The sequence below is a fragment of the Streptococcus sp. HMSC34B10 genome (assembly GCF_001839505.1).
GTDB classification, from domain to species: Bacteria; Bacillota; Bacilli; order Lactobacillales; family Streptococcaceae; genus Streptococcus; species Streptococcus peroris.
Genome location: NZ_KV841556.1, coordinates 410,657 through 468,327 on the forward strand (window position 1 = coordinate 410,657; position 57,671 = coordinate 468,327).

The following is a 57,671-nucleotide window of genomic DNA, read 5'->3' on the forward strand; positions in this document are numbered from 1 at the left end:
ATTCTGAGTTGACAGATAAATATGGTGAAACAAATACAAACCCATATGTGGATAAAACTAACAACAACGAAGATGAAAATTTGAATACGAAACCAGTTGAACGTGGTCAAAAACTTTACTATCAAGTATGGTTGGATACAACTAAATTTGACGCAAACAACAAAGACAATATCCAAACAGTAGGAATCACAGATAATTACGACAAGGATAAATTGACTGTTAATGCTTCAGATATCAAGGTTTACGATTCCGTTACTGGTGCAGACGTTACGACGAAATTCGATATCTCTGATAACAATGGTGTTCTGACAGCTAACCTGAAAGATGGCTTCACGAAGTCACTTGGTGACGCAGAAAACACACAAGTGATCGATACAACTAAATTCGAATTCGGACGTTACTACAAGTTCGATATCCCAGCAACAGTGAAAGACGATGTCGTAGCTGGTGCAGATATTGAAAACAAGGCAGCACAAGTTGTTAACTACTACAACCCAGTAAGCAAGACTGTTGAAAAACCAAACAAACCAACTGAAAAACGTGTCAACAGTGTTCCAATCTCAGTTGAATTCAACTTCACTAAGAAATTGGAAGGTCGTGAACTTAAAGCTGGCGAATTTACATTCGAGTTGAAAGACAGCGACAATGTTGTGATCGCAACTGCAACCAACGACGAAGCTGGTAAGATCAAGTTTGCTCCAGTAGATTACACTAATAAAGCTGGTGAAACTGTTACTGCCCTTAAATACAAGAAGGGTCAAGAAGGTACTTACAAGTACACTGTAACAGAGGTTAAGGGTACAGACGCAACTGTATCATACGATACAATGAAAGCAGAAGTAACTGTAACAGTATCTCATGACGGTACTGCGAAAGCCTTGATCACAAACGTGACAGAACCTGCGGATAAAGAATTTAACAACCGTGTGACTCCACCAGAAACTCCTGAGTTTAACCCAGAAAAATACATCCTTAATGAAGAAAAATTTGATATTACTGGAACTAAACTTCTGGATGATGATAAAGAGTTGACTGATAAAGTAGCTGATACCAACAAAGATCCATATGTGGACAATGTTGATAATAATGAAAAGCAAAATATCAATACTCAAACACTCCATAAAGGTGATAAGGTTGTTTACCAAGTATGGTTGGATACAACTAAATTCAAAGAAGGTCACAATATTCAATCTTTAGGAATTACAGATAAATATGACAACGAAAACTTGGATGTTAATGTATCTGAAATTAAGGCTTACGATTCAGTAACTGGAGCTGATGTGACTGACAAGTTCGATATCAAGGTTGAAGATGGTGTTATTACTGCTACGTCTAAGGTTGATTTGACTAAATCACTCGGTGATGCGGAAGATACACAAGTAATTGATACTACTAAGCTAGCGTTTGGTCGTTACTATAAGTTTGATATTCTTGCACATATCAAGGACACTGCTAAGGAAGGTGTAGATATTGAAAATACAGCTTCTCAAATTGTTCACCAATATGATCCAACTAAGAAATCAGTTGAAAAACCAGAAAAACCAACTGAAAAACGTGTTGTTAATATCCCAGTAAAAGTTGAATTCAACTTCACGAAGAAATTGGAAGGTCGTGTGTTGAAAGCTGGAGAATTCAGCTTCGTATTGAAAGACAAAGATGGCAACGTAATTGAAACTGTAAGCAACGATGCAGAAGGTAAGATCAAGTTCTCAGCTCTTGAGTTCAAACGTGGTCAAGAAGGCACTCATATCTATCATGTAGAAGAAGTGAAAGGTACAGAGGCTGGAGTTGAGTATGACAAGATGGTAGTGACTGTTGGAGTTACTGTAACTAAGGATGGTAAAGTGTTGACCCTTACTTCACAAATGCCTGAAGATACTGAGTTTAACAACAAGGTAACACCACCAACACCACCAACACCACCAACACCACCAACACCGCCAACACCGCCAACACCGCCAACACCACCAACACCACCAACACCACTAACTCCAGAAAAACCTAAAGGTCCTGAGTTGCCAAATACTGGTGAACAATCTAAATCTGGAGTTGCCGCACTTGGTGCTGCGCTTGGTTTTGTAGGTCTAGGTTTGGTTGTAAAACGTAAAAAACGTGAAGAATAAAATATACAAAATCGCATTCATTTAGCGATGAACTAACTATTTTAGTTCTGAAATGAAAAGGCTTTGCTCGAAAGAGCAAGGCCTTTTTATTATTTTTAAATGTCTATGAAATTTTATTGAAAGAAAATGAAAATTATTGAAATCACATATTTTTTTTGATAAAATTGATATGTTTTTAAGAATCAAATCTTTTTGCTTGAGAAGCATAAAATTAAATCAAAAATTTTAAAAGGAGTTTGTCATGTCATCGTTAAAGAATAATAAAACTATTAAGTATGCTTTGAGAAAAACCTCAGTTGCTTTTGGTTCTGTTGCAGTCGCAACAGTGATTGCTGTTGCAGGTATTGCCACTGTATCAGCCGATGAAACTTCATCAGTAACGACACCTGTTACTTCAACTACAACAGTAGCTGGAGAAGAAACAAAAGAAGTAGCGGTTCCAGAGAAGTTGGAAGAAGCTAAAACTGCTGCCACAAATGAAGGTCTTGAAGTTAAAGAAACTGAGACTAAAAAGCAAGATTCAGAGGAAGCTGCTGCTAAAGATTACGAAAAACAAGTTACTGATATTAATAAAACAGTAGCTGATTACAAAGCTGAAGTTGCAGCAAATCAAGAAACTTACGAAAAAGAAAAAGCTGAAGTTGATGCTAAAAATGCTGCTGCACAAGCAAACTACGATAAAGAACTTGTTGCTTACAACGAAAAACTTACTGCTTATAAAAAAGAATTGACTGAAAAATCAGCAGAAAAAACAGCAGTAGAACAGAGTAATGAAGAAGCACGTGTTGCTTATGAAAAAGCTCTTGAAGAATATAACACAGCACTTGCAGCATACAATGCATCTGTAACAGCAAATCAAGAAGCTACTGAAAGTAATAAATTAGCTCAAGCAGAATATGAAGCTAAATTAGCTGACTACAAGACTAAAAAAGCTGCTTATGATGAAGCACAAGCTGCTTACTTGATTGAGCTCGAAATTTACAACAAGAAAAAAGCACAATACGATGATGCTAAAGATGCCTTCAATAAGATGGTTGCAGAGCGTGGTGGAAATCCTGAGAAATACAAACAAGATTTGACATTCCTCTCTGAAGAACTTGCTGATGGCGAAACAACTAAAATCACACACCAAACAACTGGATTAACAACTTACTTGACAAAAGAAGGTCAATCTCGTATGTACGGTGATGGTAAAGCTACTAAGATGTATGAAACAAATAATCTTCAAGATTCTGATTTGACAACTACAAATCCATATGCCAACAATGAAATCGAGTGGGGTCTTGTAAAAGTCGGAGACAAATTTGATGTGACATACACAGGACTTACTCAAGCTAAAATTGTAAAAGGTAGCGAAGAAAAACGTATTGCAAAAGTTGTTTATAAATACGAAGTGAAGAGCCTTCCATCATCAGATGGAAAAGGAATCGTTCAAATTTACAACGATCCAGCAGTTACAATGACAATTGGTAGCTCAACAGATACTGAAAACCCAGTAACTGTTGGTGTTGACATTGAGTTTTACGATGAAAATGACCAATTAATTGATTTGTCACAACACAATGCAATCCTTGCCCTTAACTCACTTAACCACTGGAATGGTGCATCTTATGTTGAAAATGACAAACCTCGTCCTCTAGTTGTTGAAGCTAAAGATAGCGAAGGCAATATAGTTCGTGGAACTTGGGATCCATATTCAGATGGAAGTGAACCAAAACTTGATGGTGCAGACGTTGTTGTGAAAAGCGGTAAAGCTGACTTCGGTAGTGCAGAAGTTGATATCAATGCTGATAATCCTTTGAAAATTGTTGCTCAAAAAGCAACATGGGATGATGATGCCTTCAAAGTAACTGAAGAAACAACAGTTGATGCTACAACAGTGAACGCATCTGGTGGCGGAAATGGTCACTCAGTTGGTACTGAAGATTACACATTCGGTGATAAATCAGACGTTATCGGTTCTTACACTGTAGACGCTAAATCAGGTGTTTTGAGATACACACCAAAAATGAAACACCAAGATACTCCTCACGTTGAGTCTGTAAACATTGGTGACAAAGAGTTTATTAAACTTCCAAATTCAAGTGTAGACCAAGATTCATCGACAAAAGAAGTATCTGCTAAAGAACAAAACCAATACATGGCTCAAGGTGCTACATTTAATGCAGACTCTTCAAGTGAAACTAAGGGTTGGGATGATCCTAAGAGCCCTTACCTTTACTATGGTGGTGCTGCTGTTATTTTGAAAGATGGTCATCTTGAATTTACAGCAAAAGGTGCTAACGCAACAGGCGAAGCAACTCTCTATTGGTTCTCTATCAACTCAAACGTTGGCTTCCCTCAAGATCCAGGTGAAGAGCCAGTTAAACCAACAGAACCAACACCTCCAGTTAAACCTGAAAAACCAGAATTGACAGAAGTACCAACTGTTAAAGAAAAACCAGTTCCACCGACAGAACCAGAATATAAAACTGTACCTGTCTTACCAAGTGAACCGGTTAAACCAGAAGCACCTGAGTTGGTGAAGGATCCTGTTAAGAAAGAAACAGAAAAACCAGTTGTTGAATGGAATAAAAATGTTGTGGTTATCAAGAAAGATGAAAAACCACAACCAAAACCAGAACCAAAACCAGAGCCTAAGCCGGAACCAAAACCAGAACCAAAACCAGAACCAAAACCAGAGCCTAAGCCAGAACCAAAACCGGAACCAAAACCAGAACCTAAGCTAGAGTCTAAGTCAGAGTCAAAATCAGAAACTAATCAAAAAGATTCAGAGAGAGTATTACCAAATACTGGTTCAGCTGATCAATCATTCATGACTTATTCTGCACTTATTGGTTTAGCTACTGCCGGTTATGCATTATCAAGAAAGAAAAAAGAAGATTAATTTATTCTGAAAATTATTTAAAAAGAGAAGACTAGTTTAGTCTTCTTTTTTTACTTAACTTTATCCTATAAAATTTAAAATATTAAACCGTTTACACTTGACAAAAATTGGTCTATACCATATAATGAAATAAAGAAATATGGAGGAACAATTATGAAAGTTATTCAAGTAAAAAATCCTGAAGAAGGTGGAAAAGTAGCTTTTGAAATTTTAAAAGAAAAGTTAGCAAATGGTGCTCAAACATTAGGACTTGCGACAGGTAGCAGTCCACTTGAGTTCTACAGAGAAATCGTAGAGAGTGACCTTGATTTTTCAAACCTTACAAGTGTCAACTTGGACGAATATGTAGGTCTTGATGGAGATAACCCACAATCTTATCGTTACTTTATGCAAGAAAATCTATTCAATAAAAAGCCATTTAAAGAAAGTTATTTGCCATCTGGTGTGCGTGACCATGCTGAGGCTGAAGTCGTGCGTTATAACCAAATCCTTGCAGATCATCCAGTAGACCTACAAATCTTGGGTATTGGTCGTAATGGGCACATTGGGTTTAATGAGCCGGGAACTCCGTTTGATAGTCAAACACACCTTGTAGATCTTGATCAGTCTACTATTGAAGCTAATGCTCGTTTCTTTGAGAAAATTGAAGACGTACCAACACAAGCTATCTCAATGGGTATTAAGAATATCTTAGATGCCAAGTCTATCATTCTCTTTGCTTATGGTGAATCCAAAGCAAAAGCCATTGCGGGAACTGTCGAAGGGCCTGTGACTGAAAAACTGCCAGCAAGTAGCTTACAAAACCATGCTGATGTGACGATTATTGCAGATGCAGAAGCACTAAGTTTATTAAAGAAATAAGTTAATATAAAAGCCATTCAATAAATAAAGTTTGAATGGCTTTTTTGTTGAAAACATTGAAGAAATTATTATATTATTTTTTTAAAAATATAAAAATAAGAAAAAAATCAATCTTTATATACAATAAATTTATAATTGCTGTTTTTTTAGTAAATAATTCAAATTATTTCAATTATAAAACTAGACTTTTAAAATAAATATTGCTAAAATATACTTTAAATAATTAGAAATAAGGAAGGCAAATAGAAATGAATAAGAAAAAAATTGGATTTTTTTCTATCGTTATGTGTTTATTGACAGTTGTCATTTCACTGACTTTAACAAAGGCTTCTGCCGAAGTATCAGAAACAACTGGTTCTAGTAAGTCTGTAGACACGATTACTTCACTCAACATTACAAATAATAAAGGTGGAAATCTTGATGGGGACCTGCCACAATGGGTTACATTCAGATTGAACGCAAACTTTGATTTATCAGATAAAGATGTTAAAGCTGGAGATACAACTACTATTGATGTATCAGATGCTCTTTATATAGAATCACAAAACTTTGAAATTCGAGATACATCAACTAATAATCTCATCGCAACTGGTAAAATTGATGAAACTAAAAAACATATCATCTTAACCTATACTGATTATGCTGAAAAGCACTCTGACACCAGTGGTTCTTTCTTTGTTTATACTCGAGTGGACTTTCAAAAGAATCCTGAAAAAGGAGAAATTCCTGTTCAAATTACTATCAATGGTAAAGTATATAATGCCGGTAAGGTGAATTTTACTGGAGTTGGAGAAGCCAAACCAGAGTTGTTCTCAAAAACTGGATGGATAAGTAATGAAGAACAAAGAATTCTTTCTTATTCCATTTCAATCAACCAGACAAAAGAGAGTTATAAAGATGCAATAGTTGAAGACGCATTGAAGTTCTCTAACGCATCTTACATCAAAGATAGTATTCATATTTATAAAGGGAAATTCAACTATGTAAATGGAGAATGGGAATTTAACGATAAAACAGATGTAACTAATCAACATACTGTTACAGTTAGTGAAGATGGTCGATCATTTGTTATTCAACTTGGAGATATCACTGAAGCTGATCAATACCGTATTGAATATAATGTTCAAGCAAATTATGCATTTGCAGATGGTGAAAAATTAGATAATGATGCTGTTTTAAAAGCAAAAGAAAAAACTTTGGGAAATGCCACTCAAACTACTGTTGCTCAGATAGCAGGTGGTTCAGGTGTTGGATATGTTTTCTCAATCAATATTCATAAAGTTGATGAAACCAATCAACCACTAGCAGGGGCTAAGTTTAAGGTTGTTCGACAAGCTAACAATCAAGTGATTGGTGACTTTACTACAGATGCTGAAGGTAAGATTACAGTAACGGATCTTTTGAGAGATAAGTACATCCTAACTGAGGTAGAAGCACCTAAAGGATATGTGATAAAAGCACCAGATACTGTAGTGAATGCAACAGATTTTGGAGAAGATAAGTCAGTTACCAAAACGATTGTAAACTCAAAAGAAGAGACAACCACAACAACAACGACTACAACCACGACAACTGAAGCTCCAACAACAACGACTACAACGGAAGCTCCAACGACTACAACCACGACGACGACAGAAGCTCCAACGACGACAACGACAACGACAGAAGCTCCAACGACGACAACGACAACGACTGAAGCTCCAACGACAACCACGACGACGACTGAAGCTCCAACGACGACAACCACGACAACAGAAGCCCCAACTACAACCACGACAACAACGACCACAACTGAAGGTCCAGGTTCAACCACTACAAGCACTAAAGAAACACCAGAAGTGTCAACGACGACAACAGAAGATAAACCAGATCTTCCTTCAACTGGGGAGGCTACTGGAGTAGTACTAGTATTTGCAGGTGTAGTAATCTTGGCTGGTAGTCTAGTTATGAAAAAGAAATTTTCTAAATAGTTAGCAGAGGATAACTATTATTTCTAAAAGAGGACATAGAGTCCTCTTTATTTTTGAATAAAAGTCAATACATTACGTTATTTTTCTTGACAATTTTTAGGATTCCATGTAAAATAGAATAGATCTTGAACTTGAAGGGAGTGAAAAAAATGTCTAAAACAGTAGTACGTAAGAATGAATCTCTTGACGATGCACTTCGTCGTTTCAAACGTGCGGTTACTAAAGCTGGTACTCTTCAAGAAACACGCAAACGTGAATTCTATGAAAAACCTTCTGTAAAACGTAAACGTAAATCAGAAGCAGCTCGTAAACGTAAAAAATTCTAATTAAAAATGAGAGACTAGAGTAATCTAGTCTTTTTTTGTACCTGTTATAGGAAAAAATCTAATTGTTTATTGACTATTTAAGCTCTATATGTATAAATTTATGTTAATCGTGAAAAGGCTGAGTAGAAGAATTCTAGTCTATCTTTTAAGAAAGAGTTGAGGAAGTAGCACATTTTATTTGAAATGTAGAAACAATCATGTATTTTAGTTGATTTTAAAGGGTAAATATAGTACAATAATGATAAAATAGTGTAATTTTACACGGAGGTATATGGGATGAAAAACCAGAAAAGGTTTGGAAAATTATTAATCACTTTATTGTCTACTGGAGTGCTTTTGGCTGCACTTCAAAGTCAAGAAATTATTACCGCTGAAGAAGCAACAACTGCTACTACAACAACAACGACTGAACAAACAACAGCAGCTACAGCAACGACTGAAGCTACAACTGAAGCAACGACTGCTGTAGCACCAACACGTGCTGCTAAAGAAGCAAGCGCAAAAGTAACAGGTACTATTAAAAGCCATGATAGTAAAAACTATGAATACTTCACAGACGTAGATATCGCTGTATCATTAACAGATAATGACGTGAAAGAAGGCGACTATGTAACGATTCAATTAGAAAATGCTACTGTCTTAAATTCTTTAGATGGTAAAGATGTTTTCTACGATGGGAAAAAAATTGGAACAATTTCTATCGTTTCATTTGAGAACATCAATAAAGCTCGTCAAGGTTCTAACGACAAAGCTCAAATGGAACAAGCTCAATTAGAATCAACACGTATGACTTTAAAAATTACATTTACAAAAGCTGTTGAAGCGGTAAAACCTGATGTGTTGAAACAAGCACAGTTCCAGATTAAATCAGAAAACGCCTATAATGGTGCGGTTATCGCTAATAAAGACTATACTTTAAATCAAGTGATTAAAGTGGGGGATTCTTCTGTAACAAGTACAGTAGATATTCCAAAAGTTGAGAAATTTGCAACAGATACAAACTCAATTCACTTCAGACCTTCTGGAAATACAATTAAGTTCAACGAAGATGGTTCATATGAAACGAAAACAGAATTCCAAGTTCGTGGAAGAGAGGGAATGAAAGTTGGAACAACCGTTGAATTAGAATTCAATGATGCTTCAGGAATTGAGTGGAAGACAAGTGACGATACTGCAATTAAAGTTGGAGATACATTTAAATCTAGATTTACCTTACCAGTGTATAACACTTATAGCGTAAACCAATATGGAGCTTATATCTTCCCAACTGGTGTAGAGCCAACATTCAAAGTAACTTCTATCACACCTAAAAAAATCACGCTTGAAATGATCTCAGGAGATGTTCCAAAAGAATTAGGAGTATACTTCGTTGCCGGTAAAAATCGTGTGAATATCATTGACAAATCTAAGATTGATATCGAAAAAATGCAATATGATGTTTCAACAGTGGCAACAGCTACAGTTAATGGTAAAGATGCTAAAGGAATCTACATTTACCGTATTATTAGTGACTCTACAAGTGCTCGATTAGTACTTGATACACTTGTGACAGAATTTAAAGAACTCGATACTGAAAAAACTTTAAGACCTTCAGAAAAAGGTTATAAAGATAAAGTAGATATCGATGGTTATGAATTTGTGAAAACTACAAAAGACCGTGAAGGAAATCAAACTCACTGGTATAAGAAAGTAGAACAATCAACAACGACCACAACAATGGAAGCTCCAACGACGACGACCACAACAACGGAAGCTCCAACAACGACTACAACGACGACGGAAGGTCCAACAACCCCAACTCCAACTCCAACTCCAACTCCAACGCCAACCCCAACAACGACTACAACGACGACGGAAGAACCAACAAATACTTCTGCAACTACAACAACAGAGAAAACAACTGATGGTAAAGTACCTGGAACTAACTCTACAACAACTGAATCTAAAGAAGAATTACCTAATACAGGTTCTACAGAATCATTGTTTGCAACAGGTGTGGCTTTCTTGGTTGCTGGTCTTACAGTATTGGGATTGAAGAAAAAAGATAACTAAAGCGTATATCCTATTAGTAAACAATCATGTCAGAAATCATAGAAGGGATTAAACAACAGTTTGTTGTTTAATCTTTTTTGTATCGATTAAATCTTTTAAAGAGTTCTACTTAAATAAATAGCATAAAGACTGTTAAAAACATAAACTTATTCCTACAATCTGATATAATAGTAAGAGAACTCTATTGAAGGAGATTAATATGTCAGTTTTAGTTAAAGAGGTAATTGATAAACTCAGACTAGACATTGTCTATGGTGAGCCGGAGTTACTTGAAAAGGAAATCAATACAGGCGATATTTGTCGGCCGGGTCTTGAAATGACGGGATATTTTGATTACTATACTCCAGAACGTATCCAATTATTGGGAATGAAGGAGTGGTCCTATCTCATTAGCATGTCATCTCATAATCGTTATCAGATTTTGGAGAGATTATTCCAACCAGAAACACCTGCAGTTATTGTTGCACGTGGACTAGTTGTTCCTGAGGAAATGTTAAAGGCTGCTAGAGAATGTAAAGTCGCTATTTTAACAAGTCGTACAGCTACCAGTCGCTTGTCAGGAGAATTATCTAGTTATTTAGATTCACGTTTGGCTGAACGTGCTAGTGTACACGGTGTCTTGATGGATATCTATGGTATGGGTGTTCTGATTCAAGGTGATAGTGGTATTGGTAAGAGTGAGACTGGACTTGAACTCGTCAAACGTGGTCATCGTCTAGTCGCAGATGATCGTGTTGATATTTACGCCAAGGATGAGATGACTCTTTGGGGTGAACCTGCTGAAATCTTGAAACATTTGTTAGAGATTCGTGGAGTTGGTATTATTGATATCATGAGTCTTTATGGAGCTAGCGCTGTTAAGGATTCTTCTCAAGTTCAGCTGGCGGTCTATCTAGAAAATTATGATACTGCTAAAGAATTCGACCGTTTAGGAAATAATGCTGAAGAATTGGAAATATCAGGTGTTTCAATTCCACGTATTCGAATCCCTGTAAAAACAGGGCGTAATATCTCGGTCGTCATTGAAGCGGCAGCTATGAATTATCGTTCTAAGGAAATGGGATTTGATGCAACACGTCTCTTTGAAGAAAGATTGACGAAATTGATTGAAAAGAACGAGGTGAAAAATGATTGATCCAATTGCTTTTAAATTTGGTCCTTTGGCTATTAGATGGTACGCAATTTGTATTGTATCAGGTCTTATTTTAGCGGTATATCTAGCAAGTAAAGAAGCGCCAAAGAAGAAAATCTTATCAGATGATATTTTTGACTTTATCTTAATTGCTTTTCCTTTGGCCATCATTGGTGCTCGACTATACTATGTCATCTTTAGATTTGATTACTATAGCCAGCATTTGGGAGAAATTTTGGCTGTCTGGAATGGCGGTCTTGCCATATACGGTGGTTTAATCACTGGAGCCATTGTTCTCTATATATTTGCTGATCGTAAACTAATCAATACATGGGACTTTTTGGATGTTGCAGCGCCAAGTGTCATGATTGCACAGAGTCTGGGACGTTGGGGGAATTTCTTTAATCAGGAAGCTTACGGAGCGGTAGTTGAAAATCTTAACTACTTACCTGGCTTTATTAAGAATCAAATGTATATTGATGGCTCGTATCGTCAACCAACCTTCTTATATGAATCTATTTGGAATCTGATTGGTTTTACTTTAATTGTTATTTTTAGACGCCGATTAAAAGGTATCCGTCGTGGTCATATCACTGCTTTTTATCTAATCTGGTATGGATTTGGACGTATGGTTATTGAAGGTATGCGTACAGATAGTCTCATGTTCTTTGGACTTCGGGTATCACAGTGGTTATCTGCCCTTTTGATTGGACTTGGTATTTATATCATCTTTTATCAAAATCAGAAAAAAGCACCATTTTATAATGTAGAAAAGGAGAATTAAAATGTTGGAAGCTGCTTATATTATTGTGGCTATTGCCTTAGTTGTATTCTTAGTTTATTTGATTATTACTCTTCAAAAAGTTGGTCGTGTAATCGATGAAACTGAAAATACTGTTAAAACCTTAACTTCAGATGTAAATGTAACTCTACATCACACAAACGAATTGCTTGCAAAAGTCAATGTTCTTGCGGATGATATCAATGTTAAAGTTGCAACGATTGATCCACTCTTTACGGCAGTTGCAGACCTTTCTGTTTCTGTTTCTGACTTAAATGAACAAGCTCGTGTTTTGAGTAAAAAAGCATCGTCTGCAGGTTCAAAAACTTTAAAGACCAGTGCAGGTTTGTCTGCCATTCGTATTGCAAGTAAATTTTTTAAAAAATAAAAAGGAGACAACTCATGGGTAAATTATCATCAATCCTTTTGGGAACTGTTTCAGGTGTTGCGGTTGCCTTGTTTCTAACAAGTGAAAAGGGGAAACGAGTTACGAGTCAAGCACAAGACTTTATTGAAGACCTTAAAGAAGATCCTGAATATGCTAAGGAGCAAGCTCTTGAAAAATTGACAGAAGTCAAAGATCAAACCAAAGAATTTGTGCTTAAAACGAAAGAACAGGTTGAATCTGGAGAAATCACACTTGATACTGTCCTTGAAAAGGCAAAATATCATGCTCAACAAGCGACTGAAGTCTCAAAGGAAACCTTCAATCAAATAAAATCACAACTGGAAGACACAGTAGTTGTAGAAGAAAAAGAAGATGGTCAAGAAATTGTCATCGATATTCAAGAAGATTAGTATTGAATCACTATTCCCAATTTTTTAAAGGGTCGGGAATGGTGATTTTTTTCTTGAGGGAAGTCTTTGTGGTATAATAAATACTATGCAGAAGAAACCAACATCAGCTTATGTACACATTCCATTTTGTACACAAATCTGTTATTATTGTGACTTTTCAAAAGTTTTTATCAAAAATCAACCAGTAGACAGTTATCTAGAACACCTACTGCATGAATTTCATTCTTATGACATTCAAAAGTTACGGACTCTTTATATTGGAGGTGGGACGCCGACAGCCTTATCTGCGCCACAATTAGAGACACTTTTGGATGGACTAACTAAAAACCTAGATTTGTCAGTCTTAGAAGAATTGACCATCGAGGCTAATCCTGGTGATCTGGATGCGGATAAGATTGCCGTGTTGAAAAATTCTGCAGTTAATCGAGTTTCATTGGGTGTCCAAACCTTTGATGACAAAATGCTGAAAAAGATTGGGCGCAGTCATTTGGAGAAGGATATTTATGAAAATATCGACCGCCTCAAACTAGCTGGTTTTGATAATACTTCTATCGACTTGATTTACGCACTTCCTGGCCAGACCATGGACCAGGTCAAGGACAATGTCGCTAAAGCCATTGCCCTTGATATTCCTCATATGAGCCTTTATAGCTTAATTTTGGAAAATCATACAGTATTTATGAACCGTATGCGACGAGGGAAATTGCCCCTTCCTAAGGAAGAGTTAGAAGCGGAGATGTTTGAGTATATCATTTCAGAGCTAGAGCGTGCTGGTTTTGAGCATTACGAAATTTCAAATTTTTCAAAACCTGGCTTTGAAAGTCGTCACAATCTTATGTACTGGGATAATGCTGAGTATTATGGTATAGGTGCAGGTGCGTCTGGCTATGTAAACGGTGTTCGATATAAAAATCATGGTCCAATCCGCCATTATTTGAAGGCAGTAGTAGAGGGAAATGCTCGCATCCATGAAGAACATCTGAGTCTAAGAGAACAAATGGAAGAGGAGATGTTCCTTGGCCTTCGTAAGAAGTCAGGAGTTTCCATGACACGATTTGAAGAAAAATTTGGGACTTCTTTTGAAGATTTGTATGGTCAAGTTGTAAGAAATTTGTGTCATCAAGGTCTTTTACAAGTAGAAGGTACACAAATACGTATGACAAAAAAAGGTCTCTTTTTAGGAGATACAGTAGCAGAACAATTTATATTGGAGTAATATTATGGGTTTAACTTATCAAATGAAGATGAAAATTCCTTTTGATATGGCTGATATGAATGGTCATATCAAGCTACCAGATGTTATCTTGTTGTCCCTTCAGGTATCAGGTATGCAGTCAATTGAGCTGGGAATTAGCGACAAAGACATGTTCGAGCGCTATAACCTGGTCTGGATCATTACAGACTATGATATCGATGTGGTTCGTTTACCTCGTTTTGCTGAGGAAATCACTATCGAAACAGAAGCTTTAAGCTACAATCGATTGTTTTGCTACCGTCGTTTTACCATTTACGATGAAGAGGGACAAGAAATCATTCACATGGTAGCTACTTTTGTACTTATGGACCGTGAGAGTAGAAAGGTTCATCCTGTAGAACCAGAAATTGTCGCCCCTTATCAATCAGAGTTTTCTAAGAAACTGGTCCGCGGACCAAAGTATACAGACCTGGAAGAAGTAGTTAGTAAGGACTATCACGTTCGTTTTTATGATTTGGATATGAATGGTCACGTCAATAACAGCAAGTATTTAGATTGGATTTTTGAGGTCATGGGAGCAGATTTCCTTATGCATCACATTCCTAAAAAAATCAACCTCAAATACGTAAAAGAAGTGAGACCAGGTGGCATGATCAACTCTAGTTATAATCTTGATGGACTAGAAAGTCATCATCAAATCACAAGTGATGGAGAAATAAATGCACAAGCCATAGTAAAATGGCAAGAAATGAAAAAGGACTAGAATCTTATGACTTATAAAGGATATTTAATTGATTTAGACGGAACAATTTATAAGGGAAAAAATCGAATTCCAGCAGGAGAGGCTTTTGTTCATGAACTGCAAAAACGTCAGCTTCCCTATCTCTTTGTGACGAATAATACAACCCGTACGCCAGAAACTGTACAGGAAATGTTGGCTCAACATTTTAATGTCCAAACACCAGTATCGACAATCTATACAGCCACTTTAGCCACTATTGACTATATGAATGATCTTGGTCTTGAAAAGACCGTTTATGTCATCGGAGAAGTAGGGCTAAAAGATGCAATCAAGACTGCAGGTTATGTAGAAGATAAAGAAAATCCAGCTTATGTGGTTGTCGGCTTGGATTGGCAAGTGGATTATGAAAAACTTGCAATTGCGACACTGGCTATTGAAAAAGGAGCCCACTTTATTGGTACCAACCCAGATTTAAATATTCCAACGGAACGTGGACTCTTACCTGGTGCAGGGGCTATCATTACTCTACTTGAGGTTGCAACACGCGTCAAACCTGTTTATATCGGAAAACCCAATGCGATTATTATGGACAAGGCTGTTGAACGCTTAGGGCTTGAGCGCGAAGAAATTGTCATGGTAGGTGATAATTATCTGACAGATATTCGCGCAGGAATTGACAATAATATTCCTACTCTTTTAGTGACTACTGGTTTTACCAAGCCAGAAGAGGTTGCAGATCTACCAATCGCACCTAGCCATGTTGTTTCTAGCCTAGCGGAGTGGAATTTTGATGAAAACTAAATTTACTTTTGTAGGAAGCCTTCTCTTTCTTCTTTCGCTTGCTATTTTATTAACCATCTACTTGGCCTGGTTGGTTTATCCTTTGGAAATTTCTTGGTTACACCTAACAAGCCGTGTTCATTTCCAACCTCAGATAATCCAGCATAATTTTAATGTTTTGATGGATTATTTGACTAACCCATTGAGTCAAGTATTAGCAATGCCAGACTTTCCTTCGTCTGCCTCAGGAATTCATCATTTTGCAGTTGTCAAGGGATTGTTCCATCTAGCTCAAGGAGTAGCACTGGTAACACTGCCAATGTTTTTCCTTTTCTGGAAGCAAGTCGTTCGTAGAGGCTTTCTATCCCTCTACCGTAGAGGGCTCTTGTTAATGCTCTCCCTACCTTTGGTTCTTGGTTTAATTGGTGTCTTCATTGGATTCGATCAATTCTTTACATTGTTTCATCAAATCCTCTTTGTAGGTGATGATAGTTGGCTTTTTGATCCTGCAAAAGATCCAGTCATTCTCATACTTCCAGAGGACTTTTTCCTTCATGCCTTTCTTCTATTTTTCTGCTTGTATGAATTGATTTTTGGATTCATTTATGTATGTAGTTGGAAAAAACTACCAAATAGAGAATATATACAAGAAATTGTTTGAAAATAATTGAACGAAACCTATTTTTTTGGAAAAGTAGGTTTTTTTATGAAAATAACTAGTCAAGCGCTTTATTTTTTTGTATAATAGAGGAAGAAAAGTATGTAAAGAAGAGTATAGCATGATTACACTATTTTTATCACCGAGCTGTACATCATGTCGTAAGGCAAAGGCCTGGCTTGATAGTCACAAGGTGCCTTTCCAAGAGCACAATATTATGACCAGTCCTTTATCTAGAAAAGAATTGCAACAAATTCTTTCCTTAACCGAAAACGGTACTGATGACATCATTTCAACTCGTTCAAAAATTTTCCAAAAATTAAATATCGATGTGGAAAGTATCTCGGTGACTGAGTTGCTTACATTAATTGAGCAATATCCTAGTCTTTTGCGTCGTCCTATCATCATTGATGATAAACGGATGCAGATTGGCTTTAATGAAGATGAGATTCGTGCATTTCTTCCTCGTAGTTATCGCAAGCAAGAATTGAAGGAAGCTACATTGAGAGCTGGTATTAATTAGATGAATAAACAGTATAGTTACCCACTAGATTTGTCGTGGAGCACTGAAGAACTTGCTTCAGTGCTTTCTTTTTTTAATGATGTTGAGGCTGCCTATGAGACACAGGTAGATGCTAAGAAACTATTAGATTCCTACAAGGTATTCAAGTCAGTTGTCCCAAGTAAGAGTGAAGAAAAACGTTTAGGACGTGATTTTGAATCAGTAAGTGGGTATTCTTTCTACCATGCAGTCCAGTTGGCCAAAGAAAAAAGAGAAGGGAAGATTTCACTTGGAAAATAAATTTGTATTTGCTAAAACAATTGTCAAGGAAGCTGGGGACTATATTCTCGAGCATATGAAAGAAGATCTCCATGTTGAGAGAAAATCTTCACCTACAGATTTGGTCACTAAGTTAGATAAAGATGTTCAAGACTTACTCATTGAGAAAATCCATTCTCGCTATCCTAATGACTTGTTCTGCGCAGAAGAAGGCTGTTTGCGTGCAGCAGTAGGACAAGGTTCTGTTTGGGTGATTGACCCTATTGATGGAACAAATAACTTTGTGGCACAAGGTGAAGATTTTGCAGTTATGGTGGCCTATTTTGAGAATGGTGTAGGGAAGTTTGGGATTATTTACGATGTCATGAAAGGTGATTTTTATCATGGCGGAGGAGACTTTCCACCATGTTGCAATGATGAACCGTTACCGCCGTTTAAGAAAAAACCTTTGAGAGAATTTTTAGTGGCTGGGAATTCTGGTATGTTAGAAACTAACGAATGGGGGTTAGCAGATTTAGGAAATGCTGCCCTTGGAACACGAGTTTATGGCAGTGCCTCTATCAGTTTTGCCAAAGTTCTATCAGGTCGACTTTTAACTTATATCTCTTACCTACAACCATGGGATTATGCAGCTGCGAGTATCCTAGGTGAAAGTTTGGGTTATAAAGTTCTTACAATTGCTGGTAAGGAAGTAGATTTTCATACACGACAAGCCGTTATGATGGTGCCAGTCGAGATGCAAGACGAGATTCAATCCTATGTCTATGAAAGGAAATAAAGGTAAATGCAATTTCCAGAAGGATTTGTAAAAAAATATGAGACAATATTGGGAGATGAGGCAAGAGCTTTTCTTGCCTCTTTTGATGAAGAGGCTGTTACCGCCTTTCGTATCAATCCCCTAAAAGAAAGCCAAGTTTCTTTTTCAGATGCTATTCCCAATACACCCTGGGGCTACTATGGGAAGGTTTCAGGGAAATCACCAGAGCATGTAACAGGTTTAGTATACTCGCAAGAACCAGCTGCACAAATGGTCGCTCAAGTAGCTCAACCAAAACCAGGCATGAAGGTCTTAGACTTGGCGGCGGCTCCCGGTGGGAAATCCACTCAACTGGCCTCCTATCTTGCAGGAGACGGTCTTCTTGTTTCAAACGAAATTTCTAGTAAACGGGCAAAGATATTAGTAGAGAATATGGAGCGGTTTGGTGCAACAAATGTTGTTGTAACCAATGAATCCGCAGATCGTTTGGCTAAAGTATTTAAAGGATATTTTGACCTGATCGTTTTAGATGCTCCATGTTCAGGTGAGGGAATGTTTCGTAAGCAGCCTGATGCTATGGACTATTGGAGTGTGGATTATCCTGGTCAGTGTGCTAGTCTGCAGCGTGAAATTTTAGAAGATGCTGTGAACATGTTAGGTGAGGGAGGCCGTTTGGTTTATTCAACCTGTACCTGGGCACCAGAAGAAAATGAGGAAATCATTAACTGGCTTTTAGATACCTATGATTTTGAATTGATTCCAATCGAGCATATCAATGGAATGGTTCCTGGGATTGACTTGCCTGAGACGGCTCGTATGTACCCACATCACTTTAAGGGAGAAGGTCAGTTTGTAGCCCACCTCAAGTTTAAAGGTCAAAACAAGGCTGGAAAGTTCAAACCTTCTAAATCCAACCTATCTCGAGAACAGATTTCCTTATGGCAGGATTTTGAGAAGAAACATTTAAAAGAGAAATTGGCTGGAGTCCTACAAGTTTTTGGGGACCAACTGTATTTATTGCCAGAAGGTCTACCAGATTTAGGAAAATTAAGAATTGCTAGAAATGGACTCCATCTTGGGACCTTCAAGAAAAAACGGTTTGAACCAAGTTTTGCACTTGGTTTAGCTATGAAACCAAGTCAAGTTAAGCAAGTCATTGAAATTCATCAAGAAGACTTTATCAAATATGTGTCTGGTGAAACAGTTCAATTGTCTGAGAATCTGTCAAATGGTTGGTACCAAGTTTTGGTTGGCGGTAATGGTTTAGGATTTGCAAAAGTCACCGGAAATACCTTGAAGAATTATTTTCCCAAGGGCTTGAGGTTTAAGGTGAAAAACTAGTCAAAATCAGTATTCTATGTTATAGTGGATGTATGGATTTTTCCTGAAAACAATTGAAAATAAGAGCGAAAATCCAAGTTAGTCATCATTATTTTCAAGGAGACAAATAGTGAAAAAATTTAAAAAACTCACCATCTCTCTTGCAACTCTTTTACTTGCTGGTTCACTAGCAGGATGTGCAAGTTGGATTGATCGTGGGGAGTCTATGAATGCTGTTGGGTCAACAGCTCTCCAACCTTTAGTTGAGGCGGCAGCAGATGAATTTGCGTCCGCACACGTCGGTAAAACAGTCAACGTTCAAGGTGGTGGTTCTGGTACAGGATTATCGCAGGTTCAGTCAGGATCAGTAGATGTTGGGAACTCGGATGTGTTTGCTGAGGAAAAAGATGGGATCGATGCTACTGCATTAGTTGACCACAAGGTTGCTGTTGCAGGCTTAGCTGTTATTATCAATAAAGAAGTAGACGTCGATAATCTGACGACAGACCAGCTCCGACAAATCTTTACAGGAGAAATCACTAATTGGAAGGAAGTCGGCGGTAAGGATTTAGCTATTTCTATTATCAACCGTGCTGCGAGCTCAGGTTCTCGTGCGACTTTTGATAGTGTGATTATGAATGGTCAATCAGCGATTCAGAGTCAGGAACAAGATTCAAATGGTATGGTCAAATCAATCGTTTCCCAAACACCCGGAGCGATTTCTTATCTTGCTTTTGCTTACGTTGATGATTCGGTTGGGACTATCAAGCTTAATGGCTATGAACCCATTTCAGAGAATGTAACCACAAATAATTGGCCTTTGTGGTCTTATGAACACATGTATACACTTGGTGAGCCGAACGAATTGGTTGCCCAATTCTTGAACTTTGTCCTTTCAGATGAGGTTCAAAATGGAATCGTTAAAGGAATGGGCTATATTTCTGTTAAGGAAATGAAGGTCGAAAAAGATGCTGCAGGTACTGTGACTGTGCTAGAAGGGAGTCAATAATGAATCAAGAAGAATTATCTAAAAAATTGCTCTCTCCGTCAAAGAACTCTCGACTTGAGAAATTTGGGAAAGGCTTGACTTTCGCCTGCCTCTCTTTGATTGTTATCATTGTTGCTATGATTCTGATCTTTGTAGCTCAAAAAGGATTATCTACCTTCTTTGTCAATGGTGTGAATATCTTTGATTTCCTTTTTGGTGGAACATGGAATCCTTCGGGTAAACAATTTGGTGCCCTTCCAATGATTTTAGGTTCCTTTATTGTAACGATTTTATCAGCTATTATTGCTACGCCTTTTGCTATTGGTGCAGCTGTCTTTATGACAGAAGTGTCTCCAAAAGGAGCTAAGATTTTGCAACCTGCAATTGAGCTCCTAGTTGGGATTCCTTCAGTAGTTTATGGATTTATCGGTTTGCAGGTAGTGGTACCATTTGTACGTAGTATATTTGGTGGAACAGGTTTCGGTATTTTATCAGGGATTTTCGTTCTCTTTGTTATGATATTGCCAACTGTAACCTTTATGACAACTGACAGCTTGCGTGCAGTTCCTCGTCATTACCGCGAAGCTAGTTTAGCTATGGGGGCCACTCGTTGGCAAACCATCTGGCGCGTGACATTGAAGGCAGCCCGTCCGGGTATTTTCACAGCAGTTGTTTTTGGGATGGCTCGTGCTTTTGGTGAAGCTCTTGCTATTCAGATGGTTGTCGGAAACTCAGCAGTTGTCCCAACTTCATTGACAACACCAGCTGCAACCTTAACCTCTGTATTGACTATGGGAATTGGGAACACTGTTATGGGAACGGTTGATAATAACGTTCTCTGGTCACTAGCTTTGGTATTACTTTTGATGAGTTTAGCCTTTAACAGTGTGATTAAATTGATTACGAAAGAAAGAGGAGCGAAAAACTATGCACGCTAAGAAATTGGATAAAATTGCGACAGCCGTCCTCTATACGATTGCAGGCATCATCGTTGCTATTCTAGCTTCCTTGATTCTTTATATCTTGGTTCGAGGTTTACCTCATGTTTCTTGGTCATTCTTGACAGGAAAATCATCCTCATATCAAGCAGGTGGTGGTATTGGAATCCAGCTCTATAATTCCTTCTTCCTTTTGGTCATTACTTTATTCATCTCTGTACCACTCTCTATGGGAGCTGGAATCTACTTGGCTGAATATGCCAAAAAGGGTCGTGTTACCAACTTCGTTCGTACCTGTATTGAAATCTTGTCATCTCTACCATCTGTCGTTGTTGGTCTCTTTGGTTACCTCATCTTTGTCGTTCAGTTTGAATATGGATTTTCCATTATTTCAGGTGCCTTGGCCTTGACCGTATTTAATCTGCCTCAGATGACTCGTAACGTTGAAGACAGTTTGAAAAACGTTCACCATACGCAACGGGAAGCTGGTTTAGCGCTTGGGCTTTCTCGTTGGGAAACTGTCCTTCATGTCGTTGTACCTGAAGCCCTGCCTGGAATTGTAACGGGGATCGTGCTTGCATCAGGTCGTATCTTTGGTGAAGCTGCAGCCCTTATCTACACAGCAGGACAATCTGCACCAGCTCTTGACTGGTCTAACTGGAATGTTCTCAGCGTAAGTAGTCCAATCTCAATCTTCCGTCAAGCAGAAACCTTGGCTGTTCATATTTGGAAAGTCAACAGTGAAGGAACTATTCCTGATGGAACACTTGTTTCAGCAGGTTCTGCAGCGGTGCTCCTAATCTTTATCTTAATCTTTAACTTTGGAGCACGTAAACTCGGAAGCTATCTACATAAGAAATTAACTGCTGCCTAAAGGAGAAGCCATGTCGAAATATAATTGGGATGAAAGGCATATCATTACTTTTCCAGAAGAAAAAGTGGCCCTCTCTACTAAGGATTTACATGTTTACTACGGTAAGAATGAATCCATTAAGGGCGTGGATATGCAGTTCGAAAAAAATAAAATTACAGCCTTAATTGGTCCGTCAGGTTCTGGGAAATCAACCTACCTACGCAGTCTCAATCGTATGAATGATACCATTGATATTGCTAAGGTTACAGGACAAATTCTCTATCAGGGAATTGACGTTAACCGTCCTGAAATCAATGTTTATGAAATGCGTAAACATATCGGAATGGTTTTCCAACGTCCAAACCCATTTGCTAAATCTATTTACCGCAACATCACCTTTGCACATGAACGTGCAGGAGTCAAGGACAAGAAGGTCCTAGATGAAATTGTAGAAACTTCTCTTCGTCAAGCTGCCCTCTGGGATCAAGTTAAGGACGATTTGCACAAGTCTGCCTTGACTCTATCAGGTGGTCAACAGCAACGTCTTTGTATCGCTCGTGCGATATCTGTCAAACCAGATATCCTTTTAATGGATGAGCCTGCGTCAGCCTTGGATCCGATTGCGACAGCCCAGCTCGAGGAAACTATGTTAGAGTTGAAGAAGGACTTTACCATCATTATCGTGACCCACAGTATGCAACAGGCTGCGCGTGCTAGTGACTATACAGGATTTTTCTACTTGGGTGATTTGATTGAGTATGATAAAACTGCTAATATTTTCCAAAATGCGAAGCTACAGTCTACCAATGACTATGTAACTGGACACTTTGGTTAGAAAGGAAACAGTATGACAGATGCGATTTTACAGGTTTCAGACCTGTCTGTTTATTACAACAAAAAGAAGGCTTTGAATAGTGTTTCCTTATCTTTTCAACCTAAGGAAATTACCGCTTTGATCGGTCCATCAGGATCAGGGAAATCAACCCTGCTCAAGGCTATTAACCGAATGGGTGACCTTAATCCTGAAGTGACGACAACTGGATCAGTGGTTTATAATGGGCACAATATCTATAGCCCTCGTACGGATACCGTTGAATTACGTAAGGAAATTGGAATGGTTTTCCAACAACCCAATCCTTTCCCCATGTCCATCTATGAAAATGTTGTCTACGGTCTCCGTATCAATGGAGAAAAAGACAAACAGGTTTTAGATGAAGCGGTAGAGAAGGCTTTACAACGTGCTTCAATCTGGGATGAGGTCAAGGATCGCTTGCATGATTCAGCTATTGGTCTATCAGGTGGTCAACAGCAACGTGTTTGTGTAGCCCGTGTCTTGGCGACTAGTCCTAAAATTATCCTTTTAGATGAACCAACTTCAGCATTGGACCCTATTTCTGCTGGTAAGATTGAGGAAACCTTGTATGGTCTAAAAGACAAGTACACTATGCTCTTGGTAACTCGTTCTATGCAGCAAGCATCTCGAATCTCCGATAAAACAGGATTTTTCTTAAATGGAGATTTGATTGAATTTAATGATACTAAGGAAATGTTCCTCTATCCTCAACATAAGGAAACCGAGGACTATATTTCAGGTAAATTTGGATAAGGAGAGAAAAGATGTTACGATCTCAATTTGAAGAAGATTTAGATAAATTGCATAACCAATTCTATGCCATGGGTCAGGAAGTTCTTTCACAGATTAACCGGACCGTGCGTGCTTTTGTAACCCATGACCGTGATTTGGCAAAAGAAGTCATCGAAGAAGATGCAGAAGTCAATGAATACGAAGTAAAATTAGAAAAAAAATCATTTGAAATTATTGCCCTTCAACAGCCAGTTTCACAAGACTTACGCACAGTGTTGACAGTGCTAAAAGCTGTGTCTGACCTAGAACGTATGGGAGACCATGCGGTATCTATTGCAGAGGCAACTATTCGTATGAAAGGTGAGCAACGTATCCCAGCTGTCGAAGAGCAAATCAAAAAGATGGGACGGGATGTGAAAGATTTTGTGGAAACAACTCTTGAACTTTATCTAAATGGATCAGTTGATAAGGCCTATGAAGTTGCAACCATAGATGAAAAAATCAACCATTATTTCGAAAGCATTCGTGATTTGGCTACTGAAGAAATCAGAAAGAATCCAGATGCCATTGTTACAGGTCGTGATTACTTACAAGTGATTTCTTACTTGGAGCGCATCGGTGATTATGCTAAGAATATCTGTGAATGGGTTGTTTACTTTGAAACAGGTAAGATTGTCGAATTGTAAAATTGATTAAATATACAGAAAACGGAGTTGAATAGTGAATAAAAGCTCCTTTTTTGTTAAACTAAATGGAAAAAATAAATAAATATTAAAATTATACTTGACAAGGAAGGATTAATGAGTTATAATTATACAAAATTAACAGAGAGGTTGTTTATTTATGAATTTCAAAAAATGGATATTTGTCTTATGTAGTTTAATTGCAAGTTTCTTTTTAGTGGCTTGCCAATCGTCTAGCTCAAGCTCGCAGTCAGCAGTAGAGGCAATCAAACAAAAAGGTAAATTAGTTGTCGCAACTAGTCCAGACTATGCACCATTTGAGTTTCAATCTTTAGTGGATGGAAAGAATCAGGTTGTAGGTGCAGATATTGATATGGCTCAAGCAATTGCTGATGAACTCGGAGTGAAACTTGAAGTTTCTAGTATGAGTTTTGATAATGTCTTGACAAGCCTTCAAACAGGTAAAGCAGATTTGGCAATTGCGGGAATTAGTGCAACTGACGAAAGAAAAGAAGTTTTTGATTTCTCAATTCCTTACTATGAAAACAAAATGAGTTTCCTAATTAGAAAGTCAGACCTTGAAAAATACAAGGATTTGAATTCTATTGCAAGTGCTAATATTGCAGCTCAAAAAGGAACTGTTCCTGAATCTATGGTTAAAGAACAACTTCCAAATGCGCAGTTAACATCTTTGACTAACATGGGGGAAGCAGTCAATGAACTTCAATCCGGTAAGGTTGATGCTGTTCATATGGACGAGCCAGTAGCTCTAAGCTATGCTGGTAAAAACTCTGATTTGGCAGTTGCTACTGTAAGCTTGACCATGAAAGAAGGCGAAGCAAATGCTGTAGCTATCAAAAAAGGCAGCTCAGATTTGAAGGAAGTGGTTGATAAGGTCATTCAAAAATTAAAAGATGACGGAACTTACCAAACTTATCTTGAAAAAGCTTCTAAACTAACAGAAGTAGAACAATAAAAAAATAACAGAGTTGGATTTTAGTCCAGCTCTGTTTTTAGGTATTTTAATGTTGCTTCAAGATTTTCAATGGGAACTTTTACATAGTGATAAGGACAAGTTCTTATATAGGATGATTCGAAAAAATCAAGATTTAAAGAACTGTGTTTAAGACTAGCTATCTTAGCATAGTTTCTAAGATCAATCAGAAGTCCATCATGAAGTGGATAGCAAGGTAGGGGAATGGGATGGTTTTTTAAAAGTTGTTGGATGTGTCTTTGACTCTTTTCCTGAAGTGCCAATCTTGCTAATCTATTTTTTTCAAAAAGCTGACTATCAATGTAGAGTGATAAAGCCTTTTGCATAATGAGGTTGTTATCATAGTCCAGAATGTTTTTATAGGTCACAAAAGCTTCCTTGATAGCGTTAGGAAGTATGAGAGCAGTGATCCGAAGGGCAGGGAATATACTGGTAGAAAAAGACTTGATATAGATGACTAGATCATGCTGGTCCAGATAATGAAAGGTTTGCCCCAATTTAGGATCCAAGTCTCCTAGATAATCATCCTCAACGATATAAATATGATACTTAGAAGCCAAGTCAAGAATAGCAAGTTTTTCCTCTTCCGAATAAGAATGCCCCAGAGGGTAGTGGAAACGGGGAATGGTATAGAAAAACTTAATCTTTCCACTTTTAAAATGATTCTCAAGTTCATCCAGATTAATACCATTGACCCTACGTTCAATGGTTTGATAAGGAAGATTTTGAGCCATCAAAAGTTGATTCATTCGGTGATAGGTTGGTTGTTCGACTAGAATTTCTTGCCCCTTACCTGGGAAATCAATCTGTGAAAGAATAAAAAGTGCCTGTTGGGTTCCGGTTGTGATGACTAACTGGTCTGATTTACTATAGATTGCTTGGTCAAAGAGCAAGGAATGAACAGACTGGCGTAATTCTTCTAAGCCTTCTAGCTGCTCATAGTAGTTGTAGAGATAATTTTCTCGACCAATCAAGCTTTCATTGACACACAGGCGGAAATCATCATAGGCAGGGAGATGTTCATCATTGACCGATATTAAGAGGTCCTCGTGCCGAGTTTGTTGCTCTAAAACATAATAGCCACTTTGAGGTTTGGAGTAGATGTATTTCTCGTATCGGAGTTCCAAGAGTGCACGCTGAATAGTGTCCTTACTGCAGTGGAAGTCCTGACTGAGTTTTCGGATAGAAGGTAGGCGACTTCCTGTTTGAAGTTTTCCCGATTCTATCTCTTCTTTCAGATAGTGAACAACTTGTTCATACTTGCTTTCTTGCTTCATTCCTGACCTCACTTGATTTTGTTTCATTGTACCTTTTTTTTAGACGTTTGGCAATGTTAAAAGGTAGTCTAGTGTTCAATTATATGAAGAATTATGATATACTTAGTAAGTAAAATTTTCAAAGAAGAGTGAGATGATGATTAAGGTGCAAGAACCAGTTAAATTATTCCAATACAATACTTTGGGAGCCTTGATGGCAGGACTTTACGGTGGAACCATGACCGTGGGTGAATTGCTTGAACATGGAGATTTAGGACTAGGAACCCTAGATTCTATTGATGGAGAATTGATTGTCTTAGATGGGAAAGCTTATCAAGCTAAGGGGTCAGGTGATGAACCTGAAATCGTTGAAGTGTCGCCAGATGCTCTGATTCCTTATGCGGCAGTTGTACCCCACCAGGCAGAAGTTATTTTTCGTCAGCGTTTTGAAATGACTGATCAGGAACTTGAAAAACGTATTGAGTCCTACTATGATGGGGAAAACCTATTTCGTTCGATTAAGATTCACGGTGATTTTAAACATATGCATGTTCGCATGATTCCAAAATCAACAACTGAAACAAAGTTTGCTGAGGTGGCAACTCATCAGCCTGAATATAGCTGTGACAATGTTTCAGGAACAATTGTTGGATTCTGGACGCCAGAGATTTTTCACGGAGTTAGTGTTGCGGGTTACCATTTGCACTTTATCTCAGATGATCTAACCTTTGGTGGTCACGTTATGGACTTTGTCATCAAGGAAGGAATTGTAGAGGTAGGTGCTGTTGACCAGCTGGATCAACGTTTCCCTGTTCAAGATCGTAAATATCTTTTTGCTAAGTTTAATGTAGATGAGATGAAAAAAGATATCGAACAAGCAGAGTAAGAGGTGCAAGGTATGAAAATTCATGTAATAATCACAATGATAGCTTTATTTGTATTTCTTATAGCAGCCATTTGGTATGCAAAAAAGAAATACAAGATTAACCTTTCGGTACTAGGTCTTGGGGCAGTGGCATTCTTTGTTTCTTCTCAAGTCTTAGAGAAAATTGTTCATCTCCTAGTTCTTCATCCACAAAAAGACGGAACTATTTCGCTCATGCAGGAGCATCCTTTTTTATATGTCCTTTATGGAATTGCTATGGCAGCTATCTTTGAAGAAACGGCTCGCCTTGTCTTCTTTAAATGGTTAGAGAAGAAGAGAAGCATAGAAGATTCAGATGCCTTAGCTTATGGGTTGGGGCATGGAGGTTTGGAGTTGCTCTACCTCGGAATGGGAAGTTTGATTAGTCTTTTGATCCTCCTTTCATTATTAGAGTCTCCAAATCCCGATGTAGCAAATCTCCTTCCCAAAACTACACTTGAAGCAGTTCAGTCCCTATCTGTATGGCAGGTTTATTTACTAGGTGTTGAACGCATACTTGCTCTGGTGATGCAAATCGGTCTCTCTTTTTGGGTTTATCAAGCAGTCCGTCAAAAGAATTGGATTTACCTAGTAGCTGCTTATGGTTTGCACGCCTTATTCGATCTAGCTCCTAGTCTTTCACAGGTTGGTTGGATTTCAAATCCACTAATAGTGGAAGGATTACTCGCCGTGGAAGTTATCCTATTTGTATACTTTACAAAGTCAATTTTTTGTAAAAAACAATAAACGAAAAGAGGCCTAGCCTCTTTTTAATATTGTCAGAGAAAAAGCTTAGAAAATCATCGAAAAAAATCGCTAAAAATGGTATAATTGAATGAATTTTATAAAAGGATAAGAAAAATGACTGTAATAGATAAATTAAAAGAAACCTTAGAAGGAATTGATATTCGATTCGATGAGCCATTGAAAACTTATACCTATACAAAAGTTGGAGGGAAAGCAGATTACTTAGTTTTTCCTCGTAATCGTTACGAGATGGCTCGAGTCGTTAAATTTGCCAATCAAGAAAATATCCCATGGATGGTTCTCGGAAATGCCAGTAATATTATTGTTCGTGAGGGTGGCGTTCGTGGTTTTGTGATTATGTGTGACAAGTTGAATAACGTCACAGTTGATGGTTATACGATTGAGGCAGAAGCGGGAGCAAACTTGATTGAAACCACTCGTATCGCTCTCCGTCATAGTTTGACAGGTTTTGAGTTCGCTTGCGGGATTCCAGGTAGTGTCGGTGGTGCTGTCTTTATGAATGCAGGTGCCTATGGTGGAGAAATTGCTCATATCTTGCAGTCTTGTAAGGTTTTGACCAAGGAAGGGGAAATCGAAACCTTATCTGCCAAAGACTTAGCATTTGGTTACCGTCATTCTCTTGTTCAAGATTCTGGAGCAATTGTATTATCTGCTAAGTTTGCCCTAGCTCCAGGGAATCATCAGGTCATCAAGCAAGAAATGGAACGCTTGACTCACCTTCGTGAACTGAAACAACCTCTGGAATACCCATCATGTGGTTCTGTCTTTAAACGCCCAGTCGGGCATTTTGCAGGGCAATTGATTTCAGAAGCGGGTCTAAAGGGCTACCGAATCGGTGGAGTAGAAGTTTCTGAGAAACATGCTGGTTTTATGATCAATGTTGCTGATGGTACAGCAAGAGATTATGAAGACTTAATTGAGTCTGTCATTGAAAAAGTTAAAGAACATTCAGGTGTTACCCTTGAGCGGGAAGTTCGCATCTTGGGTGAACACGAATAAGATTATTTTTACTTAGTATATAAAGATTGGGACTTTATTGCTAGACAAGAATTAGGTTGTGTATTTTCCTAAACTTGTTGCTAGCATTCTAACGAGGTCCCAATTTATTAATTTATAGAGAAAAAGAAATTTAGAGCAATTGAAAAAACCAATTATCGAATTCAGAAACGTTTCTAAAGTTTTTGAAGTTAGCGACACCAGGTTCTCAAGGATATTAACTTTGAGTTAAAAGAAGGAAAATTTTATACACTGCTAGGAGCATCGGTTTCTGGTAAATCAACCATTCTCAATATCATCGCTGGTTTGCTAGATGCAACTAGTGGTGATATTTTATTGGATGGCGTGCGAATCAATGATATTCCTACTAATAAGCGCGATGTTCACACAGTCTTCCAATCTTACGCCTTGTTTCCGCACATGAATGTCTTTGAAAATGTTGCCTTTCCATTGCGATTACGCATTGAAGCCTGAAAATGCTCTCAAGAATGCAGAGTATGTCGGCTATTCAACACCAAACAATGCTGCTAAGGAAATGCTCCCCGAGGAGACAAAAGAGGACAAGTCCTTCTATCCAGATGCAGAAACGATGAAACACCTAGAGGTCTATGAGAAGTTTGACCGCCAGTGGACAGGGATCTACAGTGACCTTTTCCTACAGTTTAAGATGTATCGGAAGTAGGAGTATATAAAAGAAAATGAATCAGTTAGGCTGGTTCGTTTTTTTGTTGGTTTTTCCAGTTGACTCAAACTTAAAAAAACAGTATAATAGGAGTGTTGAGAATTGATTTTCTCTCCATCTTAGTTCAGAGAATTGGCGGTGCTGCGAGCCATCTAAGATAGAAAATCATGCTACTCGATTGTAACAACTGCATAAGAATCAAAGAATGACAAGTTCATTGAATGAAGGTGGTACCGCGGTTTTTCGCCCTTCGTGATATGGATTTGTCTTTTATTTTTGGAGGTACTTATGAGATCATTTCTTGTCAAACAAAAATTTCGCCTAGGTGGCGAACGCTTTGATATCAAGGATGAGTTGGGCAATATCGCCTATCAAGTTGAGGGTTCTTTTTTCAAGTTACCTAAAACCTTTACCATCTATGATGCTGCTGGAGAACAGATCAGTGAGATTAGTAAAGAAATGGTGGCTTTCATGCCACGCTTTGAGATTCAACTAAGCAATGGAGATAGTTTTTACATCCGAAAGAAGTTGACTTTTTTCAGAGATAAGTATGAGTTTGACAACTTTGGTCTTCGTATCGAAGGGAACGTCTGGGATTTAAACTTTAAACTTCTGGATGACCGTGACCAAGTGATTGCGGAAATCGCCAAGGAACTCTTCCATTTAACTTCTACCTATACCGTAACAGTTTACGAAGAATCTTATGCAGACCTAGTCATTTCCCTCTGTGTCGCTATCGACTATGTAGAAATGCTAGAAAGAGACTCAAATTAGTAAAAAGGAGATACAAATGAAACAACTATCTAGTGCACAAATTCGCCAAATGTGGCTTGATTTCTGGGCAAGCAAGGGACATTCTGTAGAGCCATCTGTTAGCTTGGTTCCAGTTAACGACCCAACTCTTTTATGGATTAACTCAGGAGTTGCAACCCTCAAGAAATACTTCGACGGAACCATCAAACCTGAAAATCCACGGATTACCAATGCTCAAAAAGCCATCCGTACCAACGATATCGAAAACGTAGGGAAGACTGCGCGTCACCATACCATGTTTGAAATGTTGGGGAATTTCTCTATCGGTGATTACTTCCGTGATGAAGCCATCACTTGGGCTTTTGAACTCTTGACAAGTCCAGAATGGTTTGACTTTCCTAAAGACAAACTCTATATGACTTATTATCCAGATGACAAGGATTCATACAACCGCTGGGTAGAAGTTGGAGTAGATCCTAGTCACTTGATCCCAATCGAAGACAACTTCTGGGAAATCGGTGCAGGACCTTCAGGACCAGATACTGAAATCTTCTTTGACCGTGGAGAAGCTTTTGACCCAGATCATATCGGTATTCGTCTTCTTGCAGAAGATATCGAAAATGACCGTTACATCGAAATCTGGAATATTGTCTTGTCACAATTTAACGCAGACCCTGCTGTTCCTCGTAGTGAATACAAGGAATTGCCACACAAGAACATTGATACGGGCGCAGGTTTAGAGCGTTTGGTAGCCGTTATTCAAGGAGCGAAGACCAACTTTGAAACAGACCTCTTCATGCCAATCATCCGTGAAGTGGAAAAGATGTCTGGAAAAACCTACGATCCAGATGGTGACAATATGAGCTTCAAGGTCATTGCAGACCACATTCGTTCTCTTTCATTTGCGATTGGTGATGGGGCTCTTCCAGGAAATGAAGGACGTGGCTATGTCCTTCGTCGTCTCCTCCGTCGTGCTTCTATGCATGGTCAAAAATTGGGGATCAACGAACCTTTCCTTTACAAATTGGTTCCAACTGTTGGAAAAATCATGGAAAGCTATTACCCAGAAGTGCTTGAAAAACGTGACTTTATCGAAAAAATCGTTAAGAGTGAAGAAGAGTCATTTGCTCGTACCCTTCACTCAGGTCAACACTTTGCTCAAGGTATCGTAGCTGACTTGAAGGCCAAAGGTCAATCTGTTATCGATGGACAAGACGTCTTTAAACTTTACGATACTTATGGATTCCCAGTTGAATTGACAGAAGAAATCGCTGAAGAAGCTGGTATGACTATCGATCGTGACGGATTTGAAGCAGCTATGAAGGAACAACAAGAACGTGCGCGTGCATCAGCTGTCAAAGGCGGATCTATGGGCATGCAAAATGAAACTCTTCAAAATATCACAGTTGAAAGTCACTTTAACTATAATGCTAGCCAATTGTCTTCTAAGTTGGTAGCTATCGTAGCGGACAATACAGAAGTAGAAGCTGTATCCGAAGGAACTGCTTCCCTCATTTTTGCTGAAACTCCATTCTACGCTGAAATGGGTGGACAGGTTGCGGACCATGGTCAAATCTTGGATGCTGTAGGGAATGTCGTAGCAAATGTTACAGATGTTCAAAAAGCACCAAATGGTCAACCACTCCATACTGTTGAAGTTTTGGCACCTCTTGCTTTGAACCAAGAATATACCTTGGCTATTGATACCAATCGTCGTCACCGCGTTATGAAGAACCATACAGCAACTCACTTGCTTCATGCAGCTCTTCATAACATTCTCGGAAATCATGCGACTCAAGCAGGATCTCTCAACGAAGTAGAATTCCTCCGTTTTGACTTTACACACTTCCAAGCCGTAACTCCTGAAGAATTACGTGCGATTGAACAACAAGTCAATGAAAAAATCTGGGAAGCTATTGCAATCAAGACAATTGAAACCGATATCGATACAGCTAAAGAAATGGGAGCAATGGCCCTCTTCGGTGAGAAATACGGTAAAAATGTCCGTGTAGTAACCATTGGTGATTATTCTATTGAGCTTTGTGGTGGTACTCACGTTGCCAATACTTCTGAGATTGGCCTCTTCAAAATTGTCAAAGAAGAAGGAATCGGTTCAGGAACTCGTCGTATCTTGGCAGTGACCGGTAAAGAAGCCTTTGAAGCTTATCGCCAACAAGAAGATGCTCTTAAAGTGGCTGCAGCTGCTTTGAAAGCTCCTCAACTTAAGGAAGTTCCTCATAAAGTGGAAGCTCTCCAAGAACAAGTGAAACAACTTCAAAAAGAAAATGCAGAATTGAAGGAAAAAGCAGCAGCAGCGGCAGCTGGTGATGTCTTCAAACATGTTCAAGAAGCGAATGGTCACAGCTTTATCGTAAGCCAAGTTTCTGTATCAGATGCTGGTGCCCTTCGTACCTTCGCAGATAACTGGAAACAAAAAGACTACTCTGATGTTCTTGTTCTTGTCGCAGCCATCGGTGACAAAGTCAATGTCCTTGTAGCCAGCAAAACAAAAGATGTGCACGCAGGTAATGTGATCAAAGAATTAGCTCCAATCGTCGATGGACGTGGTGGTGGTAAACCAGACATGGCCATGGCAGGAGGAAGCAACCAAGCTAAGATCCAAGAATTGTTGGATGCCGTAGCAGGTAAATTGTAAGAAAAAATCTACCATTTTTGGTAGATTTTTTTGTTTAAAGTCATAGAGCAGTTGATTTCTTTGAAGAATAAGCGTATAATATATAAAAATTAATTGAGCGCTCACTCAATTCTGTTAGGGATTAGGAGAATTAGATAATGGTTATTAAAGCAATACAGTATAATCGTTTTGGTGATGAAAAAGTTCTAGATTTAGTAAATATTATATCTGAATCATTAGGAATGAATCAAGTTAGAGTAAAAGTATTTGCTGTTGGTTTAAATCCTATTGATTACAAAACTTTCGAGGGGGCGAAGCCACTTCGTTTTTTGAGTTTTTTGACAAAATTAAAACAACCAGGTCGTTGGTTTGAATCAAAATCATCTTTATTTCCAAGAGGTGTCGCTAGGGATTTTGCTGGTGTTATCACAGAAATTGGTGAAGGAGTGAGCCGTTTTTCAGTAGGTGACAAGGTTTTTGGAACAATAATAAGTGATCCTGGACTTGGTACTAAGAAGGGTGCGTTAGCAACAGAAATTTGTGTTAGCGAATCAGAAATTGCATTGAAACCAGAGAATATTGACATGAATCATGCTGCTACTATGGGGGTGGCTTCTTTAACAGTCGGTGGTGCTTTTAGAAGAATTAATTTAAATTCTAAAGATGTTGTAGTTATTTCTGCAGCTTCAGGTGGCATTGGTAGCATTGCAGTACAGTATGCGGTTGCTAAGGGCGCAACTGTTATTGGTATTGCGAGCAAGAATAATGCAGAATATTTAGAGTCTTTAGGAGCTATACCAGTATCTTATGAAGAGGATGTCCAAAAGTCTCTTTTATCAGTAGCTCCAAAACCTATTACAAAATTTTTGGATTGCTATGGTGGTGATTATGTTAAATTAGCTTTTAGTTTGGGATTGAAGGGTACATCTATTGGAACTCTAGTACCTTCACCATATGTTTTAATAAGAGGAGCTCAGTTCACAGGTCCGAGACATTCCACTTATGATGATTTTAAAACTCTAGAGGAGATGGTCTCAGATGGAAAAGTTCAGCTGAATATTGAGAAAGAGTATAGTTTTTCTCTGGAGTCAGTTAGAGAGGCATATCGTAGTCTGAAATTAGGACATACTCGTGGTAAAAGAATTATTAAAATAAGAGAGTAGATAGAGTGGGCAGGAATGGAAAGTATAGAATATAAGTTTGCTGAGACATTAAAAAGCAGTGAATTAAGTTTAAAACAACGTCAAGTATTAATATCCAGTTTAAAATTATTTTCCGAGATTGGTTTTGAAAATACAACATCTAATCTTATTGCTGAACATGCTGGAGTCTCAGAAGGAACAGTTTTTAGTTATTTTAAAACCAAGGAAGGTATCCTAGATGCTATTTTATCTAGATTTCTAGAACAAGTCATTCCAGAGGTCATTGCTGATTTTTCAGATAAGAGATTTACAATAGGGCAAGAAACCTTTTCACTTTTTCTAAGAAGCATCGTTCAGGATAGGTTAGTCTTTATTCATAACAATAAAATGCAAGTTAAAATTCTTTTGAGTCGTTCACTGATTGATAAATCTATTTCTGAAGAGTTAGGAAATATTATTGTTCATTCTATCATTAATCCAATTACACCAGTTTTGAATCAGTTTAAAAAAAATGGTGTTATTCGAGATTGGTCAAATGAAAGGATCGTTCGCTATATTTTAGCTTTAAGTCTTTCTTATATTGTTCCTATGATTATAAATGACAAAGAAGATATAAACATTGATAAAGTAACAAATGAAATTGTCGAATGTCTTTCTTTTGCCTTAGTTATCGTAAAATAACTATTAATTTTAAGTTCACTAAAAAATTTAGTGAGCTCTTTTTAAAACCAAAATAAAAATCCCCAATCGAAGTGATTGAGGATTTTTGTGTTGATTTATCTTACACGATCCCTTGTGCAATCATAGCGTTTGCTACGTTTTCAAAGGCTGCAATATTTGCACCTGCAAGGTAGTCAGTACCAAGACCGTAAGTTTCTGCAGTTGTTTTAGCTGTGTTAAAGATGTTAGTCATGATGTCTTTCAAGCGACCGTCAACTTCTTCACGTGTCCATGAAAGGCGAAGGCTGTTTTGGCTCATTTCAAGAGCAGATACAGCTACACCACCAGCATTGGCAGCTTTGGCAGGTCCGTAAAGGATTCCATTTTCCTTGTAGACTTTGATAGCTTCAAGGTCGCTAGGCATGTTAGCTCCTTCAGATACACAGATAACTCCTTGAGCAACCAAGCGTTTTGCAGCTTCACCGTCAATTTCGTTTTGAGTCGCACATGGAAGAGCGATGTCGTAGTTGCCTGCGTATGTCCATACAGAACCTTCATGGTAAGTAGCAGTTGGTTTTTCTGCAGCGTACTCAGTCAAACGAGCACGACGGTTGTTTTTCACATCTGTAAGAAGGTCAAATTCGATTCCGTTTTCATCAATCACGTAACCATTTGAGTCAGATACTGAGATAACAGTTGCACCAAGTTCAGTTGCTTTTTGGACTGCATATTGAGCAACGTTACCAGAACCAGATACAACGACTTTCTTACCAGCGAAGCTGTCATTGTGAGCTTTCAACATTTCTTGAGTATAGTAGACCAAACCGTAACCAGTCGCTTCAGGACGAATCAAGCTACCACCAAATCCAAGAGGTTTACCAGTCAAGACACCAGCGTCGAATTGACGAAGGCGTTTGTATTGACCATAGAGGTAACCAATTTCACGTCCACCAACACCGATATCACCAGCAGGGACATCAAGAGAAGGACCAATGTGTTTTTGCAATTCAGTCATGAAACTTTGGCAGAAGCGCATCACTTCAGCATCCGTTTTTCCTTTAGGATCAAAGTCTGATCCACCTTTACCACCACCGATTGGAAGTCCAGTCAAAACGTTTTTAAAAATTTGTTCAAATCCGAGGAATTTCAAGATCCCTTGGTTTACAGTTGGATGGAAACGAAGTCCACCTTTGTATGGTCCAACAGCTGAGTTGAATTGAACACGGTAACCACGGTTTACTTGAACTTTTCCATCACGGTCTACCCAAGGAACACGGAAAGAAATCACGCGTTCAGGCTCGGTGATACGAGCCAAGATGTTTTCTTCAATGTATTCAGGATGTTTTTCAAATACAGGTTCCAATGTGCTGAAAAATTCTTCGACTGCCTGAAGGAATTCAGCCTCATGCCCATTACGAGCTTTAACAGTTTCAAACACGCTTTGGATATATTCTTTAGCAGATGTCATATCGTTCTCCTTTTGTTGTCATATTTTATTACATGAGACATTATAGCAGAATAATATGCGCTTGTAAAGAAAAAAGTAGAATTTTCTAAAAATTCATTCAATTTCTAGAAAATACTGATTATAAAGCGCTTGGGCAGCATTTGAAATCAGTTATTAAAAAAAGAAAAGAGAAAAATATGGTATAATGATAAAAATAAGAGAAACTAAAGGAGCAGAACAATGGTATCGACAAAAACGGAAATTGCTGGTTTTGAATTTGACAACTGTCTCATGAATGCAGCAGGAGTGGCTTGCATGACTATTGAGGAGTTGGAGGAAGTCAAGCAGTCATCTGCAGGAACTTTTGTGACTAAGACAGCAACATTGGAGGCTCGTCAAGGTAATCCAGAACCACGCTATCACGATGTACCGCTGGGTTCTATCAATTCTATGGGGTTACCAAATCATGGTTTAGACTATTACTTGAACTATCTTTTGGAATTGCAAGATAAGGAACCAAATCGTACCTTTTTTCTATCTTTGGTTGGAATGTCTCCAGAGGAAACTCATACCATTTTGAAAAAGGTTCAAGAAAGTGATTTCCGTGGTCTAACAGAGCTCAATCTTTCATGTCCAAATGTTCCAGGTAAGCCTCAGATTGCTTATGATTTTGAAACGACTGATAAGATTTTGTCTGAAGTTTTTGCTTACTTTACTAAACCTCTAGGCATCAAGTTGCCACCGTATTTTGATATTGTTCACTTTGACCAAGCTTCAGCAATTTTTAACAAGTATCCACTTAAGTTTGTGAATTGTGTAAATTCAGTTGGAAATGGCCTTTATATAGAAGATGAAACGGTTGTGATTCGTCCTAAAAATGGTTTTGGTGGAATTGGTGGAGAATACATTAAACCAACTGCCCTTGCTAATGTTCATGCCTTTTATCAACGATTAAATCCTGAGATTCAAATCATTGGAACTGGAGGAGTGTTAACAGGACGTGATGCCTTTGAACATATCCTATGCGGTGCCAGCATGGTTGAGGTTGGAACTACACTTCACAAAGAAGGAGTAGCTGCTTTTGAACGTATTACAAACGAGCTCAAAGAAATCATGGCGGAAAAGGGGTATGAAAGCCTAGAGGATTTCCGGGGAAAATTAAATTATATTGATTAAATAACAGCGAAACTATAAAGAAAGGAGAAATGATGCTAGCTATAGAAGAAAGCCGAAAGCTATCCTTAGCGAACCTTCCTAGTTTGACCTTGTTTACAGGAGTTGATCAAGGACAGTATGACGTCATGAAGACTCAAGTGCTAAAGCAAATCGGCTACGATCCTGCAGATTTGAATTTTGCTTATTTTGACATGAAAGAAGTAGACTACAAAAGCTTGGAACTAGAGCTGGTCAGTCTTCCTTTCTTTGCGGATGAAAAAATTGTTGTTTTAGATCATTTTCTCGATATAACGACAGCTAAAAAACGCTATCTAACTGATGATGAACTTAAGTCTTTTGAAGACTATCTGGAAAATCCTGTACCCTCAAGTAAATTAGTAATCTTTGCTGAAGGCAAGTTAGATAGCAAGAGACGTTTGGTCAAATTACTTAAGCGGGATGCGACAGTATTTGAGGCTCTTGAACCTAAAGAGCAAGAGTTACGAGCCTATTTTCAAAAGTGGGCTCAGGAACAAGGACTTTCCTTTGATGGAAAATCTTTCGAACAGTTGCTTATCAAATCAGGTTTTCAATTCAGTGAAATTCAGAAAAACCTGCTCTTCTTACAGTCTTATAAGGATAGTGGTCTGATTACAGAAGAAGACATTGTTGAAGCTATACCAAAAACTTTGCAGGATAATATCTTTGATTTAACCCAATTGATTTTAGGAAATAAGATTGATCAGGCGCGTGATTTAGTCAAAGATTTGACCTTGCAGGGAGAAGATGAGATTAAACTTATTGCCATTATGCTGGGGCAGTTCAGACTCTATACACAAGTGAAAATTTTGCAAGAATCTGGCCAAACAGAGTCTCAGATGGTCAGCAGTTTAGGTCACTATCTTGGTCGCAATCCGAATCCCTATCAAATCAAATTTGCTCTTCGTGACACGCGAGGATTGTCCTTGAATTTCTTACAGGATTCTATTCGTCATCTCATCCAGGCAGATTACCAAATTAAGACTGGTGTTTACGAAAAAGGGTACTTGTTTGAGAAAGCTTTATTGCAGATTGCGAGCCAGTCAAATTGAGCAAAAAACTTGAAAAAACAGGATGATTGCGTTATCATTTTTATATAGAAAGAAAAAGAGGTATTACAGATGGCTATTATCTTACCAGATCTTCCATACGCTTACGACGCCTTGGAACCATACATTGATGCTGAAACAATGCACTTGCACCATGACAAACACCACCAAACATACGTAAACAACGCAAATGCAGCTCTTGAAAAACACCCTGAAATTGGTGAAGACCTCGAAGCATTGCTTGCGGACGTAGATTCTATCCCAGCTGATATCCGTCAAGCACTTATCAACAATGGTGGTGGACACTTGAACCACGCTCTTTTCTGGGAATTGATGACTCCTGAAAAAACAGCTCCTTCAGCAGAACTTGCAGCAGCAATCAATGAAACTTTCGGTTCATTCGAAGAATTCCAAGCAGCATTTACTGCGGCAGCAACAACTCGTTTTGGTTCTGGATGGGCATGGTTGGTTGTTAACAAAGAAGGTAAGCTTGAAGTGACTTCAACAGCAAACCAAGACACACCAATCTCAGAAGGTAAGAAACCAATCTTGGGCTTGGACGTTTGGGAACATGCATACTATGTGAAATACCGCAACGTTCGTCCTGACTACATCAAAGCTTTCTTCTCAGTGATTAACTGGAATAAAGTAAACGAACTCTACACAGTAGCTAAATAATGCAAACAGTAATACCTTTTGGTCATTATCTCATTTGACCAAAAGGTGTTTTTTGTTTGCTTTGATGAGAAGTATCTGTCTCATGATTTTCCTTTGTTGGATAGGCTGGATTTATGGTATAATGATAAGATAGAAATCGAAGGAGAAATCATGAATATTCAACAATTACGCTACGTTGTTGCTATTGCAAATAGTGGTACTTTTCGAGAAGCGGCTGAAAAGATGTACGTTAGCCAACCCAGTCTATCTATTTCTGTAAGAGACTTGGAAAAAGAGCTAGGTTTCAAGATTTTTCGTAGAACCAGTTCAGGGACATTTCTCACTCGTCGTGGAATGGAATTTTATGAAAAGGCTCAAGAGTTGGTTAAAGGATTTGATATTTTCCAGAACCAGTATGCCAATCCTGAAGAGGAAAAGGATGAGTTTTCAATAGCCAGCCAGCACTATGATTTCTTGCCACCGACTATCACAACTTTTTCTCAACGGTATCCAGACTATAAAAATTTCCGTATTTTTGAATCTACAACTGTTCAGATTTTGGATGAAGTAGCCCAAGGTCATAGTGAGATTGGGATTATTTACCTCAACAATCAAAACCAAAAGGGTATCATGCAACGAGTTGAAAAGTTAGGGCTTGAAGTAATTGAGTTGATATCTTTCCAAACGCATATCTATCTGCGTGAAGGACATCCTTTAGCCAAGAAAAAAGAGTTGGTTATGGAGGATTTGGCAGATTTGCCAACAGTTCGTTTCACACAAGAAAAGGATGAATATCTCTATTACTCAGAAAACTTTGTGGATACAAGTGCCAGCTCTCAAATGTTTAACGTAACAGACCGCGCTACTTTAAATGGAATTCTTGAAAGAACAAATGCTTATGCGACTGGTTCTGGATTCTTGGATAGCGATAGTGTCAACGGGATCACCGTTATTCCACTAAATGATAATCTCAATAATCGTATGGTTTATGTGAAACGTGAGGAAGTGGACTTGAGCCAAGCGGGAACCTTATTTGTAGAGGTTATGCAAGAGTATTTTGATCAGAAGAGGAAATCATGAAAAAAAGAGGAATAATAGCAGGGATTATAGCAGCCTTGATTGTGATAGACCAATTAGTAAAGGCTTATGTCGTTCAGAATATTGCTATTGGTGAAATCAAGTCATGGATCCCAAATCTAGTTAGTCTAACCTATCTGCAAAATAGAGGAGCTGCTTTTTCTATGCTCCAAGATCAACAGTGGTTTTTTGCCTTAATCACCTTTGTAGTCATGGGGGTTGCTGTTTGGTATTTGCATAAACATATAGAAGACTCATTTTGGACGGTCTTTGGTCTAATTTTGATTATTGCAGGTGGCCTTGGGAACTTTATCGATCGCGTTAGTCAAGGTTTTGTCGTGGATATGTTTCACTTGGACTTTATCAATTTTGCGATTTTCAATGTGGCTGATAGTTATCTGACAGTAGGGGTCGTTGTGTTATTGCTTGCAATGCTAAAAGAGGAAATGAATGGAAATTAAAATTGAAACCGGCGGGGTACGCTTAGATAAGGCTTTGTCAGATTTGACAGAACTGTCCCGTAGTCTCGCCAATGAACAAATCAAGTCTGGTCAAGTCTTGGTCAATGGTCAGTTAAAAAAAGCTAAGTACTCAGTTCAAGAAGGGGATGTTATCACTTACCAAGTTCCAGAACCAGAGGTTTTGGAGTATGTAGCTGAAGATATTCCTTTAGAGATTGTGTATCAAGATGAGGATGTAGCAGTAGTCAATAAGCCTCAAGGCATGGTCGTTCATCCAAGTGCTGGTCATACCAGTGGTACCTTGGTTAATGCCCTCATGTATCATATCAAGGATCTTTCTGGTATCAATGGTGTGCTTCGTCCAGGGATTGTTCATCGTATTGATAAAGATACATCTGGACTCTTGATGATTGCTAAAAATGATGAAGCACACTTAGCACTGGCTCAAGAATTGAAGGACAAGAAGTCTCTTCGTAAATATTGGGCCATCGTTCATGGAAATATTCCAAATGACCGAGGTGTTATTGAGGCGCCGATTGGTCGAAGTGAAAAAGACCGTAAGAAACAAGCTGTGACAGCTAAAGGGAAACCAGCAGTAACGCGTTTTCGCGTCTTAGAACGCTTTGGTGATTATACCTTACTGGAATTACAACTGGAAACAGGACGAACACACCAAATCCGTGTACACATGGCTTATATCGGTCATCCTGTTGCTGGGGATGAGGTTTACGGTCCTCGTAAAACCCTAAAGGGTCATGGGCAATTTCTCCATGCTAAGACACTTGGATTTACCCATCCAAGAACTGGTGAAACCATGGAATTTACTTCCGATATTCCAGAAATATTCAAGCAAACCTTGGAGAAACTTAGAAATGAACAATAAAAAAAGGACTCAACTGAGTCCTTTTTTATTTGCGTTTTTTCTTAGCTTTTTTCATTTTGTTGGCCATTCGTTTCATGGATTGCTTCATAGCAAATTCACCGATTTTACCCTTGAGACCTCCACCAAGCATCTGGCTCATATCAGGCATTCCGGCTCCCCCAAGAGCAGACATATCCGGCATACCACCTTGCCCCATCATACCTTCAAGGGCTGACATATCCATGCCACCAGGCATGTTTTTAGGAAGGTTGTTAGGGTTAATACCCATTTGCTTCATCATCTTGTTCATATCACCTGACATGACACCTTGCATGAGTTGTTTGGCTTGGTTAAAGTCTTTGATGAACTTGTTGACATCGATAAAGGTATTACCAGAACCCGCTGCGATACGACGACGACGGCTTGGAGTGAGCAAATCTGGATTTTCACGTTCTTCCGGAGTCATAGAAGACACGATAGCACGTTTGCGAGCAATTTGTTTTTCATCCACCTTCATATTTTGAAGGGCAGGATTGTTGGCCATACCAGGAATCATCTTGAGCAAATCTTCCATTGGGCCCATATTTTGTACCTGATCCAACTGATCGATGAAATCGTTGAAATCAAAGGTGTTTTCCCGCATCTTTTCAGCCATTTCAAGGGCTTTTTGCTCATCGTATTCTTGGGAAGCTTTCTCAATCAGAGTCAGCATATCTCCCATACCGAGAATACGGCTTGCCATACGGTCAGGGTGGAAGGTTTCAATGTCGGTAATCTTTTCACCAGTACCAGTGAATTTGATTGGTTTTCCTGTGATATGACGAACAGAAAGGGCCGCACCACCACGAGTGTCCCCGTCAATCTTGGTAAGGATGACACCGGTAACTTCTAATTGAGCGTTAAATTCTCGCGCAACGTTAGCAGCTTCTTGACCAATCATGGCATCGATAACGAGAAGGATTTCATTTGGTTGAGCAAGAGCTTTAACATCACGAAGCTCATTCATGAGGAGCTCGTCAATTTGCAGACGACCAGCCGTATCAATCAAAACATAGTCGTTATGGTTGGCTTTAGCTTGCTCTAAACCTTGGCGAACAATCTCCACTGCAGGTACTTCAGTTCCAAGAGCAAAGACAGGAACGTCAATTTGTTGTCCCAGTGTTTTCAATTGGTCAATAGCTGCGGGACGATAGATGTCGGCCGCAATCATCAAAGGACGAGCATCCTCTTCTTTTTTGAGTTTGTTGGCAAGTTTTCCAGCGAAGGTTGTTTTACCAGCCCCTTGCAAACCAACCATCATGATAATAGTTGGGATTTTTGGAGATTTGATGATTTCAGCAGTGTCTGAACCAAGAACTGCCGTCAATTCTTCATTGACAATCTTGATGATTTGTTGGGCTGGATTGAGGGTATCGATCACTTCATGCCCAATGGCACGTTCACGAACCTTCTTGATAAAATCCTTGACAACAGGCAGAGCTACATCGGCTTCTAAAAGAGCCAGACGAATTTCCTTGGTTGCTTCTTGGATATCGCTCTCTGTAATTTTTCCTTTTTTTCGTAGGTTTTTAAAGACGTTCTGCAAACGTTCTGTTAAATTTTCAAATGCCATATTTATTCCTCTTATTCTCTATTATCAATACTTGTTAAAATCTCAACTTGCTCTTGGAGAAAGGTATCCTCTGGATAACGCTCCAAAATCTGATCAAAAATCTGACTGCGGACAATGTAATCAGAGTACATATGAAGCTTCATTTCATAATCTTCCAGTATCTTTTCTGTACGCTTGATGTTATCATAAACAGCCTGACGACTGACACCGAATTCTTCAGCGATTTCAGCGAGACTATAATCGTCTGCATAGTAGAGTTCGATGTAGTTCATCTGCTTATCAGTCAAAAGGGCTGCATAAAACTCAAACAGAGCATTCATACGATTGGTTTTTTCAATTTCCATAAGATTTATTATACCAAAAGAAAGGGTAATTTGCTAGCAGAGGAGTGATTTTATAGGGAATTCAGTAAACTCATCTATACTGTTATTTTTCTGACGTTGAGGGCTTTTTTTGGTATAATAGAAAGGACTGTAATTAGTTAGAAAGGGCTTAGTATGAAAGAACTACAAACTGTACTAAAAAATCGTTTTGCAATTGAATTTGCAGATCAAAACTTACTTGAAACTGCCTTTACGCATACCAGCTATGCCAATGAGCACCGCCTCTTAAAAATTTCACATAATGAACGCTTGGAATTTTTAGGAGACGCTGTTCTGCAGTTATTGATTTCAGAATATCTGTATAAGAAATATCCTAAAAAACCAGAAGGAGATTTGTCTAAACTTCGTGCCATGATTGTCCGTGAAGAAAGTTTAGCTGGTTTTGCGCGTGACTGTCAATTTGATGAATTTATCAAACTTGGTAAGGGTGAAGAAAAATCTGGAGGTCGACATAGAGATACGATTCTTGGTGATGCCTTTGAAGCTTTTTTAGGTGCGTTGCTTTTGGACAAGGATGTTGCTACAGTGAAAAACTTTATTTATACAGTCATGATTCCGAAGGTTGAGACAGGTGATTTTGAGATGATTACGGACTACAAGACTCATCTTCAAGAATTACTTCAGGTCAATGGAGATGTAGATATTTGTTATCAAGTTACTTCAGAGACAGGGCCTGCGCATGATAAGATATTTGAAGTAGAAGTGCTCGTTGAAGGAACAAGTATCGGAAAAGGGCAAGGGCGTTCTAAAAAATTAGCGGAGCAGGAAGCTGCTAAAAATGCAGTCGAGAAAGGGCTGGATTCATGTATTTAAAGGAAATTGAGATTCAGGGATTTAAATCTTTTGCTGATAAGACCAAGGTTGTTTTTGACCAGGGAGTTACAGCGGTAGTGGGACCAAATGGTTCAGGAAAATCCAATATCACCGAAAGTCTGCGTTGGGCATTAGGAGAATCTAGCGTGAAGAATCTTCGTGGTGGGAAGATGCCTGATTTTATCTTTGCAGGGACAGAAAGTAGAAAACCTTTAAACTATGCTTCTGTAGTCGTGACTCTTGATAATCAAGACGGTTTTATCAAAGATGCAGGTCAGGAAATCAAGGTTGAACGTCACATTTATCGTACGGGAGATAGCGAATACAAGATTGATGGGAAAAAGGTCCGTCTTCGTGATATTCATGATCTTTTCTTAGATACCGGACTTGGTCGCGACTCCTTCTCTATTATTTCCCAAGGGAAGGTTGAAGAAATCTTCAACTCTAAACCTGAGGAACGTCGCGCAATCTTTGAAGAAGCTGCCGGAGTTTTAAAATATAAAACTCGTCGCAAAGAGACGGAAAGCAAACTTCAACAAACTCAAGACAATTTAGACCGCTTGGAAGATATCATCTATGAGTTAGACAATCAAATCAAGCCCTTAGAAAAGCAAGCAGCAACAGCTCGTAAATTTATAGACTTGGACAGTCAGCGTAAAGGCATCTACTTAGATGTTTTAGTTGCTCAAATTCAAGCCAATAAGGCTGAATTGAATCTAACAGAAGAAGAATTAAACCAAGTTCAAGAACTGTTGACTAGTTATTATCAAAAACGCGAGTCACTAGAACTTGAAAATCAATCTCTCAAGAAGCAGAGACAAGATTTACAAGCAGAGATGGCTAAAGATCAAACTAGTTTGATGGATTTGACTGCTCTAATCAGTGATTTAGAACGGAAATTGGCCTTGTCTAAACTGGAGACAGAGCAGGTTGCTCTCAATCAACAAGAGGCTCAAGCTCGTTTAGCTAGTTTGGATGAAAAGAGAAATGTTCTTATTCAAGAGAAGGAAGAAAAAGAAGCAAATCTCAGTCAGTTAGAAGAAAATCTTGCAGTCAATACCAAGGAGATCAATCGTTTAGAAGCTGAGTTAGTAGCATTTTCTGATGATCCAGATCAGATGATTGAGCAATTGCGTGAGCGCTTTGTTGCTTTCTTGCAGGAAGAAGCGGATGTCTCTAACCAATTGACACGGATTGAAAATGATCTTGAAAATAGTCGCCAACAGACTCAAAAGCAAGAAGAACAATTGGAGTCCTTGAAGGAACAATTAGCTTCTGCCAAATCTAAGGCAAGTGAACAAGAAACTGCTCTTAAATCAGCAAAAGAAAAAGTACAGACCTTGCTTGCTGACTATCAGACGAATGCTAAACAGGAAGAAGAACAAAAGCAGGCTTATCAAAGTCAGCAAAATCAACTTTTTGACCGCCTAGATAGTTTGAAAAACAAGCAGGCCAAGGCGCAAAGTCTGGAAAACATTCTTAAAAATCATAGTAATTTCTATGCGGGTGTTAAGAGTGTTCTACAAGAAAAAAATCGCCTGGGCGGTATTGTCGGAGCGGTCAGTGAACATTTAACTTTTGATGTTCGTTATCAAACAGCTCTTGAAATTGCCCTCGGTGCAAGTAGTCAACATATCATCGTTGAAGATGAACAGGCTGCGACTAAAGCTATTGATTTCCTTAAGCGAAACCGAGCTGGTCGTGCTACCTTCCTGCCTTTGACAACCATCAAGGCTCGTAGCATTTCTGGTCAGAACCAAGATGTGATTGCCTCAAGTCCAGGTTTTCTTGGAATGGCAGATGAATTGGTTACCTTTGATGCCAAGCATGAAGCTATTTTTAAAAACTTGCTAGCTACAACAGCAATCTTTGATACGGTAGAGCATGCGCGTGATGTAGCTCGTAAGGTACGCTATCAGGTTCGGATGGTAACCTTAGATGGTACAGAACTACGAACAGGTGGTTCTTATGCTGGTGGTGCCAATCGTCAAAATAACAGCATCTTCATCAAGCCTGAATTGGAACAGTTGCAAAAAGAGATTGCTCAAGAAGAAAAGCTTCTTCGTCAGGAAGAAGAAAAACTGAAATCAGCTCAAGAAAACTTAGCTAACCTCACTCAAACTTTGGAGACCATTAAGTCCAAAGGGGAACAAGCTCGTATAGAAGAGCAAGGTTTATATCTGGCCTATCAACAAACTTGTCAACAAGTCGAAGAACTCGAAACACTGTTAGAACTTCAGGAAAAGGAATTAAACAATCTAAGGGGCGGAGATTGGCAAGCTGAAAAAGAAAAATGCCAAGAACGTCTTGCACTCATTGCGACTGAAAAGCAAAAACTGGAATCTGAAATCGAAGAAATCAAGTCCAATAAAAATGCTATTCAGGAACGTTATCAAAGCTTGCAAGATAAACTTTCTCAAGCACGTCTGCTCAAAACAGAAATGATAGGGCGAAAACGTTATGAAGTTGCAGATATTGAACGAATTAACAAAGAACTTGAGAACCTCAATATCGAGCAAGATGAAATCGAACGCCTTCTCCAAGAAAAGGTAGACAATCTTGAAAAGGTTGATACGGAACTTTTGACCAAGCAGGAAGCAGAAGCTAAGAGTCAAAAGGAAGAAATTCAACAAGGATTGATTCGTAAGCGGTTTGAACTGGATGACATTGAAGGCCAATTGGATGATATTGCCAGTCATTTAGAACAAGCTCGTCAGCAAAATGAAGAATTGATTCGTAAGCAAACACGAGCGGAAGCGACCAAGGAGAAGATTACGGACCGCCTTCGCTATCTTCAAGGCCAGCTGACAGAAGAATATCAGATTAGCTATACAGAGGCCTTAGAACAAGCCAATCCGTTGGAAGATTTGGCTGTCGCTGAACAAGAGGTCAAGGATTTAGAGAAATCTATCCGTTCACTTGGTCCAGTCAATTTGGATGCCATTGAACAGTTTGATGAAGTGCATGAACGTTTGGAGTTCTTAAATACTCAACGAGATGATATTCTTTCTGCAAAGAATTTGCTTCTTGAAACCATTACAGAGATGAACGATGAAGTGAAGGAACGGTTTAAGTCAACATTCGAGGCCATTCGTGAGTCCTTCAAAGTGACCTTCAAGCAGATGTTTGGTGGTGGTCAAGCGGACCTTATCCTGACCGAGGGAGATTTATTGACAGCAGGTGTTGAAATCTCTGTGCAACCACCGGGCAAGAAAATCCAATCACTCAATCTCATGAGTGGTGGAGAGAAGGCCTTGTCAGCTCTGGCTTTGCTCTTCTCAATTATTCGTGTTAAGACCATTCCATTTGTAATTTTAGATGAAGTAGAAGCGGCACTCGATGAGGCCAATGTTAAACGTTTTGGGGATTATCTCAACCGATTTGACAAGGATAGCCAGTTTATCGTCGTTACCCACCGTAAGGGAACCATGGCAGCAGCAGACTCTATCTATGGGGTGACCATGCAGGAATCTGGTGTATCCAAGCTTGTTTCTGTTAAATTGAAAGAATTAGAGAATATAGAGTGACCTTCAAGAAGTCAGAAAGGTTACAAAAATAAATTGAGGAGCTTATATGGATTTCGACCTATTCCTAATGATTTGTAATTATATTGGGACTATAGCCTTTGCGGCATCAGGAGCTATCAAAGGGTTTGATAAACGTTTAGATATTTTTGGAATCAGTTTATTGGCAATTGTAACGGCAGTAGGCGGAGGTATTTTAAGAGATTCTATTATCAGTCGTTTTCCTTCCGCTCTCGCGGACCCTGGACCGATTTATGTCTCTATCCTTGTAGCAGTCATCATGTATGTCTTTGTGACTTCAAAACAGGCCAATGCGAGTCATGAAAAAAAGTTTTATAAGTGGTTGAGAGAAGCCTATCTCATCTTTGATTCGATTGGGTTAATCATCTTTTCCTTGATTGGAGCGACAGCCTTAGTTGATAGTGAATTAAATTTGATGTCTGCAGGGATTTTGGCTTGTTTAACAGGTGCAGGTGGTGGGATTATCCGAGATCTCTTGATCAACGAAGTTCCAAGTGTTTTGAAAGAAGACATTTATGCCCTTCTATCTTTCGTGATTGGAGTTGTTTATTATTGGCTAGCATATGTCCTTCACTTTCCAAGAATCACTGCTTTTATCATTCTCTCAATTGTCGGTTTTGTGATTCGACTCTGTATTATTAAGTTTAAGCTCTCTTTGCCAAATATGGATAAGAGAACCTTGAATTGATGAATAAGCGAGACTTATTTTATATAGGCGTCTAATCTCGTATGGATTAGGCGCTATTTGATTTTTCTATGGTATAATGTAAGATGGATTTACAACTGGAGAATAGGAGTATTTATGATTAAACTAGTCGCAGCTGAAATCGGAATAAGAAAATGGATACAATAGAATATAGAGAAAGCCTTGGAATGTTTCCAAGGCTTTTTAGCTATCTATAGATATAAGGAAAAAGTTGTTAGAGTAGATGATTTTTGTTAGATACCCTTGATTATACTGTAGAGAATATTAGTCAAATAAAATTGTTTTGTTTTCACTAATGCATTTCTTATTATCATCCCAATAGTTAATACTTTCAAAGCTTCCTTTTCTTAAATAAAGGGGTAGTCTTTTTCTTATTTCATCTTGCATTGGTATTTTATCAATTTCTTTTAGATTCCACCATTTTGGCTCACCTTCATCAGATGTGCTTAGTTCACCAGTAAACTGAGTACATAAAAAGTCATAGAAGACAAATCTCTCATTACCGATTGAATTAGTAAAGCCAGAAATTCCTTTTAATTCAAGATTTAATGCAGTGAGTCCAGTCTCTTCTTTAAGTTCCCGTAATGCAGCTTCAAAAAAACTTTCAGGGAATTCAACTTTTCCCCCCGGTGGAATCCAGCCAGGAAAATTATCGTGCTGTCTATTAAGTAATAAAATTTCTTGATTTTTCAAAACGCAAATGTTAACCCAATTTTTGATTGTTTCAGTCATATTATCAACCTCCAACAAGTATTTTTTCATATGCAAGACTATATGTCAAGAACTATATGCTATTTATGATTGTGACAAATGTATCTCAGCCAAAGATTGATAATTTTTACGCAATATCTGATTAACTCTAATAATGGAATTCAATCAAGAACTTTGGTAAACAAGTGTTGAGAGGTTGTATATAAAAGAAGGCAAGCCAATCAGCCTGGTCTTAAAATGGACGTACGGATTGACTTATTTAAGATAAGGACGTGTCAATCCTGCACGTCTTTTTTTACTTTTTCTATGGTATAATAGAAGATAGATTTACAACTGGAGAATAGAAGGATTTATGATTAAACTAGTCGCAACTGATATGGACGGGACTTTTTTGGATGAGGCTGGCCAATTTGATATGGAGCGTTTAAAAAAGCTTCTCCATTCTTATCAAGAAAAAGGGATTTACTTTGCAGTGGCTTCAGGACGTGGTCTTTTGTCACTTGAAAAACTCTTTGCTGATGTTCGTGATGAGATTATTTTTATCGCAGAAAATGGCAGTTTGGTAGAATTTCATGGGCAAGATCTCTATGAAGCAACCATGCCACGTGATTTTTACCTGTCAACATTTGAGACATTAAAAACTTCACCTTATTTTGATGAGAAAAAGATGCTTTTGACTGGTAAGAAAGCTTGTTATGTGTTGGATACTGTGGATGAAACTTATTTCATGTTTAGCCATCATTACAATGAGAACATCCAAAAAGTAGCAAGTCTTGAAGATATTACCGATGAGATTTTCAAATTCACAACTAACTTTACAGAAGAGACAGTAGAAGCCGGAGAATCTTGGGTCAATGAACATGTTCCTGGTGTTAAGGCAATGACGACAGGTTTTGAATCCATTGATATTGTTCTTGATTATGTGGACAAGGGAGTTGCGATTGTCGAATTGGCTAAGAAGTTAAATCTGAATATGGATCAAGTGATGGCCTTCGGTGACAATCTCAATGACCTTCACATGATGCAAGTTGTAGGTCACCCAGTCGCACCTGAAAATGCTCGTCCAGAGATTTTGGAACTTGCCGAAACAGTTATCGGTCACCATAAGGACCAGTCAGTTATCGCTTATATGGAGGGACTATAATGACAGATATTAAATTAATTGCCCTAGACTTGGATGGAACCTTGCTGACGACAGACAAGAAATTAACTGATCGTACCAAGGCAACTTTAAAGGCTGCGCGTGAACAGGGGGTCAAAGTAGTCCTAACAACTGGACGTCCCCTCAAGGCCATGGATTTCTTCCTCAAAGAACTTGGAACAGACGGTCATGATGATGAATATACCATCACTTTTAATGGTGGATTGGTTCAGAAAAATACAGGTGAAATCCTTGATAAGACAGTCTTTTCCATTGATGATGTAAGCCGGATTTATGAAGAAACTGAAAAACTAAATATTCCATTAGATGCTATTTCAGAAGGAACAGTTTACCAGATTCAGTCTGACCAAGAAAGTTTATATGCTCAGTTTAACCCGGCTCTAACTTTTCTTCCAACTGCTTTTGAAGATTTGTCTAGTCAGCTAACATACAATAAATGTGTGACTGCCTTTCCTCAGGAACCTTTGGATGCTGCTATTCAGAAGATTTCACCAGAATTATTCGACCAGTATGAGATTTTTAAATCACGTGAACTCTTGCTAGAATGGTCACCAAAGAATGTTCATAAGGCGACAGGGTTAGCCAAACTGATTGAACACTTAGGGATTGACCAAAGCCAAGTTATGGCCTGTGGAGATGAGGCTAATGACCTTTCGATGATTGAGTGGGCCGGACTCGGTGTCGCTATGCAAAATGCTGTGCCGGCAGTCAAGGCAGTGGCAAATGTGGTAACACCAATGACTAATGACGAAGAAGCTGTCGCCTGGGCAATTGAAAAATATGTACTGAAGGAGAACTAAAGCATGGGATTATTTGACCGTTTATTTGGTAAAAAAGAAGAACCTAAGATTGAAGAAGTTGTCAAAGAAGCTTTGGAAAACTTGGACCTTACTGAACCTGACGAGGAAGTTGCAGAACCTGTAACCGAAAAAGCTACTGTGAAAGATAGTGAAGAAAGCATCAAAAGCTCAGATGTTGAGGAAACTTATTCTGCAGAAGTCAGTGATTCTGAACAACAAGAAGAACTCGCAGAAGACACAGCTCCAGAACCAGTTGAACCAGTAGAAACTCCTCAAGAAGAAAGAAATCAAGTTGAAGAAGTAACTGAATGCCATTGTTGTCAGGAAGAGTCAGAATCAACTGAAGTTTTAGAATCTGAAGATAGCTCTCAAGAGCTATCAGAGATTGCTACAGAAGAACTAGATTCACTACTTGAAGAAACTCCTCAATCGGAAACGACTCATATTGAAGAAGTGACTTCAAGTGATAGTTCTGATGATGTTGCAAACCAACCTCAAACAGATGAAACAGAAGTAGAAATTACTGAAGAAGTGGAAACAGGGGAAGAAATCAAGGAAACCCCTCAGGTCGAAGAGACTGTCCAAGAAAAATATGACCGTAGTCTCAAAAAAACACGTACGGGATTTGGTGCTCGTTTGAATGCTTTCTTTGCTAATTTCCGCTCAGTAGATGAAGAATTTTTTGAAGAGCTAGAAGAACTCTTAATTATGAGTGATGTTGGTGTTCAAGTAGCTTCAAATCTTACGGAAGAATTGCGTTATGAAGCCAAGCTCGAAAATGCCAAGAAACCCGAGGCTCTTCGCCGAGTCATTATCGAAAAATTAGTGGATCTTTATGAAAAAGATGGCAATTACAATGAGAGCATTAACTTCCAAGATGGTTTGACAGTCATGCTCTTTGTAGGTGTCAATGGTGTCGGTAAAACAACTTCTATCGGAAAATTGGCACACCGCTACAAACAGGCTGGCAAGAAAGTCATGTTAGTTGCGGCAGATACCTTCCGTGCTGGTGCGGTAGCTCAGCTAGCAGAATGGGGACGTCGTGTCGATGTGCCTGTTGTAACAGGCCCAGAAAAAGCTGATCCAGCTAGTGTTGTCTTTGATGGGATGGAACGGGCAGTAGCAGAAGGTGTTGACATTTTGATGATTGATACAGCTGGCCGTCTGCAAAACAAGGAAAACTTGATGGCAGAGTTGGAAAAAATTGGCCGTATCATCAAACGTGTTGTACCAGAAGCACCTCATGAAACCTTCTTAGCTCTTGATGCGTCAACTGGGCAAAACGCTCTTGTACAAGCTAAAGAATTCTCAAAAATCACTCCTGTTACAGGGATTGTCTTAACCAAGATTGATGGAACTGCTCGAGGTGGGGTTGTTCTTGCTATCCGTGAGGAACTCAATATCCCTGTTAAGTTGATTGGTTTTGGTGAAAAAATCGATGATATTGGTGAGTTCAACTCAGAAAACTTTATGAAGGGTCTTTTAGAAGGTCTACTATAAAAAAGAAAATCCTGCAAGAATTCTTGCAGGATTGTTTTTGATTATTCTAGTCGACCATCCTTACGATAGGCGATATCAGGTTGCCAAGTCCATTGAGCTCCATATTTTTCAAGTAAATCAAAGCTAGCTTGAGGCCCCATTGTACCAGCCTTGTAGTCATGAAGTGGAGCACCGTTTTCAGCCCAAAGTTTCTCAATACGGTCAATCAATTTCCATGATGCACTCACTTCATCCCAGTGGCTAAAGTTTGTTGAGTTATTGTTCAAAACATCATAGATCAGTTTTTCGTAAGGATCTGGTGAAGCACCTGTTGCAGTCGCATCTGTTCGATAGTCAAGCGAATTTGGCGCAAGGCTAAACTCTTCCCCAACCTTCTTACCGTTAAGGCTAAGAGAGAATCCTTCCGTTGGTTGGATGTAGATGGTAAGCACATTCGGTGCTAGGGGTTCTCCAAAAATGGAATCCATTTGTTTGAAGACAATGTTTACGTGTGTTCCTTTTTCAGTGAGGCGTTTACCTGTACGGAAGAAGAAAGGTACATCACGGAAGCGGTCGGTATCTACAAAGAAGGCGCCTGAAGCAAAGGTTTCTGTCATAGATTCAGGGTCAACATTTGGTTCGCTACGGTAGGAAATGTACTTCATGCCATCAACTTTACCAGAACGATATTGACCACGGATGAAGTGCTCTTTTAATTCTTCATTTGAAGGGTGGTAAAGGTTCTTGAAGACTTTAATTTTCTCAGCGCGAATGTCATCCTTTGTAAAGCTTGCAGGCTTATCCATGGCCAAGAGTGATAGAAGTTGAAGGGTATGGTTTTGCACCATATCACGAAGGGCACCTGACTTATCATAGTAGCCTCCACGCTCTTCAACACCGAGGCGTTCTGCAAATGTAATCTGAACATTATCGATGTGCTCACGATTCCAAACATTCTCAAAAATCATATTGGCAAAGCGAACAGCAAAGATACTTTGAATCATTTCTTTACCAAGATAGTGGTCGATACGGTAAATTTGCTCCTCGTCAAAGGTAGCAAGAAGTTCATCATTGAGTTGTTTAGCAGTAGCATAGTCTGTACCGAAAGGTTTCTCGACGATCAAACGTTCAAAACCTTTTCCGTCTACGATTTGCTCTGACTTGAGGTGTTTAGCGATAGTACCAAAGAATTGTGGAGCCATAGAGAGGAAGAAGAGCTTGTTATAATCAGTTTGGTATTTTTCGTTTAATTCAGCCTGAAGTTTGCGTAATTCGATGTAGTGCTCGGTGTCATTAACATCGTGACTTTGATAGTAAAAATGGCTAGCAAAAGCTTGAGCCTCTTCCACGCTATCAGCCAAGTCAAGAATGGATTCGACTACAACAGACTCAAAATACTCCTTACTCCAAGGTCTGCGAGCAGTTCCGATAACAGCAAAATGATCAGACAAATTGCCTGATTTGTAAAGTCTAAAAAGTGAAGGGTAGAGCTTGCGTTTAGCTAAATCTCCACTAGCACCGAAAATTGTAACAATAACTTTTGATGACATCCAACTACCTAATTTCTATTTACTTTCCTAGTTATTCTATGCATGAGGAACCCTCATTTTCATACCCTTTATTTTATCATAATTTTCTAAAAAATCCAAAAATCCAATACAAGTAAGAAAAAAACTGCAAGGTTTTCCTTGCAGTCTTTTTAAGCATTGAGGACCTTGTCCAAAAATTCTTTTAGACGCGGATGTTGTGGGTTATCAAAGATTTGGTCTGGTGTACCATCTTCTAGGAATTCACCATCTGCGGTAAAGATTACACGATTGGCAACCTTGCGAGCAAATCCCATTTCGTGGGTTACGATGATCATGGTCATACCTTGTTCTGCCAATTCCTTCATAACGTTTAGAACGTCACCGACCATCTCAGGGTCAAGGGCAGAAGTTGGCTCGTCAAAGAGCATGATATCAGGGTTCATTGCTAAACCGCGGGCGATAGCCACACGTTGTTTTTGTCCACCTGATAGGCTTTCAGGATTAGCATTAGCCTTATCAGCAAGACCAACTTTTTCAAGAAGTTCCATCCCCAATTTTTCAGCTTCAGCTTTAGTCATCAATTTATGCTCAATTGGTGCAAAAGTAATATTTTCAAGGACAGACATGTGTGGAAATAGATTAAAGTGTTGAAAAACCATTCCGACATTTTCACGAACGTGGTCCACGTTGGTTGCTTTATCCGTCAAATCATAACCATTAACTGTAATATGACCTTTTGTACCTTCCTCGAGGAGATTTAAGCTACGCAAGAAAGTTGACTTACCTGAACCAGAAGGTCCAATGATACAAACAACATCTCCTTCATAGAATTTTGCTGAGATTCCTTTAAGGACTTTGTTTTTACCATATTGTTTATGTAAATTATCGACATCGATTTTTAATTTAGCCATTATTGAATCCTCTTTTCTAAGCGTTTTGCAAGTCTAGTTAGAAGAGTGATAATCACAAGGTAAAAGACTGCGAGAATTGCATACATTTTGAAACTTTGGTAGTTACGAGCAATGATAATCTTACCAGTTTGGAAGAGTTCTACCAGACCGATTGCAGATACGATCGTTGTATCTTTCAATGCGATAACAAATTGGTTGACGAAGTTTGGCAGCATGAGTTTGGTTGCTTGAGGTAAGACAATCTTACGCATGGTTTTTCCATATGAAATACCAAGACTGCGACTAGCTTCCATTTGTCCAACTGGTACAGCCTTAATACCTCCACGAACAATTTCAGCGATGTAGGCTGCTGAGTTTAGCGAGAGGGCGATTGTACCAGCAACAAAGTCGTTGATTGGACTTTGCTGACCTGTAAGAGATTCGATAAAGTTAGGAACTCCCCAGAAGATAAAGGCAGCAAGAATCATCAATGGAATACCACGAATCACATCGACAAAGATTTCTGAAATCAAACGAAGAGATTTGTAAGGACTGACGCTAAACATTCCAAAGATAATTCCGATAAAAATCGCAATTGTAAATGAAAGAAGTGCTAAGGCTAGCGTAATACCAAGACCGTTCAGAAGTTGTTTGTAGTTGTTTTTCAACAAGCCCCAGATAGTTGTTTCATTAGCGGTTGAACTTGTAGTAGTAGAATCGCTAGCTAGATACTTATCAAGGATCTTTTGGAATTCTCCATTTGCCTTAAGGTTTGCAAGTCCCTTGTTGAACTTCTCTAGCAATTCTGGATTGCTTCCTTTTTTAACTGCAAAGGCAGTTTCACCAATTGGTGTACCAGCGATTGGTGTTTTTAATTTTTTTCCTTGACTGATAGAATATTTAATAACAGGTTCGTCATCCATGACGGCATCAATTGAACCGGTATTTAAACTATCATACATAGAAGCAGCATCCGAAAAAGTTTTGATTTTATAACCGTATTTACTTTGGTTCTCGTTTAAGAAGCTTTGTGAAGCAGTACCATTTTTCACACCTACAGTCTTACCGTTCAAATCTTCATAAGAAGAAATGGTACTTGATTCTTTAACACCAAGAATAGTATTTGCTGTATAGTAAGAATCAGAGAAATCAAAAGTTTCTTTACGAGCATCAGTCACTGACATACCTGCAATGATACCGTCTGCTTGTCCAGATTGGACTGCGTTAATAGCAGCATCAAAACCAGGGTTGGTAATCTCGATTTCAAAACCTTGGTCTTTAGCAATATCCTTGATTAGATCCATATCGATTCCAGTGTATTGGTTGCTTGAGTCCTGGAAAACAAATGGTGCAAAAGAGGAGTCACTGGCAATGACGTACTTTGTTTTCTCAGTATCAGCTTTTACTAGTCCTAATGAAAAAATAGGAAATAAAATAAGCAAAGAAGCTAGAATTTTTTTCTTCATGTAATGTCTCCTTTCAAGATATTTTCAAATTATAGCAGAAAAGAAACATATTGGCAAATTTAAACTCTATTCATGTTAGAAAATATAACATAAGATGCAAATGAAGGAAAAGTTGAGAAGCAGTAAGTCAGTCTTTTTTATGGTAAAATAGAAGGATAGAAAATGTGTATGAGGCTATTATGATTAATCGAATTACAGACAACAAATTTAAACTGGTATCCAAATACCAACCTTCTGGGGATCAACCGCAAGCTATTGAACAGTTAGTAGATAATATCGAGGGTGGTGAGAAGGCGCAAATCCTGATGGGAGCGACTGGTACGGGGAAGACCTATACCATGAGTCAAGTCATTGCCCAAGTCAATAAACCAACTCTAGTCATTGCCCACAATAAAACTCTTGCAGGGCAACTATATGGGGAGTTTAAGGAATTTTTCCCAGAAAATGCAGTTGAGTACTTCGTATCTTACTATGATTATTACCAGCCAGAGGCCTATGTGCCGTCGAGCGATACCTACATCGAAAAAGATAGTTCAGTCAACGATGAGATCGATAAACTTCGGCACTCAGCAACATCAGCTTTGTTGGAGCGTAATGATGTTATTATTGTGGCTTCTGTTTCTTGTATTTATGGTTTGGGTTCTCCTAAGGAATACGCTGATAGTGTAGTAAGTCTCCGCCCAGGACTTGAGATTTCTCGTGACAAACTGCTTAATGATTTGGTGGACATTCAGTTTGAGCGCAATGACATTGATTTTCAGCGTGGAAGATTCCGTGTACGTGGGGATGTGGTGGAAATTTTCCCAGCCTCTCGTGATGAGCATGCCT

At 38.6% G+C, this 57,671-nt stretch carries 53 protein-coding genes and 2 pseudogenes (1 of these 55 cut by a window edge); 47 read left to right on the top strand and 8 right to left on the bottom strand.

Annotated features, from left to right (window positions below; genetic code table 11):
• From HMPREF3237_RS07600 to HMPREF3237_RS07720, 25 genes are all read left to right on the top strand, one after another.
• A partial coding sequence (locus HMPREF3237_RS07600; RefSeq protein ID WP_142350570.1) for an SspB-related isopeptide-forming adhesin occupies positions 1-2,123 on the top strand: 2,123 nt, incomplete at its 5' end.
• A gap of 241 nt (positions 2,124-2,364) precedes the next feature.
• Entirely contained in the window at positions 2,365-5,010 is a 2,646-nt protein-coding gene (locus tag HMPREF3237_RS07605) for an LPXTG cell wall anchor domain-containing protein (RefSeq protein WP_070889400.1), read from the top strand.
• A gap of 153 nt (positions 5,011-5,163) precedes the next feature.
• Positions 5,164-5,871: a glucosamine-6-phosphate deaminase gene (locus tag HMPREF3237_RS07610; protein ID WP_070889401.1), complete on the top strand. Its 708-nt coding sequence runs from the start codon at positions 5,164-5,166 to the stop codon at positions 5,869-5,871.
• Positions 5,872-6,119: 248 nt separating this feature from the next.
• On the top strand, positions 6,120-7,841 hold the full coding sequence (locus tag HMPREF3237_RS07615) for an LPXTG cell wall anchor domain-containing protein (protein WP_070889402.1): 1,722 nt from the start codon (positions 6,120-6,122) through the stop codon (positions 7,839-7,841).
• A 149-nt stretch (positions 7,842-7,990) separates the two neighbouring features.
• Positions 7,991-8,167, top strand: coding sequence for a 30S ribosomal protein S21 (rpsU, locus tag HMPREF3237_RS07620; RefSeq protein ID WP_000048054.1), 177 nt, complete (start codon positions 7,991-7,993; stop codon positions 8,165-8,167).
• A 276-nt stretch (positions 8,168-8,443) separates the two neighbouring features.
• A complete protein-coding gene (locus tag HMPREF3237_RS07625) occupies positions 8,444-10,219 on the top strand; it encodes an LPXTG cell wall anchor domain-containing protein (protein WP_070889403.1) in 1,776 nt (591 codons plus the stop codon).
• A 199-nt stretch (positions 10,220-10,418) separates the two neighbouring features.
• Positions 10,419-11,354, top strand: a complete 936-nt coding sequence (hprK, locus tag HMPREF3237_RS07630) for an HPr(Ser) kinase/phosphatase (RefSeq protein ID WP_006145357.1) — start codon at positions 10,419-10,421, stop codon at positions 11,352-11,354.
• The gene (gene lgt, locus HMPREF3237_RS07635) at positions 11,347-12,135 is read left to right on the top strand and encodes a prolipoprotein diacylglyceryl transferase (RefSeq protein ID WP_006145358.1); all 789 of its coding nucleotides are present in this window, start codon (positions 11,347-11,349) and stop codon (positions 12,133-12,135) included. The genes hprK and lgt overlap by 8 nt, the downstream gene beginning before the upstream one ends.
• Before the next feature lies 1 nt (position 12,136).
• Positions 12,137-12,520 (top strand): DUF948 domain-containing protein, encoded by a 384-nt coding sequence (locus HMPREF3237_RS07640; protein ID WP_070889404.1) that lies wholly within the window; start codon positions 12,137-12,139, stop codon positions 12,518-12,520.
• A 14-nt stretch (positions 12,521-12,534) separates the two neighbouring features.
• Complete coding sequence (locus HMPREF3237_RS07645) at positions 12,535-12,930, top strand: YtxH domain-containing protein (RefSeq protein ID WP_006145360.1); 396 nt, start codon at positions 12,535-12,537, stop codon at positions 12,928-12,930.
• Between the two features lie 85 nt (positions 12,931-13,015).
• Positions 13,016-14,146 carry a radical SAM family heme chaperone HemW gene (gene hemW, locus HMPREF3237_RS07650; protein WP_070889405.1) on the top strand — a complete coding sequence of 377 codons (1,131 nt, stop codon included), beginning with the start codon at positions 13,016-13,018 and terminating at the stop codon, positions 14,144-14,146.
• A gap of 4 nt (positions 14,147-14,150) precedes the next feature.
• Positions 14,151-14,888: an acyl-[acyl-carrier-protein] thioesterase gene (locus tag HMPREF3237_RS07655; protein WP_070889406.1), complete on the top strand. Its 738-nt coding sequence runs from the start codon at positions 14,151-14,153 to the stop codon at positions 14,886-14,888.
• Positions 14,889-14,894: 6 nt separating this feature from the next.
• Entirely contained in the window at positions 14,895-15,668 is a 774-nt protein-coding gene (locus tag HMPREF3237_RS07660; RefSeq protein ID WP_070889407.1) for a TIGR01457 family HAD-type hydrolase, read from the top strand.
• Positions 15,658-16,308 carry a TIGR01906 family membrane protein gene (locus tag HMPREF3237_RS07665; RefSeq protein WP_070889408.1) on the top strand — a complete coding sequence of 217 codons (651 nt, stop codon included), beginning with the start codon at positions 15,658-15,660 and terminating at the stop codon, positions 16,306-16,308. Before HMPREF3237_RS07660 ends, HMPREF3237_RS07665 begins: the two co-directional genes overlap by 11 nt.
• A 118-nt stretch (positions 16,309-16,426) precedes the next feature.
• On the top strand, positions 16,427-16,828 hold the full coding sequence (locus HMPREF3237_RS07670; protein ID WP_006145365.1) for a Spx/MgsR family RNA polymerase-binding regulatory protein: 402 nt from the start codon (positions 16,427-16,429) through the stop codon (positions 16,826-16,828).
• Positions 16,829-17,107 (top strand): UPF0223 family protein, encoded by a 279-nt coding sequence (locus HMPREF3237_RS07675; protein WP_070889409.1) that lies wholly within the window; start codon positions 16,829-16,831, stop codon positions 17,105-17,107. It abuts the gene before it with no gap.
• On the top strand, positions 17,097-17,864 hold the full coding sequence (locus HMPREF3237_RS07680) for an inositol monophosphatase family protein (RefSeq protein WP_070889410.1): 768 nt from the start codon (positions 17,097-17,099) through the stop codon (positions 17,862-17,864). Before HMPREF3237_RS07675 ends, HMPREF3237_RS07680 begins: the two co-directional genes overlap by 11 nt.
• A 6-nt stretch (positions 17,865-17,870) precedes the next feature.
• Positions 17,871-19,184, top strand: coding sequence for an RsmF rRNA methyltransferase first C-terminal domain-containing protein (locus HMPREF3237_RS07685; RefSeq protein ID WP_070889411.1), 1,314 nt, complete (start codon positions 17,871-17,873; stop codon positions 19,182-19,184).
• A gap of 109 nt (positions 19,185-19,293) precedes the next feature.
• Positions 19,294-20,172, top strand: a complete 879-nt coding sequence (locus HMPREF3237_RS07690) for a phosphate ABC transporter substrate-binding protein PstS (protein ID WP_070889412.1) — start codon at positions 19,294-19,296, stop codon at positions 20,170-20,172.
• The gene (gene pstC, locus HMPREF3237_RS07695; protein WP_070889413.1) at positions 20,172-21,089 is read left to right on the top strand and encodes a phosphate ABC transporter permease subunit PstC; all 918 of its coding nucleotides are present in this window, start codon (positions 20,172-20,174) and stop codon (positions 21,087-21,089) included. The genes HMPREF3237_RS07690 and pstC overlap by 1 nt, the downstream gene beginning before the upstream one ends.
• Positions 21,079-21,963 (top strand): phosphate ABC transporter permease PstA, encoded by an 885-nt coding sequence (gene pstA, locus HMPREF3237_RS07700; protein WP_070889414.1) that lies wholly within the window; start codon positions 21,079-21,081, stop codon positions 21,961-21,963. The genes pstC and pstA overlap by 11 nt, the downstream gene beginning before the upstream one ends.
• 10 nt (positions 21,964-21,973) lie before the next feature.
• A complete protein-coding gene (pstB, locus tag HMPREF3237_RS07705) occupies positions 21,974-22,777 on the top strand; it encodes a phosphate ABC transporter ATP-binding protein PstB (protein WP_000049858.1) in 804 nt (267 codons plus the stop codon).
• Between the two features lie 12 nt (positions 22,778-22,789).
• Positions 22,790-23,548 carry a phosphate ABC transporter ATP-binding protein PstB gene (pstB, locus tag HMPREF3237_RS07710; RefSeq protein WP_070889415.1) on the top strand — a complete coding sequence of 253 codons (759 nt, stop codon included), beginning with the start codon at positions 22,790-22,792 and terminating at the stop codon, positions 23,546-23,548.
• 11 nt (positions 23,549-23,559) lie between these two features.
• Positions 23,560-24,213, top strand: a complete 654-nt coding sequence (gene phoU, locus HMPREF3237_RS07715) for a phosphate signaling complex protein PhoU (RefSeq protein WP_070889416.1) — start codon at positions 23,560-23,562, stop codon at positions 24,211-24,213.
• 157 nt (positions 24,214-24,370) lie between these two features.
• Positions 24,371-25,186 (top strand): ABC transporter substrate-binding protein, encoded by an 816-nt coding sequence (locus tag HMPREF3237_RS07720; RefSeq protein WP_070889417.1) that lies wholly within the window; start codon positions 24,371-24,373, stop codon positions 25,184-25,186.
• A gap of 20 nt (positions 25,187-25,206) precedes the next feature.
• Here HMPREF3237_RS07720 and HMPREF3237_RS07725 read toward each other — a convergent pair whose 3' ends face one another.
• Positions 25,207-26,481 (bottom strand): aminotransferase-like domain-containing protein, encoded by a 1,275-nt coding sequence (locus tag HMPREF3237_RS07725; RefSeq protein WP_070889545.1) that lies wholly within the window; start codon positions 26,479-26,481, stop codon positions 25,207-25,209.
• Between the two features lie 136 nt (positions 26,482-26,617).
• On the opposite strand from HMPREF3237_RS07725, the gene budA reads away from it, so the two are divergent.
• The 9 genes and pseudogenes from budA to HMPREF3237_RS07765 all read left to right on the top strand — a co-directional run bounded on the left by budA (position 26,618) and on the right by HMPREF3237_RS07765 (position 35,021).
• The gene (budA, locus tag HMPREF3237_RS07730; protein ID WP_373879057.1) at positions 26,618-27,346 is read left to right on the top strand and encodes an acetolactate decarboxylase; all 729 of its coding nucleotides are present in this window, start codon (positions 26,618-26,620) and stop codon (positions 27,344-27,346) included.
• Between the two features lie 12 nt (positions 27,347-27,358).
• Entirely contained in the window at positions 27,359-28,111 is a 753-nt protein-coding gene (locus HMPREF3237_RS07735) for a YhfC family intramembrane metalloprotease (RefSeq protein ID WP_070889419.1), read from the top strand.
• A gap of 114 nt (positions 28,112-28,225) precedes the next feature.
• Entirely contained in the window at positions 28,226-29,131 is a 906-nt protein-coding gene (gene murB / locus HMPREF3237_RS07740; protein WP_070889420.1) for a UDP-N-acetylmuramate dehydrogenase, read from the top strand.
• 139 nt (positions 29,132-29,270) lie between these two features.
• Positions 29,271-29,590, top strand: a pseudogene (locus HMPREF3237_RS08850) (ATP-binding cassette domain-containing protein); the annotation flags it as partial.
• Positions 29,583-29,810 (top strand): annotated as a pseudogene (locus tag HMPREF3237_RS07745) (spermidine/putrescine ABC transporter substrate-binding protein); the annotation flags it as partial. The pseudogenes HMPREF3237_RS08850 and HMPREF3237_RS07745, both read left to right, overlap by 8 nt.
• A 288-nt stretch (positions 29,811-30,098) precedes the next feature.
• Positions 30,099-30,584, top strand: a complete 486-nt coding sequence (locus HMPREF3237_RS07750; RefSeq protein WP_070889422.1) for an LURP-one-related/scramblase family protein — start codon at positions 30,099-30,101, stop codon at positions 30,582-30,584.
• 16 nt (positions 30,585-30,600) lie between these two features.
• Positions 30,601-33,219 carry an alanine--tRNA ligase gene (gene alaS, locus HMPREF3237_RS07755; protein WP_070889423.1) on the top strand — a complete coding sequence of 873 codons (2,619 nt, stop codon included), beginning with the start codon at positions 30,601-30,603 and terminating at the stop codon, positions 33,217-33,219.
• Between the two features lie 137 nt (positions 33,220-33,356).
• Positions 33,357-34,361, top strand: a complete 1,005-nt coding sequence (locus HMPREF3237_RS07760; RefSeq protein WP_070889424.1) for an NADP-dependent oxidoreductase — start codon at positions 33,357-33,359, stop codon at positions 34,359-34,361.
• A 15-nt stretch (positions 34,362-34,376) separates the two neighbouring features.
• Positions 34,377-35,021 carry a TetR/AcrR family transcriptional regulator gene (locus HMPREF3237_RS07765; protein WP_070889425.1) on the top strand — a complete coding sequence of 215 codons (645 nt, stop codon included), beginning with the start codon at positions 34,377-34,379 and terminating at the stop codon, positions 35,019-35,021.
• Between the two features lie 100 nt (positions 35,022-35,121).
• Here HMPREF3237_RS07765 and gdhA read toward each other — a convergent pair whose 3' ends face one another.
• Positions 35,122-36,468 (bottom strand): NADP-specific glutamate dehydrogenase, encoded by a 1,347-nt coding sequence (gene gdhA, locus HMPREF3237_RS07770; RefSeq protein WP_070889426.1) that lies wholly within the window; start codon positions 36,466-36,468, stop codon positions 35,122-35,124.
• Between the two features lie 219 nt (positions 36,469-36,687).
• On the opposite strand from gdhA, the gene HMPREF3237_RS07775 reads away from it, so the two are divergent.
• From HMPREF3237_RS07775 to HMPREF3237_RS07800, 6 genes are all read left to right on the top strand, one after another.
• Positions 36,688-37,623, top strand: coding sequence for a dihydroorotate oxidase (locus HMPREF3237_RS07775; protein WP_070889427.1), 936 nt, complete (start codon positions 36,688-36,690; stop codon positions 37,621-37,623).
• A 32-nt stretch (positions 37,624-37,655) separates the two neighbouring features.
• Entirely contained in the window at positions 37,656-38,693 is a 1,038-nt protein-coding gene (gene holA / locus HMPREF3237_RS07780; RefSeq protein ID WP_070889428.1) for a DNA polymerase III subunit delta, read from the top strand.
• A 69-nt stretch (positions 38,694-38,762) separates the two neighbouring features.
• On the top strand, positions 38,763-39,368 hold the full coding sequence (sodA, locus tag HMPREF3237_RS07785; RefSeq protein WP_006145387.1) for a superoxide dismutase SodA: 606 nt from the start codon (positions 38,763-38,765) through the stop codon (positions 39,366-39,368).
• Positions 39,369-39,518: 150 nt separating this feature from the next.
• Positions 39,519-40,427, top strand: a complete 909-nt coding sequence (locus tag HMPREF3237_RS07790) for a LysR family transcriptional regulator (protein WP_070889429.1) — start codon at positions 39,519-39,521, stop codon at positions 40,425-40,427.
• Complete coding sequence (lspA, locus tag HMPREF3237_RS07795) at positions 40,424-40,885, top strand: signal peptidase II (RefSeq protein ID WP_006145389.1); 462 nt, start codon at positions 40,424-40,426, stop codon at positions 40,883-40,885. The genes HMPREF3237_RS07790 and lspA overlap by 4 nt, the downstream gene beginning before the upstream one ends.
• Positions 40,875-41,768: an RluA family pseudouridine synthase gene (locus tag HMPREF3237_RS07800; protein ID WP_006145390.1), complete on the top strand. Its 894-nt coding sequence runs from the start codon at positions 40,875-40,877 to the stop codon at positions 41,766-41,768. The genes lspA and HMPREF3237_RS07800 overlap by 11 nt, the downstream gene beginning before the upstream one ends.
• Before the next feature lie 25 nt (positions 41,769-41,793).
• On the opposite strand, the gene ffh is transcribed toward HMPREF3237_RS07800, so the two are convergent.
• Both ffh and HMPREF3237_RS07810 read right to left on the bottom strand, forming a co-directional pair.
• Positions 41,794-43,359, bottom strand: a complete 1,566-nt coding sequence (ffh, locus tag HMPREF3237_RS07805) for a signal recognition particle protein (protein ID WP_070889430.1) — start codon at positions 43,357-43,359, stop codon at positions 41,794-41,796.
• 11 nt (positions 43,360-43,370) lie between these two features.
• The gene (locus tag HMPREF3237_RS07810) at positions 43,371-43,703 is read right to left on the bottom strand and encodes a putative DNA-binding protein (protein ID WP_006145392.1); all 333 of its coding nucleotides are present in this window, start codon (positions 43,701-43,703) and stop codon (positions 43,371-43,373) included.
• A gap of 153 nt (positions 43,704-43,856) precedes the next feature.
• Between HMPREF3237_RS07810 and rnc the strand changes: the two genes are divergently transcribed.
• Genes rnc through HMPREF3237_RS07825 form a run of 3 tightly spaced genes read left to right on the top strand, consistent with a single transcriptional unit; the run spans position 43,857 to position 48,788 of the window.
• Complete coding sequence (gene rnc / locus HMPREF3237_RS07815; RefSeq protein WP_006145393.1) at positions 43,857-44,555, top strand: ribonuclease III; 699 nt, start codon at positions 43,857-43,859, stop codon at positions 44,553-44,555.
• Complete coding sequence (gene smc / locus HMPREF3237_RS07820; RefSeq protein ID WP_070889431.1) at positions 44,546-48,082, top strand: chromosome segregation protein SMC; 3,537 nt, start codon at positions 44,546-44,548, stop codon at positions 48,080-48,082. Before rnc ends, smc begins: the two co-directional genes overlap by 10 nt.
• Positions 48,083-48,128: 46 nt before the next feature.
• Positions 48,129-48,788 carry a trimeric intracellular cation channel family protein gene (locus HMPREF3237_RS07825; RefSeq protein WP_070889432.1) on the top strand — a complete coding sequence of 220 codons (660 nt, stop codon included), beginning with the start codon at positions 48,129-48,131 and terminating at the stop codon, positions 48,786-48,788.
• A gap of 282 nt (positions 48,789-49,070) precedes the next feature.
• On the opposite strand, the gene HMPREF3237_RS07830 is transcribed toward HMPREF3237_RS07825, so the two are convergent.
• On the bottom strand, positions 49,071-49,538 hold the full coding sequence (locus tag HMPREF3237_RS07830) for an 8-oxo-dGTP diphosphatase (protein WP_070889433.1): 468 nt from the start codon (positions 49,536-49,538) through the stop codon (positions 49,071-49,073).
• Positions 49,539-49,869: 331 nt separating this feature from the next.
• Between HMPREF3237_RS07830 and HMPREF3237_RS07835 the strand changes: the two genes are divergently transcribed.
• The 3 genes from HMPREF3237_RS07835 to ftsY are packed head-to-tail and all read left to right on the top strand — an operon-like array spanning position 49,870 to position 52,979.
• Positions 49,870-50,661, top strand: coding sequence for a Cof-type HAD-IIB family hydrolase (locus HMPREF3237_RS07835; protein ID WP_070889434.1), 792 nt, complete (start codon positions 49,870-49,872; stop codon positions 50,659-50,661).
• Complete coding sequence (locus HMPREF3237_RS07840) at positions 50,661-51,479, top strand: Cof-type HAD-IIB family hydrolase (protein ID WP_070889435.1); 819 nt, start codon at positions 50,661-50,663, stop codon at positions 51,477-51,479. Before HMPREF3237_RS07835 ends, HMPREF3237_RS07840 begins: the two co-directional genes overlap by 1 nt.
• Before the next feature lie 3 nt (positions 51,480-51,482).
• Positions 51,483-52,979 (top strand): signal recognition particle-docking protein FtsY, encoded by a 1,497-nt coding sequence (gene ftsY, locus HMPREF3237_RS07845; RefSeq protein WP_083327695.1) that lies wholly within the window; start codon positions 51,483-51,485, stop codon positions 52,977-52,979.
• A gap of 41 nt (positions 52,980-53,020) precedes the next feature.
• Here ftsY and zwf read toward each other — a convergent pair whose 3' ends face one another.
• From zwf to HMPREF3237_RS07860, 3 genes are all read right to left on the bottom strand, one after another.
• Positions 53,021-54,508, bottom strand: coding sequence for a glucose-6-phosphate dehydrogenase (gene zwf, locus HMPREF3237_RS07850; protein WP_070889436.1), 1,488 nt, complete (start codon positions 54,506-54,508; stop codon positions 53,021-53,023).
• 149 nt (positions 54,509-54,657) lie between these two features.
• A complete protein-coding gene (locus tag HMPREF3237_RS07855) occupies positions 54,658-55,398 on the bottom strand; it encodes an amino acid ABC transporter ATP-binding protein (RefSeq protein ID WP_070889437.1) in 741 nt (246 codons plus the stop codon).
• Entirely contained in the window at positions 55,398-56,843 is a 1,446-nt protein-coding gene (locus HMPREF3237_RS07860; RefSeq protein ID WP_083327696.1) for an amino acid ABC transporter substrate-binding protein/permease, read from the bottom strand. Before HMPREF3237_RS07860 ends, HMPREF3237_RS07855 begins: the two co-directional genes overlap by 1 nt.
• Positions 56,844-57,022: 179 nt before the next feature.
• On the opposite strand from HMPREF3237_RS07860, the gene uvrB reads away from it, so the two are divergent.
• Positions 57,023-57,671, top strand: the beginning of a protein-coding gene (gene uvrB, locus HMPREF3237_RS07865) for an excinuclease ABC subunit UvrB (RefSeq protein ID WP_070889547.1). Its footprint extends 1,340 nt past the window's final position; only the first 649 of its 1,989 coding nucleotides appear in the window; its start codon is at positions 57,023-57,025; its stop codon lies off the right edge, out of view.

Coding starts and splice junctions, on each gene's coding strand:
- budA (WP_373879057.1), top strand. CDS start 26,618: ATGATTAAGGTGCAAGAACCAGTTAAATTATTCCAATACAATACTTTG.
- phoU (WP_070889416.1), top strand. CDS start 23,560: ATGTTACGATCTCAATTTGAAGAAGATTTAGATAAATTGCATAACCAA.
- alaS (WP_070889423.1), top strand. CDS start 30,601: ATGAAACAACTATCTAGTGCACAAATTCGCCAAATGTGGCTTGATTTC.
- pstA (WP_070889414.1), top strand. CDS start 21,079: ATGCACGCTAAGAAATTGGATAAAATTGCGACAGCCGTCCTCTATACG.
- HMPREF3237_RS07675 (WP_070889409.1), top strand. CDS start 16,829: ATGAATAAACAGTATAGTTACCCACTAGATTTGTCGTGGAGCACTGAA.
- HMPREF3237_RS07750 (WP_070889422.1), top strand. CDS start 30,099: ATGAGATCATTTCTTGTCAAACAAAAATTTCGCCTAGGTGGCGAACGC.
- pstB (WP_070889415.1), top strand. CDS start 22,790: ATGACAGATGCGATTTTACAGGTTTCAGACCTGTCTGTTTATTACAAC.
- HMPREF3237_RS07825 (WP_070889432.1), top strand. CDS start 48,129: ATGGATTTCGACCTATTCCTAATGATTTGTAATTATATTGGGACTATA.
- ffh (WP_070889430.1), bottom strand. CDS start 43,359: ATGGCATTTGAAAATTTAACAGAACGTTTGCAGAACGTCTTTAAAAAC.
- ftsY (WP_083327695.1), top strand. CDS start 51,483: ATGGGATTATTTGACCGTTTATTTGGTAAAAAAGAAGAACCTAAGATT.
- rnc (WP_006145393.1), top strand. CDS start 43,857: ATGAAAGAACTACAAACTGTACTAAAAAATCGTTTTGCAATTGAATTT.
- holA (WP_070889428.1), top strand. CDS start 37,656: ATGCTAGCTATAGAAGAAAGCCGAAAGCTATCCTTAGCGAACCTTCCT.
- HMPREF3237_RS07725 (WP_070889545.1), bottom strand. CDS start 26,481: ATGAAGCAAGAAAGCAAGTATGAACAAGTTGTTCACTATCTGAAAGAA.
- smc (WP_070889431.1), top strand. CDS start 44,546: ATGTATTTAAAGGAAATTGAGATTCAGGGATTTAAATCTTTTGCTGAT.
- HMPREF3237_RS07760 (WP_070889424.1), top strand. CDS start 33,357: ATGGTTATTAAAGCAATACAGTATAATCGTTTTGGTGATGAAAAAGTT.
- HMPREF3237_RS07775 (WP_070889427.1), top strand. CDS start 36,688: ATGGTATCGACAAAAACGGAAATTGCTGGTTTTGAATTTGACAACTGT.
- HMPREF3237_RS07720 (WP_070889417.1), top strand. CDS start 24,371: ATGAATTTCAAAAAATGGATATTTGTCTTATGTAGTTTAATTGCAAGT.
- HMPREF3237_RS07610 (WP_070889401.1), top strand. CDS start 5,164: ATGAAAGTTATTCAAGTAAAAAATCCTGAAGAAGGTGGAAAAGTAGCT.
- zwf (WP_070889436.1), bottom strand. CDS start 54,508: ATGTCATCAAAAGTTATTGTTACAATTTTCGGTGCTAGTGGAGATTTA.
- sodA (WP_006145387.1), top strand. CDS start 38,763: ATGGCTATTATCTTACCAGATCTTCCATACGCTTACGACGCCTTGGAA.
- lspA (WP_006145389.1), top strand. CDS start 40,424: ATGAAAAAAAGAGGAATAATAGCAGGGATTATAGCAGCCTTGATTGTG.
- HMPREF3237_RS07655 (WP_070889406.1), top strand. CDS start 14,151: ATGGGTTTAACTTATCAAATGAAGATGAAAATTCCTTTTGATATGGCT.
- rpsU (WP_000048054.1), top strand. CDS start 7,991: ATGTCTAAAACAGTAGTACGTAAGAATGAATCTCTTGACGATGCACTT.
- HMPREF3237_RS07765 (WP_070889425.1), top strand. CDS start 34,377: ATGGAAAGTATAGAATATAAGTTTGCTGAGACATTAAAAAGCAGTGAA.
- lgt (WP_006145358.1), top strand. CDS start 11,347: ATGATTGATCCAATTGCTTTTAAATTTGGTCCTTTGGCTATTAGATGG.
- HMPREF3237_RS07855 (WP_070889437.1), bottom strand. CDS start 55,398: ATGGCTAAATTAAAAATCGATGTCGATAATTTACATAAACAATATGGT.
- HMPREF3237_RS07830 (WP_070889433.1), bottom strand. CDS start 49,538: ATGACTGAAACAATCAAAAATTGGGTTAACATTTGCGTTTTGAAAAAT.
- HMPREF3237_RS07660 (WP_070889407.1), top strand. CDS start 14,895: ATGACTTATAAAGGATATTTAATTGATTTAGACGGAACAATTTATAAG.
- pstC (WP_070889413.1), top strand. CDS start 20,172: ATGAATCAAGAAGAATTATCTAAAAAATTGCTCTCTCCGTCAAAGAAC.
- hprK (WP_006145357.1), top strand. CDS start 10,419: ATGTCAGTTTTAGTTAAAGAGGTAATTGATAAACTCAGACTAGACATT.
- HMPREF3237_RS07860 (WP_083327696.1), bottom strand. CDS start 56,843: ATGAAGAAAAAAATTCTAGCTTCTTTGCTTATTTTATTTCCTATTTTT.
- HMPREF3237_RS07670 (WP_006145365.1), top strand. CDS start 16,427: ATGATTACACTATTTTTATCACCGAGCTGTACATCATGTCGTAAGGCA.
- HMPREF3237_RS07665 (WP_070889408.1), top strand. CDS start 15,658: ATGAAAACTAAATTTACTTTTGTAGGAAGCCTTCTCTTTCTTCTTTCG.
- murB (WP_070889420.1), top strand. CDS start 28,226: ATGACTGTAATAGATAAATTAAAAGAAACCTTAGAAGGAATTGATATT.
- pstB (WP_000049858.1), top strand. CDS start 21,974: ATGTCGAAATATAATTGGGATGAAAGGCATATCATTACTTTTCCAGAA.
- HMPREF3237_RS07615 (WP_070889402.1), top strand. CDS start 6,120: ATGAATAAGAAAAAAATTGGATTTTTTTCTATCGTTATGTGTTTATTG.
- HMPREF3237_RS07625 (WP_070889403.1), top strand. CDS start 8,444: ATGAAAAACCAGAAAAGGTTTGGAAAATTATTAATCACTTTATTGTCT.
- HMPREF3237_RS07685 (WP_070889411.1), top strand. CDS start 17,871: ATGCAATTTCCAGAAGGATTTGTAAAAAAATATGAGACAATATTGGGA.
- HMPREF3237_RS07835 (WP_070889434.1), top strand. CDS start 49,870: ATGATTAAACTAGTCGCAACTGATATGGACGGGACTTTTTTGGATGAG.
- HMPREF3237_RS07640 (WP_070889404.1), top strand. CDS start 12,137: ATGTTGGAAGCTGCTTATATTATTGTGGCTATTGCCTTAGTTGTATTC.
- HMPREF3237_RS07645 (WP_006145360.1), top strand. CDS start 12,535: ATGGGTAAATTATCATCAATCCTTTTGGGAACTGTTTCAGGTGTTGCG.
- HMPREF3237_RS07840 (WP_070889435.1), top strand. CDS start 50,661: ATGACAGATATTAAATTAATTGCCCTAGACTTGGATGGAACCTTGCTG.
- HMPREF3237_RS07605 (WP_070889400.1), top strand. CDS start 2,365: ATGTCATCGTTAAAGAATAATAAAACTATTAAGTATGCTTTGAGAAAA.
- gdhA (WP_070889426.1), bottom strand. CDS start 36,468: ATGACATCTGCTAAAGAATATATCCAAAGCGTGTTTGAAACTGTTAAA.
- HMPREF3237_RS07790 (WP_070889429.1), top strand. CDS start 39,519: ATGAATATTCAACAATTACGCTACGTTGTTGCTATTGCAAATAGTGGT.
- HMPREF3237_RS07735 (WP_070889419.1), top strand. CDS start 27,359: ATGAAAATTCATGTAATAATCACAATGATAGCTTTATTTGTATTTCTT.
- HMPREF3237_RS07810 (WP_006145392.1), bottom strand. CDS start 43,703: ATGGAAATTGAAAAAACCAATCGTATGAATGCTCTGTTTGAGTTTTAT.
- hemW (WP_070889405.1), top strand. CDS start 13,016: ATGCAGAAGAAACCAACATCAGCTTATGTACACATTCCATTTTGTACA.
- HMPREF3237_RS07800 (WP_006145390.1), top strand. CDS start 40,875: ATGGAAATTAAAATTGAAACCGGCGGGGTACGCTTAGATAAGGCTTTG.